This window comes from Deinococcus peraridilitoris DSM 19664, from assembly GCF_000317835.1.
Taxonomy (GTDB): domain Bacteria; phylum Deinococcota; class Deinococci; order Deinococcales; family Deinococcaceae; genus Deinococcus_A; species Deinococcus_A peraridilitoris.
In genome coordinates this window covers 1093618-1135000 of the sequence record NC_019793.1, presented here as the reverse complement: position 1 = coordinate 1135000, position 41383 = coordinate 1093618, and the positions used below count along the sequence as shown (strand labels likewise).

Below are 41383 nucleotides of genomic sequence, written 5' to 3'. Positions count from 1 at the left end.
TCCCGGCTCTGCTGTTGCCACCGGTGGAATCACCTTCGGTCTGGGTGTGAACAACATCCGTACGGCCAACAACACCATCACCATCAACAACGCCAACCTGAACTTCGTTGTTCGCAACGTGTTTGCGTCCCCTGTTGCGGCGAGTGATACCGTCGTGGCCCTTTCGGGTGCGAACGCGACTGGTACGATTGCCGGCCAGCAGTTCGGTGTGGCGTACAGCGCCAGCAACAGCACCTTCTCCTTCAACCCCGCCTTCTTCAACAACACCGACGCCGGCGCGCGCCGTGGTGTGGTGGCCACGATCAACGCGACCACCCTGCCCTTCGCCCCCAAGCTCACGGCAGTGGTTGGTGTGGGTGCCACGGCCGCGCTGCCCGCCAGCTACTTCGGTATCCGCGCCGAAATCAACCCCTTCGGCCTGGGCAACCTCGGTGTGTCTTACGCCACCAACGCGCTGCGTGACGGCCTGAGCGCCGACGCCAGGTTCAACGTTGGCCCTATCGCCCTCGAAAGCGTGTATGTCACCAGCGTTCCGCGTACGGGTGTCGGCTTCGCCGGTGCGGACAACTCGTTCTTTGTGCGCGCCACCACTAACCTGGGTGGCTTCAACCTGGGCGCCAACTTCCGCGCCATCGACCCCGACTTTGGCGCTATCGGCAGCGTCAACCCGGTGGCTATGGGTGTGAACAACAACCGTTACGCCAGCGATCAGGTCGGCTTCGGTGTTGCGGCGACCACGACGTTCAGCATCGTTAACCTCGGTGCTTACTACGACAACCAGACTGGGTATGTTGCAGGCACCCCGGCTGTGGGTCGCGCCGGCACTGTCTTCGGTGTGACCGCCGGCGCCACGCTGTTCCGCGCTGTCAGCCTCACGGCCTTTTACAACGGTGCCAGCACCGGCGGTGTGGCCGTCGCCGGCACCTCGAACAGCCTGACCACTACCTACGACGGTGGCCTGGCCCCCGCACCGTTCTTCGGTACCAGCTCCTTCGGTGCGATCGTCCGTCACAACGGCGCCGCTGCTGACGCTCTGATCTCGGGCCTGAACATCACCGCCGGCTTCGGCCGCTTCTACACCGTGGGCGCCAACGACTTCCAGGTCTTCGCCAACTACAGCGGTAACGTGGGCGGCCTGTTCACCCTCACCCCCTACGCCCGCTACCACATGAACACCGGCGGTGCTGCGACGACGGTTGACGCTGCTGGTGCGACGGTTCCGGCAGTTGGTTACAGCACCTTCAAGGTCGGCTCGGGCTTTACCACCACCCCGCTGAACGTAGTCTTCTCGCCCAGCGTGACCGGTGGCGTGGCTTACCGCAGCACCGCCTTCGCGACGGGCGGCACGACCAGCGAACTGTACGCCAACGGCAACCTGGTCCTCAACAACATCTTTGCCGAGAACACCTCGCTCGGCTTCGGCTACTCGACCTACACCGCCACGGGTGTCGCCGCGCTCGCGACCGGCGTCAGCAACTCCGCCTTCGACGCCTCGGTCGACCGCATCTACGGCAACCCCCCGGCCGGTGCTTTCGCTGCTGGCCCTGGTGCCACCAGCGGTTCGGTCAACGGCTTCTTCACCCAGCTCAACGTGTACGGTGTGAAGGCTTCCTATGGCGTCTTCACGCTGACCGATACCACCGCGGGCACCACCTCGGCGGCTTCGGGCTTCCGCGTCGGCTACGACGTCCGCTTCTAAACCCTCTTCTCAATCAAGCCCCCGCTTCGGCGGGGGTTTTTCTTTTCTCTATAATCCCTGCATGACAGCTGTTTTCGGACACCTCAACCCCGACACCGACGCCATTACCGCCGCCCTGGTGTACGCCAGCTTTTTGCGCCGAACCGGGCGGGAGGCGCAGGCGTACCGACTGGGCGAGCCCAACCGCGAGACCGAGTTTGTGCTGCGCACGGCCGGGGTGGACCTGCCGCCTTTGCTCGACTCACTTCCCGAAGATTCGGCGGTGGCGCTGGTGGACCACAACGAGTCTTCCCAGTCGCTGCCGAGCCTGGCGACTTTGAACGTGACGCACGTGGTGGACCATCACAAGCTCGGGGATCTGGCGACGAACGTGCCGGTGTACTTGCGTTTCGAGCCGCTTGGATCGACGGGCACCATTCTTGCCAAGCTGCACCGTGAGGCGAACCTGCCCATCGAGCAGACAGACGCCCGCCTGCTACTTTCGGCCATCCTGTCCGACACCCTGCACTTTCGCAGCCCGACCACCACGCCCGAGGACCGTGAAGTGGCCACCTATCTGGCGCAGATCGCCGGAATTGCTGACGTGTCAGCTTACGCCGGTGGAATGTTCGCCGCGAAAAGTGACTTGGGGGATATCGCAGCCGAGAAGCTGCTCAAGATGGACTACAAGGTCTTCGAGTTCGCGGGTCGGCCTTATGGCCTGGGCGTGGTGGAGACGACCAACCCAGGGTACGTGTTCGGCCGCAAGGCAGAACTGCTCTCCGCCATGGACCAGGAAAAGGCGAAGTCCCACCTGGCCGGTGTGGTGCTGAGCGTGGTCGATATCCTCAATGAAACCAACCGCACTTTGGTCCTGAGTGCCACCGAGGAGTTGATGCTGCGTGAGGCGTTCGGGGCAAACATCGAAGACGGCGTTGCGGACCTGGGCAGCCGGATTTCGCGCAAGAAGCAGATCGTTCCAGTGCTCGAAGCCTACTTTGAAGGACAGTGACGGTGCTGTCTCGCGCTGAAGACGGACAGGTCGGTGGGTGTTGACGCAGGCGCTCAGCTGGCTGTTCGCGCAGCAGCGTTTTGGTGTCCATCCCGGTTTGGCACGTGTACGCGAACTGCTGGACCGCTTGGGAAGTCCCCAGCGGTCCTTTGATGTTGTGCTGGTAGGAGGCACCAACGGAAAGGGGAGCACCAGCGCCGTGCTGGCCGGGATGCTGCAGGCCTCGGGCATTCGGGTCGGGCTGTTCACCTCGCCCCATCTGACCCGTTTTGCAGAGCGCTTTCAGGTAGATGGCCAGGAACTGCCCGAGGAATGTGTCGAGGAGGCGTTGCTGCGTGTGCAACCGCACGCCGAAGCGGTCGGGGCGACATTTTTCGAGATCGTGACGGCGCTGGGCGTGCTGCTGTTTGCCGAGGCGTCCGTGCGTCTTGCGGTGATGGAGGTTGGTCTGGGTGGACGACTTGATGCGACGAACGCGCTGGAGCCGCTGCTCAGCGTCGTGACGACGGTTGGGTTTGACCACACCGAGGTGCTGGGTAGCACGCTTGAGCAGATTGCGGCCGAAAAGGCCGGTATTTTGCGGTGGGGCGGCCTGGCGGTGACCGGTGTGGAGGGCGCGGCACTGGAAATTCTGCAAGGTCGGGAGGCGGACCTGTGGGTGCTGGGGCGTGACGCGCCGTATGAGGTCGAAGCACAAGGCTGGAATGGCTCATGGGTGCGGTTGTCGAGCCCGGTAGGGCAGGTTGAGTTCGGTACAGGGCTCCTGGGCGAGCATGGCGCGCGTAATGCCGCCCTGGCTGCCTTGGCGGCGTTGCGGCTGGGTGTGGGAACGGAGGCGATCGCGCGCGGGGCCGTCACGGCCCGCTGGCCCGGACGGCTGGAACGTCTTTGCTGGCAGGGGCGTGAGGTTCTGCTTGACGGTGCACACAATGTGGACGGCGCGCGGGCGCTGGCGCGCACCCTGAGTTCGTTGGGAATGACGCCGGTACCGCTGATTTTTGGCGTCTCCGAGGGAAAAGATGTGGAAAGGATTGTGCATGAGCTGACCCCGACGGTGTCCGAGGTGATTCTGACACGGGCAACGCTTTCTCCACGGGCGTCACGGCCGGAGACCCTCACGACGCTCTGGAACGTTCCGGTCAGGGTCGCTGCGACGCCGGAAGAAGCCCTGGCAATGCTGCCCGAGGGTCCGGCGGTCGTGGCCGGCAGCCTGTACCTGATCGGGGAAGTGCGGCCGTTATTGCTGGGAGAGGCGGTGGAGCAACGCGAGCGCTGGCAGTGAGCCTGCGCCTGATGGGATGGTGGACAGGTTCTTTGGCCTGAAGCACACGGTGCAGGCAAAAAAGCTGTTAGGTTGTGACGCATGGATACCCTCGAAGAACTGAAGACGCTGCTGGGGCAGGTCAGCGATCTGGAGGCTGCGGCCGCACTCCTTTCCTGGGACCAGGAAACCCACATGCCCCCCGCTGCTGCGTCCGTGCGAGGCCTGCAGGTGGCCACCGTGGCAAGCCTGGCACACGAGCGCTTCACCACACCGCGTATCGAGGAGCTGCTGTGCGGTCTGGAAGCGCAGCCGGCAGAAAGCGGCACGGTCGAGGAAGCGCTGGTACGGGTCACGCGGCGCGACTACGACCGCGCCACCAAAATTCCCACCGAGTTCGTCGAGGAAAAGGCGCGTGCCGAGAACGAGGCACATCATGCCTGGCTGGCCGCGCGAAAAAACGACGATTTCCGGTCGTTCGAGCCTCACCTGGAGAAGATGTTCGATCTGGCCCGCCGCTACGCCGACCTGGTGGGATTCGACGATCACCCCTATGATGCCTTGCTCGACGATTACGAGCCGGGTGCCCGCGCAGCTGAGGTCAAGCGGATTTTTGCCGGCCTGCGTGACGAGACGCTGCCGCTGTTGCAGGCCATCGTCGCAGCCGGTGACGCAACTGATTACGGTGTACTGACACGTGAGTTCGACGTGGACCGACAGCGCCGTTTCGCCCTCGAAGTGGCGGAAGACCTGGGGCTCAAGGGTGAGTTTTCCCGGCTGGACATCAGCGCACACCCGTTCCAGACGAATTTCAGTCGCAACGACATCCGTATCACCACGCGCTTTGACGCGCATTACTTTCCCATGAGCCTGTTCGGCACCTGGCACGAGACGGGCCATGGCATGTACGAGCACGGCGTCGCAGCCGAACTGGCTCGCACGCCGCTTTCGCGGGGAGCCAGCCTGGGCGTACATGAAAGCCAGTCGCGGATGTTCGAGAACCTGATCGGTCGTTCGCGGCCCTTCTGGCAGCATTACTTTCCGCATTTTCAGGCGGTGTTCCCGGAAGCACTCGAAGGAATCGATGCTGAGATGCTTTACAAGGCCGTCAACCGCGTGCAGCCCAGCCTGATTCGTGTGGAGGCCGATGAGGTGACCTACAACTTCCACATCATGCTGCGCTTCGAGCTGGAGCTGGCCGTGCTGGAAGGCACATTGAACGTATCAGAGCTGCCTGAGGCCTGGAACGCCAAGATGGAGCAATACCTGGGCGTGACGCCGAGATCGAACGCTGAGGGGGTGCTGCAGGACATTCACTGGTCAGCGGGCCTGATCGGCTATTTCCCGACCTACAGCCTGGGTAACCTGCTGAGCGTGCAACTGCTCGAAGCAGCCAAGGCTCAGGACAGCGCCATCGAGCCAGGCCTGCGGAGCGGGCAGTATGGGCCGCTACTGGCCTGGCTACAGCACCACGTGCATCGCCACGGCCGGACACTGACACCGCGTGAATTGACCGAGCGGGCCACGGGCCGATCACTTTCAGCTGAGCCGTACGTGCGGTATCTACGCGAGAAGTACCAGGACATCTACGCCTTGCCGCAGACAGCGTTGCAACCCTAAAACGAGCAGCAAAGAGCCCGGCCTGGAACTGGCCGGGCTTTTCGCTGCTCGTTTCACACTGCGCGTTTGCACTCTGCGTGGGCGACCAGATAAGCGCGGGTAGCGTCGAGCCAGGCCCGGGCGAGGCGGCTGTGAGGGTGGGCACGTTCGCGCAGGGCCTCTTCGCTGAGGGCCAGGTGACGCTCCACACGCCTGAGAGCCCCGGTCCCTCCCTCGTTTTCGACCTCGATCAGGGTGTTTACAACAGTGGTGGGATGAACCTTGCCAATTTTGATGGTGTGTGCAATTGTTTCCAGTGCCCGCATAACGCCTCCTTGGCAGAAATCCTTCTTATATTACGATCATAACATACCGATACGGGTCTGACAACAATTGCGTCGGATATTCTGTATTGACCAGAGTCTGGGAGGGTGTTACACTCCAACTATCCGTGGGGAATTCTGTACACACCCAATCCCCACACTGGCGGAGCAAAGCACGTCTGGCCTTTCAGTCGACGCGCCGTCGCCGCAGCCAGGGAGGTGAGCATGAAACTGCATGAACGATTGCGTGAACTGCGCAGCGAACGCGGGCTGCGGCTCAAGGACGTCGCAGAAACGGCTGGTATCAGCGTTCCTTATCTGAGCGACCTGGAGCGCGGACGCACCAACCCCAGCCTGGAAACCCTGCAGACCCTGGCCGGAGCGTACGACATCACTGTCCATGACCTGCTGGAATCGGTCGAGTTTTACGGTATGTCCACCGAGGGTGCCCTGCCCAAGGGCCTGGCGGACCTGATGTCCGACCCGGTGCTGGGCCCACAGCTGACCCCGGACTGGGTGCGCACGCTGGCGCGCATCGAGCTGCGCGGCAAACGTCCCCGTGACAAGGGTGACTGGTACGAGATCTTCTTGCACCTCAAGCGTATTCTCGATTAATTTGACGCAGCCAAAGCGGAGAGAGACGGCAAATTTGCCGTCTCTCTCCGCTTTGGTGTTGTAGCTTAAGTGGCCCAATGAGGGAATTCTGAGGGTACACAAGGAGTTCGCCGATGATCAAGAAACTTCCGCTGGCTTTGCTGACAGCCCTACTGCTGGGAGCATGTGCGCCTTCAATGACAAGTGGTGCTGGGATTCGCGAGGTCAATCCCATCGAGTCCGTTCAGACTGCTGCCGGACAGAACATGCAGCTGGCATATAAATACCCTGCGGGCGCCCTGGAACTTGATGAAGCGCTCTTGGACGGGATGCTCAAAATCGACTTCGATAATCGGAGCTTCGGCAAAGACGTCAACAGCGTACAGCAACGCATTACCTGGCTGAAAATCAGACCAGTGGATCTACCACGGAACTGGGCCATTTCGCTTGAAAGAGCAGACGCTTTAAGGCAGATCGTGGATACCAAAGATGACCGATACAGCACTACGGTCCGTTATCGTGATTATGTTCGTGTTGTGTACAACATCACGGTACCCAAGGATGCCGAACCTGGCCGTCATGCGCTCATGGTAAAGTTCGACGACGGTCGAGGTAAAGGGACGACCCTACCCGTGTTTCTCACGGTACGCTCCACCACAGAGGGCAATACCCTCGCCAGCAAATAAAAGAACAAAGGTTACGCAGGTCCTGCGTAACCTTTTTGTTTGTTCAGACGTGGAAGTTCTTACAGAATGCGTTTCCCCAGCAAGCTGGCCGCCATGCCGACCATGACGTGCGCCGTCTGATTCTGGTGGTCAAGCGCCGGGTTCACCTCGACGATGTCCATTGAGGTGACACGTCCGCTCTCTGAGAGCAGTTCCATCAGCAGGTGCGCTTCGCGGTAGGTCAGCCCGCCAGGGACAGGTGTGCCGACGCCGGGCGCCAGGCTGGGATCGAGGGCGTCGGCGTCAAAGGACACGTGCAGGCGGGGGAGGGACCCGAGGCGCTCCAGCGTTTCCTCGGCGATGCGGCTTATGCCCAGCTGATCGACTTCTTTCATGGTGTAGACCGTGATGCCCTGCTCACGCACCAGGTCGCGTTCACGGCGGTCCACGCTGCGAATGCCGATCATCACGATGTCCTCGGGCCGCATGTGCCAGCCTCCACCGATGCTGTTGAGCTGGGCATCTCCCAGGCCCACGAGGTGCGCCACGGGCATGCCATGAATGTTGCCGCTGGGGCTGGAGGCGGGCGTGTTGAAGTCAGTGTGGGCGTCGACCCAGATCAGGCCGCTGCGCTGGCTGCGTGCCGCGCCGGTGACCGTACCCACGCTGATCGAGTGGTCGCCACCCATGCTGATGGGAAAGACTTCTTCTCCAAGCATGGCGAGTTGCTGCCCTGCCGCGGTGCAGGCCTGCAGAATCGGCTCCAGAAAGATCAGGCCGCTTTCCTCGTGCTTGTCCCTCGTTTCGGGCAAGGGTACCGGAACGTCGCCCAGGTCGCTGACGCGATGACCGATGTCGCGCAGCGTGCGGGAAAGCCGGGCGTTGCGCAGGGCGCTGGGACCCATGTCCACCCCGCGCCGACCGGCGCCGAGGTCCATGGGAATGCCGAGAAGAGCGATATCCATATATTCAATGTATCAGGACTGATACGGATTTATTTCCTGTCAGACGTTCTTTTATTGTGTGCATGAATATTCGAAAATTTGAATATACACCCTCGCGCTATTGGAATGCGTGGCGGCATGTTGCGTACAGGCAGGCTTTATCATGCCAGGATGACCACTTCTGCACCCGTATTGAACATGTCCAGCCTGCTGCGCACCCAGGGTGACACCGGCAGCCGTGGCGAGGTTCCCGAACTGCGCTATGAGCAGGGAGGCCAGGAGCAGGTACTGACTTTCGCTCGACCCGCTCTTTATGACCTGAGCGCCAATTCCATCGGCGGGGAAGACTTCTGGCTCTCGGGCCGCTTCGAGCCGACCCTGCTGCTCGAGTGTGCCCGCTGCCTGCGACCCGTCGAGTTTCCTCAGAAGCTGAAACTCGGCATGCTCCTGCGCTACAGTCCCGGCGTGGAAGCGCCGCACATCGCTGAAGCCGAGAGCGGAGAAGAGGTGCTGCTCTTCGGTGACCCCTCGCTTGATCTCAGCGCCTACCTGGCCGAAGTCGCCATCATGGAAGGGCCACTCAGCGTGCTGCATGACCCGGACTGCAAAGGGCTCTGCCAGGTGTGCGGAACCGACCTCAACGAGCAGACCTGCGAACACGCTGCGCGCGTTCCCGTCGAGGAGGATGCTCCGCATGCCACTTCTTCGCCCTTTGCGGCCCTCAAGGGTCTGGAACTGCCTGATGAGTGAGGACGCCCGGTGAGCGAGGCTGGCGCGGCCCTGACCCACTTTCAGGGCGGGCAGCCGCGCATGGTGGACGTGAGCGACAAGCAGGCCACCTCCCGCAGCGCGACGGCCGAAGCCTGGGTCCGGCTGCCCCCCGAGGCGCGTGCGGCGCTGATCGGGGGCAACAAGAAAGGTGACCCCCTCGTGGTGGCGCGGCTGGCGGCCATCGGTGGGGCCAAGCGCACGGCCGATCTGGTGCTGCTGTGTCATCCGCTGCCCATCACGGGAATTGACGTGAGCGTGCAGCTCCATGAAGAGGGCGTGCACATCACCGCCACTGTACGCACCGTAGGCCCTACCGGGGTCGAGATGGAGGCGCTGACTGCCGTGATGAGTGCGGCCCTGAACGTCTACGACATGCTCAAGGCGGCCAGCAAGGCCATCGAGATCACCGATGTCCGGCTGCTGGCCAAAAGCGGCGGTAAGTCGGGTGATTACCGGCGAGGGCCAGGTGACTTTACCTGAGCGCCCGGTCACTCTGGGAAAGCGGCATTTCCCGCTTCCGTGCTCCCAGCTGAGCATCAGCACATCAGCAGCCCGGCGCCCTATGTCCGGGCCGCTTTGCCCTCTACACTGTCTTGATGAATGTTGGTTTACTCGACACCCTTGGCTCGCGCTACAGGCGTTTTTGGGAGCCTTACCTCAACGACCTGGGTGTGGGCGTCGTGCAGGGCAGCATGCCCAAAAGCGAAGCCTACGCCCTGGGACAAGAAAGCCTCGCGGGTGAGCCACCGCACGTACAGCTCGCCCTGGGACGAATCCTGGAGCTCGGTCAGGCCGACCTGATCGTACTGCCGCAACTGGAGGGCATCGAAGGCGATCCCTGGGGTGAGGCGTTCGTGGACGTTCTCTCGCAGCGGGTCAGCAGCCTGCCCAACCTGCTCAGTGTTCCCGAAAGTGGACAGGCCGCTGCCGGCGCCGCCGCGGAGCTCGGTACCCACCTCATCCACAATCCGGGTGTGGTGAGGCGCGCGCTTGACCGGCACCGGCCCCTGCTGACGCCGGCACGTGAAGCGGCGCCCGAACTCAGCGCGGCCAGTAAACGCAGCGTTGCGGTGATCGGGCCGGACGTGCTGCTCTCCGAGCCCTTCTTGCTGGGTGAATTGCCTGCCCGGCTGGCGGCCTCGGGCCTGCACGCGGTGTACAGCAGCGAAATGCCACGCGCGACAGTGCTGGAGCGTGGTCTGCGTTCGGGTGCCGGCACGCCCGGTCTGCGGGCGCTGGCTGGGGCGCAGCTAGCGCTGGAAGGCAAGTCGGCCGTGCGGGGCCTGGTGTTTGTGGTGCCGGCGCGTTCGCGGGTATGGCGGCAGGCGGCTGAGCGCCTCGCGGCGGGAGCGCGCAAGCCTGCCCTGGTGCTGGAGGTGGCACCGGAAATGAGTGACTTTGCCGCGCTCGATGCGTTTGCACAGCGGGTGACTTTGGGTGTGGCCGCGCGCACCACTGAAGGAGAAGTGTGAACAGACGTTTTGATGATTTGCGGCATTTCGTGCAGCGAACCCGGCTGTGGCGCTGGTTGACCACTCCCGACCCGGCTCCCGGATTTACCCTCAAGAAAGTGGGCCGGCTGTTCGCCAAATCGCTGTTGTTCGCGTTGATCGCCGTAAGCTTGCAGTTGCTGCTGCGCGCACTGGGACTCGAGTTCGTGGATACCACCTGGGGTACCTTGCTGGTCGTGCTGCTGGTCTACATTCCTTTTGCGCGCATTCTGTCGGTGGATTTCGCGCCTCCTCCTCCTCGCGCCCGTCCGGGTGGAAAATCCCTGGGCAGCAAAGCGGGCACGTCGCGGGTGAAAAAGCGCAAGTACGCCGGCGTGAAAAAGAGCGGGCCAAGGTTGTAGGGACCTCCGGGCCAGTTAAGCAACGGGCCCGGTTTCTGTGCTATACTCGTGCCTGTTGTCTTGTCTGCCCCTGAGGGTGGGCGAGTATTTCCTCCAGAGGTTGAAATCATGGCGAAGCACCCCGTACCGAAGAAGAAGACCAGCAAGAGCAAGCGTGACATGCGCCGCAGTCACCACGCCCTTGTTGCCCCGAACCTCATTGAATGCCCTCAGTGCCACAGCAAGAAGCTTCAGCACCACGTGTGCCCCAGCTGTGGTTACTACGACGGCCGTCAAGTTCTCAGCGTTTGATCCGGACGCACCGACAACCCCACCACAGGTGGGGTTGTTTTTTTATATCCACCAGTCTCGCGCCATTCATTGACCAATTGGTCAAAGATAGGTTAGTCTTGATGCGGAGGTTCGCATGGCCGTCGGCATCACCGCACTGGGCAGCTACGCTCCCGAGCGTACCCTGACCAATCAACACTTCGAGCAGCTGCTCGACACCACAGACGAATGGATTGTTGCCCGCACCGGAATTGAGAAGAGGCACATTGCCGCCGAGGATGAGTTCACCTCACAGGTGGCCATTCGCGCCGTCGAAAACCTGATCGCCCGTTCGGGCCAGGACGCTCTGGATGGTGTCGACATGGTCATTGTCGCGACCAGCACGCCCGACGCACTGTTTCCTGCCACGGCGTCCCTGGTGCAGGCCCACTTCAAGCTGACGGCCGGCACCTTCGATATGCTGACCGCCTGCACCGGGTGGGTGTATGCGCTCTCCGTCGCGCACGCTTACGTGCAGGCCGGACTGTGCAAGAAAGTGCTCACCATCGGCGCCGAGACGCTCAGCCGGGTCATTGACTGGCAGGACCGCTCCACGGCCGTGCTGTTCGGTGACGGTGCCAGCGCGGGCATCGTGGAGGAAGTGCGTGAAGGGTACGGTTTTCGCTCGTGGGTGCTGGGCGCCGACGGTGAGGGGGCTGGAAACCTGCACCTGGGACTGACGGCGGACAAGCTGCCCGACGGCACCAGCCTGAGTGACAAGATCCAGATGAACGGCCGGGAAGTCTTCAAGTTCGCCGTGCGCGTCATGAACACCGCCACGCTGCAGGCTGTCTCGCAGGCCGGTCTCGAACCAGGTGACATCTCGCTGTTCGTGCCGCATCAGGCCAACGCACGCATCATCGAAGCGGCCCGCGAGCGTCTGGGTTTGCCGCAGGAGCGGGTGGTCGTGACGGTCAACGAGTACGGCAACAACAGCACCGCCAGTGTCGGGCTGGCGCTGCAGCATGCCCTCGACGCGGGCCGGATCCAGGACGGCGATCACCTGCTGTTGGTCGCCTTCGGTGGTGGCCTGACCTGGGGCGCCACCGTACTGACCTGGGGTGGAGTTCTGCCCAAGAGTGAAGATGGCGAAAATGCTGCCCTGGCGCCGGACGTCGTCAGGGCAGACCGGGGGACCCTATGACCATCGCTGCCCTGTTTCCCGGCCAGAACTCGCACGCCCTGGGGATGGGCAGTGAAGTCGCCGCAAGCTACCCCGTGGCCGAAGAAGTGCTGGCCACGGCCGAGCGCACCGTGCCCGGTCTGCGCTCCCTGATGGCTCAGGGTCCTCTCGAAGAGCTCACCCTGACCGCCAACCAGCAGCCGGCCCTGGTAGCCGCGTCCATTGCCGCCTACCGCGCCTGGCGGGAAGCGACCGGCCTGACGCCTGCCTACGCGGCGGGGCACAGCCTGGGCGAGTACAGCGCGCACGTGGCGAGCGGCAGCCTCGATCTGGAACTCGCTCTGCGCCTCGTGCGCCGCCGTGGCCAATTGATGCAGGAAGCCGTTCCTGCCGGTCAGGGCGCCATGCTCGCGGCCATGGGTGACCCGGGTGTGGTGCGTGAAGTCTGTCAGGAAACTCCCGGCGTGGTGGAAGTGGCCAACTTCAATGCCCCCACCCAGACGGTCATCAGCGGTGAGAAGGCGGCCGTGGAAGCGGCCGGTGTCGCCCTCAAGGCGCGCGGCCTCAAGGCCATCCCCCTCAAGGTCAGCGCGCCCTTCCACTGCTCGCTGATGCAAAGCGCGCGTGACGCCCTCGCCCCCGATCTGCACTCGGCGCACTACGGCAACATGGCGTTTCCGGTGGTCGCCAACGTCACCGCCAACCCTGTCATGGAACCGGCTGAAATCGCGGCGCTGCTCGCTCGGCAGATCACTGCGAGCGTGCGCTGGGTCGAGAGCATCGAGACACTCGCAGCGCTGGGCGTCACGACCTTCGTGGAGTTTGGCAGTGGCACCGTGCTCTCGGGACTGGTCAAGCGTATTCTGCCCGACGCGGACGTGCGCAGCATTCACACCCCGCACGACATTCAGAATTTTGTGGAGGCATCATGACCGATACCAATCAGGCTCGCCGCACCGCCCTCGTCACGGGATCCAGCCGTGGCCTGGGCCGCGCGATGGCGCTTTCGCTCGCGCAAAGCGGCTTTGACGTGGCCGTCCACTACGGGCGCAACGCGGCGGAGGCCGAGAAGGTCGCCGGAGAAATCCGTTCGCTCGGCGCCCGCGCCGAAGTGTTCGGCGCTGACCTTTCGCAAAGCGCCAACGCGGGCGCCCTCGTCGAAGACGTCATCAAGGCGTTCGGCAACTTGCACGTGCTGGTCAATAACGCCGGCATCACACGCGACACCCTGGCGATTCGCATGAAAGACGAGGACTGGCAGAGCGTCATCGACACCAACCTCACCTCGGCCTTTCACGCATCGCGCGCTGCCATCAAAAGCATGATGCGTGCCCGCACCGGGCGCATCATCAACATCGCCTCGGTGGTGGGCCTGATGGGCAATCCCGGACAGGCCAACTACGTGGCCAGCAAGGCCGGCCTGATCGGGCTGACCAAGGCCCTGGCCAAGGAGTACGGCGGGCGCGGCATCACCGTGAACGCCGTCGCGCCGGGCTTTATCGAGTCCGATATGACGGGCGCGCTGAGCGACGAGATACAGAAAGCGTATCTGGCAGGGATTCCGCTGGGGCGCTTTGGCCAGCCCGAGGACGTGGCGAGCGTGGTGACCTTTCTGGCCTCGGACGCGGCGGGCTACATCACCGGGCAGGTCATCGGCGTCGACGGTGGTCTCTACCCCCACTGACCCGAAAAGTACAGCGGCCTGACTCCGAACGGCGTTGGAAGGCGCCCGGCGCTCACCACCCCTTGGACGCGGTGCAAACAGGAGCGCAAAATACCCGCGGGCATGTAGACTAGAACCGCGTTGTCTTTTCAAAAACTCACCCTTTACGGAGGCTCATCATGGAAACATTCGACCAAGTCAAAGAAGTGATCGTGGAAAAGCTCGGCGTGGACGCCGACAAGGTCACGCCCGAAGCGCGCTTTGTGGAGGACCTCGGCGCCGACAGCCTGGAGACCGTGGAGCTGATCATGGGTCTCGAGGACAAGTTCGGTATCTCGATCAGCGACGAGGACGCCGAAGGTATCCGTACCGTGCAGGCAGCCGTCGACTACATCGGCGCCAAGCAGTAATACTCGGCCAGCAGCGATCAGCGATCAGCCGTCAGCCCAGAAGCTGAAAGCTGACAGCTGATCGCTTTGTTTCCGTTCAGCGGCATATCCTGGAGACAGCATGAAACGAGTTGTGATCACCGGCCTCGGTCCACTCACGCCGATTGGCATGGGCGCGAAGGCCTACGCAGAAGCGCAGCGGGCAGGCAAAAGCGGCATCGGGACCATCACCCGCTTCGATGCCAGCCCCATCGCCTGCCGCATCGCCGGGGAAATCAAGGACGACTACAGCCAGTACCTCGATCTGCGCGAAGCGCGGCGGATGGACCGCTACGTTCATTACGCCTTCGCGGCGACCGCCCTGGCCGTCGAGGACGCCGGGCTGAGCGAAGACCAGATTCGCAACGAACGCACCGGCTGCCTGATCGGCTCGGGCATCGGAGGCATCGAAACCTTCGAAGCGCAGGCCAAAGTCTTCACGGAACGTGGACCGGGCCGCATCTCGCCGATGTTCATCCCCATGATGATCGCCAACATGGCCAGCGGGCAGGTCGCCATCCGTTACGGCGCCGCCGGACCGAGCAGCACGGTCGTCACGGCCTGCGCGACCGGCTCGACGGCCATCGGTGAAGCCGCGCGCTACATCCGCGATGGTGACGCCGACATGATGTTCGCCGGCGGCAGCGAAGCGGCCATCACGCCGATGTCGATGGGCGGGTTTTCCAACATGAAGGCCCTGTCCTTTCGCAACGACGAACCCCAGAAGGCCTCGCGGCCCTTCAGCGCCAGCCGGGACGGCTTCGTGCTCAGCGAAGGTGCCGGAATGCTGGTCCTCGAGGAACTCGAGCACGCCAAAAAGCGCGGCGCGCGCATTTACGCCGAACTGCTCGGGTATGGCTGCAGCGCCGACGCCTACCACATCACCTCGCCGGCCCCGGAAGGGCGCGGCATTCAGAACGCCATGCGCATGGCGCTGCGTCACGCCGGGCTTAACCCCGAGGACGTGCAGTACATCAACGCGCACGCCACCAGCACCCCTGCCGGGGACCAGGGCGAAGTGCAGGCCATCAAGGCGGTCTTTGGCGACCACGCCCGCAAGCTGGCCATCAGCGCCACCAAGAGCATGACCGGGCACCTGCTGGGCGCGGCGGGCGCCATTGAGGCCATTGCGGCAGTGCAGGCCCTCTCGGACGGGGTGATTCCGCCGACCATCAACCTCGACGATCCCGATCCGGAACTCGACCTCGACTTCGTGCCGCACCAGCCGCGCGAGCAGAAGCTCGACGTGGTGATGTCCAACAGCTTTGCCTTCGGAGGGCAGAACGCCGTGCTGGTCATGAAGCGTTTCGACGGCTGAACGGAGGGCAGGTGACTGAGGTGGACGGCTGAGCGCCGTCCATCTCGCGTTTGGTCGGCCAGCCTAAGGAAATACACCCTGCTTCCTGACCATTCTCTTGGAATCGTTCATTAAGCTTGACGCAGACATGACCACCCTGACGGCCCATTCCTCTGAGCAGGCCTTGCCGGAAAGCGCTTTTCTCAACCGCGAACTTTCCTGGCTGGCCTTCAACGAACGCGTACTGTTCGAAGCGCAGCAGGAGCGCAATCCACTGCTCGAGCGCTTGAAGTTTGCCTCGATTGCGGGCAGCAACCTCGACGAGTTCTTCATGGTGCGCGTGGCAGGCATCCACCGCCAGATCGCCGCGGGCGTGGTGGCCAAAAGCCCCGACGGCCTGACGCCAGGCGAGACGATTATGGCGGTGCGCAAACGAACCCGCCAGATGCTGCGTAACACCGAACGTGCGCTCAACGCGGTGGTGGAGCAGTTGCGTGATGCAGGCGTGAAGCTCGCGAAGGTGAGCGACCTGGAAGCGCCCGCGCGCCACAAACTGCGTGAGCTCTACCTCTCGCAGATCGAGCCGGTGCTGACGCCGCTGGCCGTCGATCCCAGCCATCCCTTTCCCTACCTTTCGAACCTCAGCCTGAACCTCGCGGTGACGCTCGCGGACGACGGCGAGCTGGAGTTCGCGCGCGTGAAAGTTCCCGTGGGTGTGCTGAGCCGCTTCGTGGAACTCGACGGGCAGTATCTGCTGCTCGAAGAAGTCATTGCCGCGCACCTCGACCATTTGTTTCGCGGACGCACCGTGCAGTCGAGCTTCGTGTTCCGCGTGACGCGCAACACCGACTACGAATTCGAGGAAGAAGAAGCCGAGGACCTGCTGCAGACCATCGAGGAAGGCTTGCGCCGCCGCCGCTTCGGGGCTGCCGTGCGGCTGGAAATCACCCGTGACATGCCTGCTGACGTGCGCGAACTGCTGCGCGACCGGCTGAACATCTCCGACGAGGATGTCTTTGAAATGAACGGCCCACTGGGCGTGGCGGACTTCATGACCTGGCGCCTGAGCCGCCCGGACCTCAGCTTCGCGCCCTTCACACCGCACGTTCCGGACCTCGAGGGCGACGCCGACCTCTTCAGCCGTCTGCGCGGCGCGGACGTCCTGCTGCACCATCCCTACGACAGTTTCGAAGGGGTGCTGCGTTTTCTGGAGGCGGCGGCCAGTGACCCCGACGTGCTGGCCATCAAGCAGACCCTCTACCGCACGGGCGGCGACGAGCGGCTCTTCAACGTGCTCGAAAAGGCGGCCGAGCGCGGCAAGCAGGTCGTGGCCCTGATCGAACTCAAGGCGCGGTTCGACGAACAGCGCAACATCGCCTGGGCGCGCGCGCTGGAGCGGGCCGGGGCGCACGTGGTGTACGGCATGACCGGCCTCAAGACGCACGCCAAAGTGACCCTGGTCGTCCGGCGTGAAAGTGGCGGCCTGAAACGCTACGCCCACGTGGGAACTGGCAACTACAATCCGCGAACCGCGCGTCTCTACACCGACTTCAGCCTGCTCACGTCGGACACCGACATCGGCGAGGACGTCAGCAGCCTGTTCAACCACCTCACCGGATATGCCGAAGCCCAGTACCACACGCTGCTGGTGGCGCCCGACACGGCCCGCGAGCAGCTCGAGGCCCTGATCGACGAAGAAGGGGTGCGGGCCGGGCGTGGCGAGGCCGCCTGGATTCACGCCAAGATGAACCAGCTCACCGATCCTGGCATGATCGCGGCCTTCTACCGCGCCTCACAGGCGGGTGTGAAGATCAAACTGATGGTGCGCGGCGTGTGCTGTCTGCGTCCCGGCGTGCCGGGCCTTTCCGAGAACATCACGGTGCGCAGCCTGCTGGGCCGCTTTCTGGAGCACGCGCGTCTGTACGCGTTCTCGGGCAGTGGGGTGTACTTCGGCAGTGCCGACCTGATGAGCCGCAACCTCAACCGCCGGGTGGAAGTCATCGCGCCCGCCTGCCGTGAGGAGCACCGTGACCGTCTGCTGGAACGCTTCGAGATCGAGTGGCGCGACGAACGCGGCTCCTGGCAGCTGGACGAGGACGGCACCTACCACAAGTTCAGCGGCGATTTCAGCGCGCAGCAGGCGTTCATGACCGGGCAGCTGCCTCCCCTGGAGCCTTAAGGCAGGGGCAGAGCACCCCTTCTACGTCACGGAGCGTTCAGACGGAGAAGCAAGGCCCAAGCCGATCGGGCACGAGGACCTGAACGCCAACTGGGTCGGTGCGGGCCACCTCAAGGTCGGGGATAAGATCAGGAAGGCCGACGGCACCTACGGGGTCGTGAAGTACGTCAAAACGGTCCAGGAAACCCGGACGATGTACAACCTGGACGTCGCCGTCGCGGATACCTTCTTCGTCGGTACTCAGGGCTGGTTGGTGCACAACTGTGATGTATCGCTACGCCAAGCCAGCGAAGGTGCGTTCGACGCTGCTAAGAACCTCGGAACATATGACAAGGTCAAGCACCTTGCAACTACGGGAGGCAAGTAGGCAAAGTTCGCCGCGAACACGTTGGATGACCAGAACGCAATCATTGCCGAAGCACTAAATTCTCCGAATGCCGCTTTTATACTCAACGTTTCTGGAGCAACAGGCCAAGTTTCAGCAAGATCGTACACAATGACGGTCGACTTGGGGCGAGTCATTGGAACAAAGGGCGAAACCACTGTTAAGGTGCTCAGTACCCCACAACTCGGAGTGGGTAACGTCCAGAAGGGCGATTTGATCGCGGCATAAACGCAAAAAGAGCGGCATCAAGGGAGTGTGTCGCTCCAAGAAGCCGCTCTGACTGATCCTACCAAGCTCGGCGAGGTGTTCAAACACCATTTGCCCTTTCTGCGCCGAGACACCCTGCAACGCCTCGCCGACGTCGTCACCGCTCTGATCCAAGCGCGTTCGACCAAGCACGCTCGGCTCGCACTTCATCTGCCCGGACACGCCAGCAGTTCAGTCAAGCTGCGCCGCGTCGAGCGCTGCCTACACGACCCTCAGCTCGATCAGGACGTTTTTTTGAAGCTGCTCTTGCCGCTCCTCCCTGATGACAAGCTCGTCATGACGATGGACCGTACGAACTGGGAGTACGGCGAAGCCGACTTGAACGTCCTTGTGCTCGGCGTGGTGCTTGAAGGCTTCACATTACCGCTGGTGTGGACGGCCCTGCCCCATGGGGGCAGCAGCGACACCAGGACACGCGAGCGTCTGGTCGCTCGACTGCTGAAGGTGCTGCCTGCGAAGCAATGGCGCGTTCTGGTCGCTGATCGAGAGTTCGTGGGGCGGGAGTGGTTTGCCTTTCTCAGGCGTCGGGGTGTGAAACGCTGTTTGCGCATTCGAGGCGACAGCCGCGTGGATGATTTGCGGCTCGATGAGGGATGGGCGTACGTCGAGCCGGGACAGGTGGTCGGCCTGCTGGAGAAAGCCAATATCTACGGTCAGGTCATGCAACTGGTGGTGACGCGCACGCCCGAGGGTGAACTGCTCGCCCTGGCCACCGACCTGAAAATCGACGAGACCAGAGGCGTGTACCACTTGAGGTGGTCGGTAGAAAGCACCTTCAGCGCGCAGAAATCGAGGGGGTTCGACCTTGAGGCGAGTGCGATGACCAAACCCGCTCGGTTGGAGCGGCTGGTCGGCGTAGTGACGCTGGCGATGGCTTGGTGCTTGCGGATCGGTACATGGTGCCACGAGCAGCGGCCCATCAAGCGCAAAAAGCACGGACGCCGGGCGGTGAGTCTCGTCAAGTACGGCTTGGAACGCCTTGCTGCCGCTTTGCGCTGGGGAACGAGTGATCGAACCATCCTCCTGAGCCTCGTCATGCAACCTTTTCCCGCTCCAATACAGCACTCAGCTCAAGATGTGGGGTACTGAGGTTAAGGTGGTTGTGGGTTATCCGGAGGGAGGAGGTTCTTGGAGAGTATGGTCAGCCTTCCCAGTAAAAAGGTAGGTTTCCAGATTGGAAATATTGAGTGGTATAACCGTGATTACTCCGGTTCACTCCCAAATAATTTTGAGGCCAACTTGAAATTGACCAGGCGAGGAATGGTGTGGTTCGATGAGTCGGCCACCGTCGGTGAGTTGCTATTGCAACTACAGGACTGGATTGCGCAATCCTGTAATGGAAGGCCCGCTGATTTCCAATACCATTCTCTTGACACTGAAGACAATCCAATATTTTCGGTTGTCCGAGACCTCAGTACCCCACAACTTGGATTGAGTGGTGTGCTGGAGCGGGAAAAGGCTGCATGACAAGCGCCAAAAGTGTCAGGCAGTCACTCGTGTCCCAACGCAAAGAAGCGGAAAGAAGCTCCAGGCCGTACCTGACGAGGCTCACTGCACGGCGTCCGTGTTTTTTGCGTTTGATGGGCCGCTGCTGGTGACACCACACGCCGACACGCAAACACCATGCCAAAGCCAGCGTGACTACCCCGAACAAGCGTTCCAGCCGATCCGGCCTGGTCATGGCACTCGCCTCCAGGTCGAAGCCTCTGGATTTCTGAGTGCTGAAGGTACACTCCACGGTCCAGCGCAAACGATACACCGCCCGCGTCTCGTCGATCTTCAGGTCGGTCGCCAGGGCGAGCAGTTCCCCGGCGTCGGTGCGGGTGACGACCAGTTGCATGACGTTGCCGTACACATTCGCTTTTTCGAGCAGCGCGACCACTTGTCCGGGCTGCACGTACCCCCAGCCCTCGTCGAGCCGCACGTCGTCGATCCGAGCGTCACCTCGGATGCGCAGGCAGCGTTTGATGCCGCGCCGCCTCAGAAACGTGAACCACGCCGCCCCGACGAACTCACGGTCGGCAACCAGAACACGCCACCGCTTCGCGGGCAAGACCTTGAGAAGTTGAGCGACCAAACGCTCACGCACTCCGGTGTCGCTGCTACCTCCGTGCGGCAAGGCCATCCACACGAGGGGCAAGGTGAAGCCTTCAAGCACTACGCCCAGCACAAGGAGGTTCAGGTCGGCTTCGCCGTGTTCCCAGTTCGTGCGGTCCATGGTCATGACCAGCTTCTCGTCGGGCAGCAGTGGCACGAGGAGCTTCAAGAAAACGTCGCGATCGAGCTGAGGGTCGTGTAGGCAGCGCTCGACTCGGCGCAGCTTGCTGACGGCACCGACTGTGCCGGGCAGATGGAGGGCAAGCTGGGCGTGCTTGGTCGAGCGAGCTTGAATCAGGGCGGTGACGACGTCGGCGAGGCGTTGCAGGGTATCTCGGCGTAGGAATGGCAGATGGTGCTTGATGACCTCGCCGAGCTTGGTAGGATCAGCCAGAGCGGCTTCTTGGAGCGACACACTCCCTTGATGCCGCTCTTCTTGTGTCTACGCTGCGATCAAATCGCCCTTCAGGACGTTACCCGAACCAAGTTGTGGGGTACTGAGGTCCGAGACCCTGATGCGGAACTATGGCTCATGCAATCGTCCGATGAGCAGTTCAAAGATCATGCCGATATGACCGACTCCGAAGTCGCGGAAGCTTTGACTGCTCTGTGTAATGAAATTAGACAGAGAGTGGAAGAGCGCTATGGCACTGTTGACATCCGTTGGTAAGCTCAATTTGTTGATGTTCACTCGGTAGGCAAATTCAGCATCGGAAGCCCTCCCTACTGGTCAGTAGGGAGGGCTTCTTGCCCCTTACCGCTACCCTGCCGCTACCAATGGGATTTGGCTGCCAGACGAATTAGCGGTTCAGCCGTCCGGTCAATTCCCTGGGCTCAACAACAGGAATATTCAGCAAGTTACGCAGGCGCAGGAGGTGCTTGTCCTTTGTCACAATGCCATCGGCCCCCGAAGCGACAAGCAGATCGAGCAGGTACCAATCCTTCGGATCCCGGCACGACGGCCAGTCCAGGTGCTCCACCTGTTCGTGGTACTCCCCGATTCGGTGTAGCTCTGATGCCGCCCGGAACGCGAACGATGGGGTCACGATTCCTTGACCCAAGTTGAGTACAGACTGATACGTCAGCACTTCGGCCAGCTCCGTGAAGTGCGTCTCGCTGAGCACGAACACCACCTCAAAACGAGGCGCCGCCTGATACAGGTCGAACGACGGACCAAACCGACTGGTCAAACCGCTGAGAAGGACGTTGACGTCGGGTACGAGGCGCAATGCCTTCAACGCTCGTCCTGCTCATCCTTACGCCCAAGTTGCAGCAAGGGGCTCTTCGCGAACCGCTCCCGCAGGGCCTGCTCTGACAGTGCGGGGGAGCGCTGGACCTCAGGCACAACGCGGCGTGCCTTCGCCCATTGCACAGCACTGTCGATCAGCTCTTCGCGCTCCTCGTCAGAAAGGTGCGCGAAGGCTTGCCGTAGGGGCTCGAAAGGATCCACGTCTTCGTGCAGTTGTAGGGCTGTGTTTCCCAAGATGCGATCAATGGCTGCAGTAGGGATGCGGTACTGAGCCCGCCCGGTGGGCGTCGTGCGTACCCGGATGGCTTCGAGGGCGCCTTCCTTGATCTGGCGGCGCACGGTGTCGTCACTCACGTGCAGCAGTTTGGCGGCTTCCTGCACGGTGAGCAGTCGGAGGGGTTCGTGTTTGCGGCCAGCCATCGTCTCACCAGATTTACCTTAGCTCAGGAGTCGCAAGAGGCGCAGGAGGCGCAACACAAAGCCACGCTCACTCTGTCCGCCAACCGGACAGAAAGCGAGGCAGCCATGCCGAAACGAGGAAACGGAAAAGGCAGCATTCAGCAGCGAGGTGAGCCAGGGAGCGCTTCTGTTTGCCACTATTCAGGTGCGGGACAGCTCGCCGTGTGGCTGGTCTTCGTCCTCGCGGACCTTGTCGACCAGCTGTGCGGGCTCGAACAGGCTGGCGCCCTTGCCGTAGCGGGCGTTGACGGCGCGCTGTACGATCCAGCCCGCGAGCGCGAAGCCGATTAGGAACATCACGATCGAGGGCAGGCGCATCACGGCGTTGGCCTGCGCGACCTGTGCGTTGAAGTCGGGCGTATCGAAAGGTGCCGTAACGATGCGCAAGTTCACGAAGAAGTTCACGATGCCCGCAATGACCTCCACGAGTGCGAAGATCAGCGTACCGGCGCCCAGGGCTTTGATGACCGTCCTTTGGGTCATGACCTTGCCCAGGGCCTGGCGTTCCTCGGCTTTGGCGGTCAGCGAGGACGCATCCAGAAAGATGCGAAACAGCGGATAGCGAAACCACACCGACACCACGGCCAGCGCCGCGATCAGAAAGCGCAGCAGCGAGTCCTTGAAGGCGTACAGTGCGCCATCCACGAACCAGAAGGCCAGACCTCCTGTGATAAGGGCGGTGGCGCCCGCGAAGATCGCAATGGGGCTCACGCGGCGGCGCACCAGCAGATCGAAGGCAGTGTAGGCCACCGGCACGAGTGCCGCGAGCAGATAGGCGCGCACGGTGCCACTCAGGCTTGGGGAGCTGCCCAGCACACGGGCGAAGCTGAAGCCCGAACCCAGCAGGTTGGGGCTCAGGACCGAGATGGGAATGATCAGGGTGAACAGCAGATCCTGCAGGAGCTTGCGTCCTGCGGCATCAGGTTTGACAGACGAATTGGCAGAAGGAGCGCTCACGCCTGTTATTGTGCCGCAGTGAGATGAAGCCTGCCACCGGCGGCACAACCGAAGTCGGCGGTGGGGTAAACGTCGCGTGAAGAGCGCGCGGTGTCCGCGAAGTCCCGCACACTGGTCGCGGGCGCGTCGTGCTGCTAGGCTGTCAGGCACAACTGGCCGCATGCGGCGGACTCCAGCGTTCATAAGCTGGCTTGGCGGAGCCTGTCGATCAGGCTTCGCTTTGCCGTATGAACGGAGTGAGCCCTGCGTGGTGCTCAGAAGGGCGCAGTCAAGCTCGGGAGGCACACTAAGGCGGACGTGTGGCCGGGTCAGGCAGAGCGGGCAAGGTCACCGCATCGGGGACGTGTCATTGGGCGGCGCTTCATGCCACCATAAGGCGCCGTGAGCAGTTCAGGAGGTTGGACGTGTTTTCTCGGATTCTGGTACTCACTGATTTCTCAAATGCTGCGCGGGCAGCAGAGGCGAGCGTACGATCGAATTTCCCGGCGGCCTGCGTGCGGGTGTTGCACGTCGGGCTGCGCCGGGCTGACACCAGCGACGACGTGATCGTCAGCCCCGGTGATCCCGCCAGCGTGGCCCTGGAGCAGGCCGGGTCTGGGGCGTACGATCTGCTGGTCGTGGGCACCTCCGGAAAGAACGCCTTGCAGCGTTTTCTGTTGGGCTCCGTGGCCGAGCGGGTGGTGAGGGAATCTCCCGTGGCGGTGCTGACAGTGCACGCGGATCACGATCCGTCGCGCCTGTTTCGCCGCCCCCTGGTCGCCACGGATTTCTCCGCTGCGGCGAAGCGCGCCACCGAACTGGCCCGTCAACTTCCACAGGCCGAGGTGCACCTGCTGCACGTCGTCGAAAGCGGCACCCTGGACACCCCGCTGGCCTTTCCTGCTGCCCGGCGAGGCGCGAGCGCTGCGGCGCTGGGTGAGCGTGACCGCCTGTGGGCCGCCGAAGCGCGTGAACGTCTGGACCGTCTGGGCGGCGGAACCGTCGCTCAGGGCGAGCCGGCTTCGCAAATTCTGGAGCACGCCGCGCAGCACGACCTGATCGTCATGGGTACGGCTGGACGGCGGGGTCTGGAAGGGCTGCTGTTCGGCTCGGTCGCGCAGCGTGTCGTGCGGGAAGCCACCGTGCCCGTGCTGACGGTGCGCACGTGAGCGGTCACGCGCTGACGGCCCCGCTTCAACGGAGCACGTCATGACGGCCCTCGCCGTTCTCTTTCCGTTTCTGGGGGCCGTGCTGGCCACCCTGGTGGGCCCCAGGCTTGGGCGTGGCGTGGGGTGGATCGCCGTCCTCTCGCTGCTTCCGGCGCTGTCCCTGGTGTTGCGCGCACCTCAGGCCGCGGGCGGCACCGTGTGGCGTGAAGCCTGGCCGTGGGTTCCGCAGATCGGGCTGGAGGTGGCCTTCCGGCTTGACGGCTACTCGTTGCTGTTCGCGCTGCTGATCGCCGTGATCGGCGTGCTCACCAGCCTGTACGCCATAGCGTACCTGTACCAGGAGAACTTCTCGCGCTTTTTTTCTTATCTGATGCTCTTCGCGGGCGCCATGCTGGGCCTGGTGCTGGCTGAAAACCTGGTCTTGCTGTTCGGCTTCTGGGAGCTGACCTCGATCACCAGCTTTCTCTTGATCGGTTTCTGGCACCACCGGGGCGCGTCGCGTGACGGGGCCGTCAAGGCGCTGCTGGTCACTGGAGGGGGTGGTCTGGCGCTGCTGGCCGCGGTCGCCATGATCGCCAGCGCGGGCGGGAGTGCCAACCTTTCCGAGATCGATCTGGGCGCCCTGCGCGCCAGCCCGCTCTTTACCCCCGCGCTGTTGCTGGTGCTGCTGGCCGCCTTCACCAAGTCCGCGCAGCTGCCCTTTCACCTGTGGCTTCCCACGGCCATGGAAGCCCCCACGCCCGTCTCGGCGTTTCTGCACTCGGCCACCATGGTAAAGGCCGGGGTGTTCCTGATTGCCAAGCTGGGCTTTTTGTTCATGGTGCCCCTCTGGACCACCCTGACGGTGACCGTGGGCCTCGCGACGCTGTTCTGGAGCGCTTACCTTGCTTTGCGTCAGACCGACCTCAAGGCGCTGCTGGCGTACTCGACGGTGTCGCAGTTGGGACTCCTGGTTGCGCTGTACGGCCTGAACGACCCCGCGGCGCGCTTTGCCGCAACCGCACACCTGATCAACCACGCGGCGTTCAAGGCGGCGCTCTTCTACGTCGTCGGCATCATCGACCACGGCGCGCACACCCGTGAGCTGCACCAGCTCGGCGGGCTGCGGCGGGTCATGCCGGTCACCTTCGCCGTGGCAGTCCTGGGTGCGCTCTCGATGGCCGGACTGCCGCCTTTCGGGGGGTTTGTCTCCAAAGAACTCTTTTTCGAGAACATGTACCACGTCGGCTGGCTGCCCGCGCTGATCGCAGTGGTGGGCAGCGCCTTTACGCTGGCCTACAGCCTGAAGCTGCTGACCGTCTTTTTCGGTCCGCTGCGCGCGCCCAAAGTGGCGGAGTTGCACGAAGCCAAACCTGCCTTGTGGGGACCGATGATCCCGCTGGCCGCCCTGACGGTCGTGTTCGGGCTGGCGCCCTTCACGGCCGAAGCGGTCACCCGCCTGGCGGCGCCCGCACTGGGCTTCACGGACGTTTCCGATCACCTGGTGCTGTGGCACGGCATCGGTCCGGCGCTGGTGATGTCGCTCCTGACCTGGGGACTGGGCGCGCTGATCTTCTGGCAGCGTGGCCCGATCGACGTGGTGCAGGAGCGCATCGAACAGCTGGGCAACGTCAACATGCTCTATTACGCTTCTCTGCGCGGCCTCGACCGCCTGGCGATCCGCTTCACGGGCGCCTCGCAGGGCCTGACCTTGCCCGATCAGCTGCGCCTAACCCTGACCTTCATTGTGGGGCTGGTGGGATACGGTCTGTGGCGCGCCGGCATGGTGTGGCCTGCGCAGCTCTCGGAAGTGCCCATGGTGTTCGTGCCAGTGGCGCTGCTGCTGATTGCCGGTGCGTTCGGTGCGCTGTTTGCGCGTGACGGTATCAGCGCCATTATTTTCACTGGCCTGACGGGTTTTGGTACGGCCGCCGCCTTTCTCGCCATGCGTGCGCCCGACCTGGCCCTCACGCAGCTGCTGATCGAGGCGGTCACGGTGATTCTGTTTTTGCTGGTGCTGCGCCTGCTGCCCCCCATGCGGCGCTTTCCGCGCGGGCAGGGCAAGCCGGTGTGGGACACCCTGATTTCGGCAGGCGTGGGAACGGCGGTGTTCGCGTTCGTGCTGGCTTCCCAGCGTCCGCTGGCCGAACGCATCTCGCCCTACTTCATCGAGAACGCCTACAAGGAGGCCGGGGGCAAGAACGTCGTGAACGTCATCTTGGTCGACTTTCGTGGATTTGACACCTTGGGTGAGATCGCGGTGCTGGCCATCGTGGCCGTGGGTGTGTTCGCGCTGGTGCGCCTGAAAGGACGCGCGTGAGCCGTCCCGAAGGCGGCGCGCCTCAAGGAGCGCTGCAGGAACACGACCCCATCTTGCAGACGGTCGCGCGGGCTGTGTTCTACCTCGTGCTGCTGTTCTCGCTGCACATGCTGTGGCGTGGTCACAATGAGCCCGGCGGCGGCTTCATCGCCGGTCTGATCACCAGCGCTGCCATGATTCTTCACCGGGTCGCGTTCGGAAAAGCCGTCACGCTGTTCAATCCACTCGTGCTGTTGCCGTGGGGGCTGGGAGTCGCTGCCCTGACCGGGCTCGTTCCGTTGCTGTTCGGCTCGGCCTTTCTGAAAAGCGCTTACGGCTATATCTCGCCGCCCTTCATCGGGGAATTCGAATGGGCCACCGCGTTCGTGTTTGATGTCGGCGTGTACATCGTCGTGGTGGGGGCCACGATGAGCGTGATCGGCAACCTTGCGCTCGTGCGGCCCACCGAAACACCACGGGACGCGGACGCCGCCCGGCTTGGTGAAGCGCGTCATAATGCTCATGACGCGCGTTCCCAGAGTTCGCAAGGAGAGCGTTGATGGAAATTCTGTTCGCCCTGGTGGTCGCCATTCTCGCTGCCGTCGGCGTGTACCTGACGCTGTCACGCACCATTTTACGTCTGGTGCTGGGCCTGACCTTCGTCGCTTACGCCGCCAACCTCGCCATTCTGAGTGCGGGTGGCCTGAGTGCGGCCGCGCCACCGCTGTTGAGCATCCGCGGACCCTACGTCGATCCCTTGCCGCAGGCGCTGATTCTGACGGCCATCGTGATCGGCTTCGGCACGACCGCACTGCTGCTGACCCTGGCCGTGCGCACCTACCAGGCCACCGGGCGCGATGACGTCGCGGGATTCGACGATGAACTCAACGAACTCGAAGCCTTGCCGGAACTGCGCGCCGACCCCGAACATCCCACCAATCCCGAGGAGCTCAGCTCAACGCGGCTCACCACACCGGAGGAACCTGTGGTCGGTCCTCTGCGGGAGCAGTCATGATTCCCGGCGCTTCCCTGGTGTTGCTGCCCGTGCTGCTGCCCCTGCTCGTGGCCATCGTGCTGCTGCTGGTGCGAGGCAGTCGGGCACGCTTCGTCATTTCACTGGGCACGGCAATTCTCACGCTCGCCTGCAGCGCGCTGCTGCTGCCGGCGGCTCTGCGCGGCGAGTACCCGGTGGCGAGTCTGGGAGGCTGGGCCGCTCCGTGGGGAATTCAGATCGTGGCGGATGGCCTCTCGGCCCTGATGGTGACCCTGTCTGCCGTCGCCGCGCTGCTGGCCGTGCTGTACTCGCGTGGCTCCACCGACGTGCGCCGTGAACGCTTCGGTCATCACTCGCTGCTGCACTTTCTGTTTGCCGGAGTGCACCTGTCCTTTCTGACGGGTGACCTCTTCAACCTGTTCGTGGCCTTCGAGGTAATGCTGGTGGCTTCGTACGCGCTGATCACCCTGGGCAGCGACGTCGGACAGCTGCGTGAAGGCTTCCGGTACGTGGTGTACAACCTGATTGCCTCGGCCCTCTTCGTGATCGGCGCGGGCTTTACCTATGGCGTGCTGGGAACCCTGAACTTCGCCCAGCTGGCGCAACGCAGCGCCGAACTTGGGCCGAACGCCACCGTGACGGCGCTGGCGTTTTTGCTGATGGCCGTGTTCGCGACCAAAACCGCATTGTTTCCGATGTCCTTCTGGCTGCCGACCAGCTATCCCGAACCACCGGCGGCCGTGAGCGCGTTCTTCGCGGCAGTGCTGACCAAAGTGGGCGTGTACGCGCTGATCCGCATGTTCAGCACGGTGTTCTCCGCCGAAGGTGAGGTGACGCACGCCGTGCTGCTCATGCTCGGTGGCGTGACCGTGCTGGTGGGCGCGCTGGGCGCCATTTCGCAGCGCACCTGGCGCTCGATTCTCTCCTTTACCGTCATCAGCTCGGTGGGGTATCTGGCCTTCGGTCTGGGGCTGCGCTCGGAAAGTGCTCTGGCCGCCACGGTCTACTACGCCATGAACAGCGTGCTGGTCACCTTCGCGCTTTTCGCGGTGGCGGGAGTGGCCGAACACCTGAGCCGCACCGAGCAGGTACGGCTGGGCGGCGTACTCGAAAACAGTCCGTGGCTGGCCGCCGGTTTTCTGGTCGGCCTGCTCGGCATGGTGGGTTTGCCGCCCACGGCCGGGTTCATCGGCAAATTCGCCCTGGTGCGCTCGGGTCTGGAGGTAGGCGGGCTGCTCGCCCACCTGGCAGTCGGCGCGGTGATCCTGGCAAGCCTGCTGACCCTGATCGCGCTGATCTCGATCTGGCGGGGATTTTTCTGGGGCCGGGTGTGCCTGGAGAATGTACCGGTGCTGGCACGCAGCACGACCATCGGCGCCGTGCTGGCCGTACTGCTCACGACCTTGCTCGCGGTGTTCGCCCAGCCCCTGTACGGCGCGTCCAGCATCGTGGCACGGCAACTCTCGGAGCCCGCGCATTACATCCGGCAGGTGCTGCCATGAGTGGGCTGCTGCTCAACGTGGTGCTGGCCTTCTCGTGGGCCCTGTTTCTCGGGGACGTGAATTTGCGCAACCTGGTGGTCGGGTACGCCCTGGGCTTCGGAGTGGTGGCCCTCTTTCGTGGCGTGCTCGGCGACCGTTACGTGTCCCGCACGGGCGCCGCGTTGTCCTTCGTGTTCTTCTTTCTGCGCGAGCTGGCCGTCGCGAACGTGCAGGTTGCCCTGTTCGCCTTGCGGCCACAACCGAATCTGCAGCCTGTGATCGTCGCGGTGCCCCTGCGCCTCCAGGACGACAGCTCGATCACCTTTCTGGCCGCCGCCATCACCCTGCTGCCGGGCACTGTCGCGATGGGCGTCTCGCCGGACCGCAAGTTTCTGTACGCGCACGCCATCGGCCTGCCCACGCTGGACGCCGCGAGAACGTCCATTCAGAACGTCGAAGACCGCCTGCTGCCCTTTCTGAAGTAAGTTACCTGTCAGGCTGACGCCCAAGGAGATCCATGCTCGCCGTAAATATTGCGCTCGTCGTGGTCGCGCTGTCCACCGTGCTCGTCACTTACCGCGTTTTGCGCGGCCCCAGCTGGGGAGACCGCATCATGGCCTTCGATTTTCTCAGCGTGAATCTGGTGGTGCTGTTCGTGCTGCTTGCCATTCGTGAACGCTTCGCATCGTTTCTGGACGCGGCGCTGGTGCTGTCGCTGCTGGGCTTTCTGGGTACGGTTGCCTTGGCGCGCTTTCTGCTGCTGGGGCGGGTGATGAAGTGAACGACACGTTCGTGTGGGCGCGCGACTTGCCGATCTTGTTGGGCGCGTTCTTCGTGCTGACCGCCGCCGTCGGCGTGCTGCGCTTTCCGGATCTCTACAGTCGCCTGCACGCTTCGAGCAAGCTGGTGACGCTGGGTTCGGCGGGCATCTTTATCGGCGCCATCGTCGAGTTCGCGGAAGTGGAGGTGGCCGCGCGCGTGCTGGCGATTCTGGCGTTTCAGTTTCTGACCACGCCGCTGAGCGCCTACATCATCGCCAACGCCGCGTACCTGCGTGGCCTGCCGCCCAGGCTCGAGCGGCCCGGCGCCGACGAATGGAACGCGCTGGGACTCGCCGAGGAAGAGGCCGCGCCTCATCCTGCGCGGGCCGCGGCCCAGACGCGCCGCGAGTAGCATGAAACAGCACCTCATCCCGAAACGGTCGATGGTGCAGCTCATCGAAGAAGGACAGCTGGGCGAGGCCCGGGCGCACCTGGTCACCCTCACCGCGCCCGAAGTGGCCGTGGTGCTGGAAGACCTGAGCGCACCCCGGCAGGCGCTCCTCTACCGTCTGCTTCCGCCCACCCTGGCGGCGGACGTGTTTGCCTATCTGGACGCCGAGCAGCAGCGTGCGCTGCTCGGCGCGCTGACGGAGAGCGAAACCCGCGCCCTGCTGGCCGAACTCGACCCGGATGACCGCACGCAGCTGTTCGAAGAACTGCCTGCCAGGGTCGTGCGGGAATTGATGGAACTGCTCAGCCCGGTGGACCTCGTGCAGGCACGTGAGCTGCTGGGCTACCCGCCGCAGAGCGTGGGCCGGGTGATGACACCGCATTTTGTGGCCGTGCGTCCCGAGTGGACGGTCGAGGAGGCTCTGGCCTTCGTGCGCCTGCGGGATGTGCCCGGCGAGGCCGTCAACGTCATTTACGTTGAGAATGAGCATGGTGTGCTGCTAGACGCGCTGGCGCTGCGGGTGTTCGTGCTGGCCCAGCCGCAGGCGCGCGTGGAGAGCATCATGGACCGGCGCTTCGTGAGCCTCTCGGCACACGCCGACCGCGAGGAAGCCGTCAATTTGATGGCCGACTACGACCTGGAGGCCTTGCCGGTCGTGGATGACGCGGGCGCCTTGCTGGGCGTGGTGACCTTCGACGATGTGATCGACATCGCCGAACTGGAAGCCACCGAGGACTTCCAGCGCTACGGCGCGGTCGAGCCGCTGCAAGGCGGCGCCGGGCGGGTCGGCGGACGGGAGCTGTACCGCAAGCGCGTCGGGTGGCTGGTGGTGCTGGTGTTCGTGAACCTGCTGTCGGGGGCCATCATCAGCCAGTACGAGGACGTGATTACGCAGGTCGTGTCGCTGGTGGTGTTTTTGCCGCTGCTGATCGGGTCGAGCGGCAACGCGGGTGCGCAGGCCTCTACCCTGATGGTGCGGGCCATGGCGACCGGCGACGTGCGGCCAGGGGACTGGGGCCGTCTGCTGGGCCGCGAACTGCTGGTCTCGGGGGCCATCGGCCTCACCATGGGGCTGGCGGTGTCCTTGCTGGGTCTCTACCGGGGTGGGCCGATGGTGGCGCTGGTGGTGGCGTCCACCATGCTGCTGGTCGTGGTGGTCGGCAGCCTGATCGGCGTGTCGCTGCCCTTCGTGCTGCAGCGTCTCAAGCTCGATCCGGCCACGGCGAGCGCACCGCTGGTGACCTCGCTGGCCGACATCAGTGGCGTGGCGATCTACTTTCTCATCGCCAACTGGCTGCTGATGCGCTGAGGAGCGCCCGGGCAGGGTCTTCAACCCTCGATGTGCAGGGGGCCAAACGCACTTTCCCACATGTCACGTTTTTCACGCGCGCCGTGCAAGTCGAGTTCGGTGGCGTTCGTCACCTGAAGTGTCCAGTTCTTGCCATGTTTCCCGAGGGCCGTGATGCCCGCGCCCTGCGTGTGCGAGCGGTCGAGCCCATCAGCGACCCGCAGAATGGCGGCGAGCCGCACCACCAGACGCTGATGCTCAGGGCTGATGGCCGTGAATTCCAGATGGCTGGATTTGGGCGGGCTTTTGCGGTGGTAGCGCACCAGCAGCGCTACCACGTCCACCTGCCAGGGTTCGTATCCGCGCAGGCCCGCAAAGCGCGTCAGGTAATGACCGTGCTTGTGGTGGCTGCTTTGCGCGACGATCAAGCCGATTTCGTGCAGCAGCGCTCCGGCGGTGAGCAGGCTGCGTGCCTCGGCTGGGAAGGCTTCTCCGGCTCCTTCCAGCCGGGAGAACAGGTCGCGTGCCAGCGTCATCACCTGCCGGTCGTGCGCCAGGTCGATCCGGAAGCGCTCTGCCACTTCCAGCACGCTGCGTTGTCGGGCACTCAGGCCCGCTTCCCACTCGGCTTCCTGGGCGAGGTACTCGACCAGCATTCCTTCGCGCAGCGCTCCCTCGGACACCGTGACGCGCGACGCGCCCAGCGCGCTCAGGGTGGCGTGCAATACCACCAGCCCGGCCACGATGATGTCCGTGCGCGTCTTGTCGAGTCCCGGGAACTTTGCGCGCTTGGCGCTGCTCAGCTTGCGCAAATCGTCGAGCAGGGCGCCCAGTTCCTCCAGCCGGAAGCTGTACCCGTTCACCGGGCCGCCCAGTGCGCCCGCACCGTGTCCTGCGCGGGCACTTAACATACCGGCCACCGCCTCGAAGGTTCCGCTCGAACCGATGACGCGTGTGTCTTCCCTGAGGGCGAAGGTCTTGAGGTGTGGCAACAGCGCGCCGCGCACGGTGGCGTCGAGTTCCCGGATGGCGCGCGCGCCGGGTGGGTCGGCCTGCAGGTGCGCGAGACGCATCCGCACCGAGCCCAGCGGCAGGCTCACGACCGTGTGCGCCTCCCGCTCGTCGCCGCGCGCGATCTCCAGGCTGCCGCCGCCCAGATCGAGCAGCAGGTTGTCGCCGGAGAACTCGACACTGTGAGCCGCGCCCAGGTACGTCAGCGCGCCTTCCCGCTCGCCGCTGATGATCTGCGGGTACACGCCGGTCGAGGTGCGCAGACGCTCGGCAATCTCGCCTCCGTTGAGGGCTTCGCGCATGGCCGAGGTGGCGTACACGCGCAGATCGGCACACCCCGCGCTCTGCGCCAGCTGCTTGAAGCGCCGCAGTGCCTCTTCCAGGCGGACGTAACCCTGCTCGGTGACGCGTCCCTGCGAGAGGTACTCACCCAGCCGGGTTCGTTCTTTCAGGGCGTCGAGAATGCGGTATCCGCTTCCACGGGACTCGGCGATCAGGAGATGGCAGGAGTTGGTGCCCACATCGGCGACGGCGACGCGCATGCCGCCCATGCTAACAGGGAGTTGTGCACGTCATCTGGCAGGCCGGTCTTGCAAAGAGGCGCCCGCCCCACCGGCAAGTCGGCGTGGACGGGCGATTACACTGGGGCATGTTGCGCGCGCTCATCTTTGATTTCGACGGCACCCTGCTCGATACTGAGACGCTGGAATTCCGCCGCTGGCAGGCTTTTTACACCGAGCGAGGACGGGAACTCGAACTCAGTGCGTGGCAACAGGGTGTGGGGACCTGGGGCGCTTTTGACCCGTGGGCCGCGCTGGAAGTGGCTGAACACGAGCGCGCGCCCCTGTACGAACCCCTGCGTGCTGCGATTCTGGCGGACATCGAAGCTTCGGACTTGCGGCCCGGCGTGCGCACCCTGCTGCTGCAGGCACAGGACGCTGGGTTGCGCCTGGCAATCGCGTCCTCCAGCGACCGAAGCTGGATCAGCCGCTGGCTGGCGCAACACGGTCTGGGCGACACGTTCGAGGTCCTCGCCACCCGCGACGACGTTGCCCAGGTCAAACCCGATCCTGAACTGTACCTGCTGGCCCTGCACCGGCTGGGCTTGCGTTCCGAGGAAGTGCTGGCCATCGAGGACTCATTTCATGGGGCCACGGCCGCGCACCGTGCCGGGCTGAAGGTCGTGGTGGTTCCGAACGATGTGACGCGCGGTCAGCCTTTTCTGGAAAGCTGGCCCCCGCTGGACGGCTTCGAGGACGGGCTGTCCGGGCTCCTGCAGGCCGCCGGGGTGAGCGCGGCCTCGCCGGGGTGAGCCAATCCGCTTCAGCTTCAGCGTTTCTTGAACGGATTCCAGAAGGCGGGCTTGTTTTCCCTGTCGGGCTTTTCCGGTGAGGAAAGGGTGCTGGCCGCGCCGACCCCCCGGGTTGTTGGACCGTGACGGCCAACGACCACCGGGTTGGCAGCGGCGGTGACCGGAGTGAAGGGTCCGGTCTCGGGGGCGCGTCCCAAAGCACCTTCCAGGGCCCGCAGCAGGGTTGGCGCGTCGGGCCGCTCCTGCGGCGACTTGGCAAAGGCGCGTTCGAGCAGCAGGGCCAACGGGCGCGGAACCTCGGGAGCCTGGTTGACCAGCGGTCGTGGATAGCTGGCCAGGTGAGCGGCCATCAGTTGCTCATATGTCGAGCCGCGAAAGGGACGCTCGTGGGTCAGCATCTCGTACGCCAGGATTCCCAGGCTGTATACGTCACTGGCCGGGGAGCTGCCCTCGGCGCGGTAGATTTCCGGGGCCATGTAAAAGGGGCTGCCTGCCGTCTTGCCACCCTGAGTGGTGAAGTAGGCCGAGCCGAAGTCACCCAGCGCCGCGCGTCCGGAGTCCAGATAGACGTTCTGGCTCTTGACGTCCTGATGCACCACGCCCTGGGCGTGCAGGTACGTCAGGGCGCCCGCGAGGTCAGCCAGAATGCCCAGCGACTCGGATGTGGTGAGCTTTCCCATTTCCAGCCAGCGGCTGAGGGTGCCCTCGGGAAAGTAGCGCATGGCGAGGTGGGTGCCCGGACCGAACGCCACGCCGGTATGACCGATCACCAGACGCTCGTGGCGCAGCTGCAGGCTGAGGCGTACCTCGTTGGCAAAGCGCTCGGCACTTTCGGGATCGGCGAGTGTCTCGGGAAACGGCAGCTTCAGCGCGACCCGGCGTCCCTGTTCGTCCACGGCCAGATGAACCCAGGCGCTGTTGCCACGCCCGAGCAGGCGCAGAAGGGAGAAGCCAGTGATGGGCGCGGCGCTGGTCACGGTGATCCTTTCAGGAGATGCTCATGGCATCTTCATCCACTTAACAGTCTAACGCAATGCCAGGCCAGGACATGAAAAAATGCCCGCGCGAGCGGGCATTGCAGGTTGATGTCCTACAGCTCGAAGGACTCGCCCGGTTGCAGCACATGCGGTTCCACGCCACGCTCACGCGCGCCCTGCGCGAAGACTTCCGGGTCGCCAAAGAGCGGCGGAAAGGTTGCGTAGTGCATCGGCACCGCGTGACGGGGTTGCAGCAGATCCAGGCAGCGCGCCGCTTCCTCGGGGCCCATGGTGTAGCTGTCACCGACCGGCAGCATGGCCAGATCCAGGCCCCGTTCACCGATCAGACGCATATCGCCGAACAGGCAGGTATCACCCGCGTGATAGAGGCGTTTGCCCTCGGCTTCGATGACCAGACCCGTCGGCATACCACCGTAGGTGCCGTCTGGAAAAGAACTCGAATGCCACGCCGGTGTCAGGTACACACTGCCCCACGGCAGGCGCACGGTGCCGCCGATGTTGGCCGGAGCCACCCGCTCGGCACCGTTTTTTTGCGCGTAATTCCCTATTTCAGCAGTGCCGACCACCAGGGCGCCCGCTCGGGCGAAGTCCAGCGTGTTGCCCCAGTGGTCGCCGTGCGCGTGCGTCACGAGTACGGCGCCGACCGAACGCCCCAGCAGTTCTTCCAGCGAGACCGGGCAGCGCGGGTTGCCCTGAATGAACGGGTCGATGAGGACGGTGTGTTCGCCAATCTCCAGCAGAAACGCCGACTGTCCGTAATAGGTGATACGCATTGTGGCCTCCCGAATGGATCGCCGGATGAAATTTCGCCTGGTATAGGTTTCGTCCGGCGTAGAATTTCCGTTCCAGTGTAAACGTCGATGCTGAGGAGCGTGCGGTGGAGCGACCCGCTTCACGTAGCATGAAGCAACATGGAAACCCTCGCGCCGTGGCTGCCCTGGATTCTCGGCATTCTGATTGCCTTTGTCGTGCTGCGTTTCGTGGTGGGCATCGTGCTGCGGCTGCTCACCTTCGCCGTACTGATCCTGGTGGCCTACTGGGCGTGGCGGGCCCTGAACGGCGCGTAACGGGCGGACATGGACCGCCCGCTTCGCGCCGTTCAGGGCGTAGGCAGCGCTGTGCGCAGTTCGCCCACGCTCAGTTCGGCGCTCTGGACTGCCTGGCCGGGAGCCGCGACGCGGAGCGAAGTCAGGTCGAGCGGCAGGGCGACGGTGCGGGTCTCGCCGGGCTTCAGCGTCACGCGCGTAAAGCCGACCAGAAGCCGCTCTCCGCCTGCCGTCCCTCCGGAGGCGGGCCGCGCGAAAGCCAGCACCGTGTGCCCACCGGCGACCTGGCCGGAATTGGTGACCCTGACCTGCGCAGTCTGCCGGGCACCGGCGCCCTGGACGCTCAGCCCGGCGTACTGAAAGCGGGTGTAGCTCAGGCCGGTGCCGAACGGGTACAGCGCCTGAGCATTCTGGCCCGGTGTGGCGCCCTCGATCATGGGCAGCGCAGAGACACTCTTGGGCCAGGTAAAGGGCAGGCGGCCGGACGGGCTGGTGTTGCCGTACAGCACGTCTGCCACGGCCCGTCCACCCTCACTGCCGGGCAGGTAGGCCATCACCAGGGCGCGCAGCCCACGTTGCACGTCGTCGGGCAACAGCAGCGGACGGCCCGCGAGCAGCACGGCCACCACCGGGCGGCCGCTGCCGAGGGCCCGGCGCAGCAGGGCGACGTCTTCCTGCGGCAGTGTGAGGCCAGGGTTGTCGGCTTCGCCCTCGGCGCCGGGCGCTTCGCCCACCACTGCCACGATCGCGTCGGTGTTCGCGGGCAGCGCGGCGGACAGATCCTCGCTGTAGGTCAGCCGGGTGCCTTTGGGCAGCACCTGCTTCATGCCGTCCAGCACGGTCACGGCGGGGATGTCCTCATTTTCGGGCAGGCCCTGCCAGCCGATCGACCAGCCGCCCAGCTGCGAGCGTGGGTCGACGGCGCGTCGGCCCACCACCACGACGCTGCGGCGTCCTTTCAGCGGAAGCAGCTCGGAATCGTTCTTGAGCAGCGTCATGGACTGACGCGCCGCACGCAGGGCGAGGTCCTGGCCTGCCGTCACCGCGCTCCCGGCCGCGGCCGGATCGACGTAAGGCTGCTCGAACAGTCCCAGCTCGAACTTGAGGGCGAGCACACGCCGCACCGCCTCGTCCACCCGCGCGAGTGGCAAGCTGCCGTTTTCCACCAGCGTCTTCACCGCCGAGGTGAACGCTGGAGCGTCATTGGGAACCATGGACATGTCGATTCCGGCGCCGAGGGCCTGCCTGACGGCGTCCTGGTAGGTGGACGCGGTCTTGTGAACGGTCTGCAGGCGCGCGATGTCCTCCCAGTCGGACACGGCGAGTCCGGGAAACTTCAGTTCTTCCCGCAGCAGCTCGGTCAGCAGGCCGCGTGAGCTGTGGGCAGGTTCACCGTTCAAGGCGCCGCTGTTGATCATGACGGTGGCCGCTCCGGCCTTCATGCCTGCCTGAAAGGGAGGCAGGTGCACGCGCTGCAATGACTCGCGTGAAATCTGGGCGGGCTGACGGTCACGTCCATTTTGCGGCACCGAATACCCGATGAAGTGTTTGAGGGTGGCGGCAACCGTGGCAGGCCCCAGCTTTTCGCCTTGCAGGCCCTGCACGCTGGCCACGACCAGTTGAGCGGTGAGGGTCGGGTCCTCACCGAAGGTTTCGTAGAAGCGTCCCCAGCGGGGATCACGGCCGACATCGGCGACCGGCGCGAAGTTCCAGGAGATGCCCGTGGCGCGCAGCGCCCGGGCGGTGAGGGCGTTGATGTCACGCGTGAGGTTCACGTCGAAGGTGGCGGCCAGCCCGATGTTGTGCGGAAAGAGCGGCGCGCCCTTGACGTTGTTGTGACCGTGCACGGCGTCCACCCCGTAGATCAGCGGGATTTTCAGGCGTGAGTGCGTGAGGGTGTAGCGTTGCAGGTCGTTGGTCATTCTGGCCCACGCTTCGGGCGTGTTCGGTACGGGCGCGCTTCCACCGCCGCTGAGCAGCGAGCCGACCTGATGCTCACCCAAAACCACGTCGAGCCAGCGCTCACTGAGCGGCCCGCGGTCCCACTCGTTTTGTCCCATCAGCCGCGTCACGTTGATCTGGGTGAGTTGCCCGATTTTCTCGGTCAGGGTCATGCGGGCCAGCAGGTCGGCGACGCGCGCTTCAACCGGTTGGGCTCGGTCCTGGTAGGGGAGGGGAGGTGCGGCGGCCGGAGAAGTGGTGGACTGGGCAGAGGTGGACTGGGCGGCCAGGGTCACGGTCAGGCTGGCGAGCAGAACGGGAATGCGCATGAGTCTCCTTCAAGGGGTCGCGGGCGACAACGCGCCCGCGACCTGAACTGATGACTGAATGTCCTTGCCGGTCCTTACTGCGCCACGGCCACGGGTTGCAGCAGGTCGCGGTACCAGCGTGCGCTGTCCTTCCAGACGCGGCGCTGGCTGTCGTAATCCACGTAGATCAGGCCGAAGCGCCGGCTGTAGCCCCAGGCCCATTCGAAGTTGTCCATCAGGCTCCAGGCGAAGTAGCCGCCCATGTTGACGCCCTGCTTGACAGCCTGCGCGACGGCGCCCAGGTGCGCCTTGAAGTACTCGACGCGCTCGGTGTCGTGTACGCCTTCGCCTTGCAGTTCGTCGGGGTAAGCCGCGCCGTTCTCGGTGATGAACATTGGGGGCAGGGTGTAATCCTCGTTCAGGCGCACCAGCAGGTCGGTCAGTCCCTGCGGATAGACTTCCCAGCCCATGTGGGTGTAGCTCGACTCGTCCGGTTTCACGTTGCCGCTCGCGCCGTTGACGCTGCGGCTGTAGTAGTTCACGCCCAGGAAATCGATGGGTTGTGCGATGCGCACCAGGTCGCCGTCCTGTACCTGTGGCACGTCGGCGCCGTAGGCATCCCAGATGTCTTGCGGGTACTCGGCGCGGAAGATTGGGTCCATGAACCAGCGGTTAAAGGTACCGTCGGCAAAACGGGCGGCGGCGACGTCCTCGGGCGCCTGCGAGGCCGGATAGGCAGGCTGCAGGTTCAGCACGATGCCGAGATCAGAGGCGGGCACCACCGAGCGCATGGCCGCAACGGCTTCGCCGTGTCCCAGCAGCAGGTGGTGTGCAGCTGCCAGCGCCAGTTTGCGGTCGCGCAGACCTGGAGCGTGCTCGCCGATCTGGTAGCTCAGGATGCTGCTGCACCACGGTTCGTTGAGGGTGGCGTAACTTGCCACGCGCTCTCCCAGGCGCTCGGCGACCACACGCGCGTACTCGGCGAAGCGGTAGGCGGTTTCTCGGTTCACCCAGCCGCCGTCGTCTTGCAGGGTCTGCGGCAGATCCCAGTGGTAGAGCGTCAGGTAGGGCTTCAGACCACGCTCCAGCATGCCGTCGACCAGACGCTCGTAGAAGTCCAGGCCCTTGGGATTGATCGCTCCCTTGCCGTCCGGCTGCACACGCGGCCAGGCGACCGAGAAGCGGTAGGCGTCCACGCCCATCGCCTTGATGAGGTCGAGGTCGCTTTCCCAGAGGTGGTAGTGATCGCAGGCCACGTCACCACTGGTGCCGTCGCTGACACGGCCCTGCTCGCGGCAGAAGGTGTCCCAGATGCTGTCGCCGCGTCCATCCTCGCGGGTCGCTCCTTCGATCTGATACGAGGAGGTGGCGACACCGAAAATGAAGTTGGCGGGGAAGTCTTGCTTGCTGATGGTCATGAGGTCCTCGAATGCAAATTGAACAGGATGGAAAGCAAAGGGAGCGAAGTGAAACGATTCAGGGAGTGCTCTGGCGTTTGTAGGCCAGGCGGGTCATGGAGCGCGCCGGCAAAGAAAGGGTGCTTTCCAGCGGATGTCTGATCAGGTCTGATTCGTCTTCGACAATCTGCTCGGTGAAGGTCTTGGCGCCGATCAGCTGATAGCCGGGCAGCTCCACCGCGAGCGCTTGCCCGGCCGTGTCGGTGTTGGTCACGAAAACCTGCAGCAGCTTGCCGTCACGGGCGGCATGTGTCCAGAGGTTGTCCCGGCTGGCGCGAATGGGCAGCCACTCACCTTTGAAGTGCTGCAGCTGCCTGAAGGCGTACAGGCTGGGACGCGCAAAGCCGGCGAGGTCGAGCAGTCCGTGCCCGCCGGTGGCGAGCAGCGCGAAGTAGCTGGTGACGTCCACGCCCGCTTTCGCCAGGCGCAGGGTTACCTCGGCTGCCCACAGCGCGCCGACCTGATCGGCGAGGTGGCGCGCGTTGTTCGAACGCCACGACAGGCCGTACTCGGTGACGCCCAGCTTGACTTCGCGGGTGTGACCCAGCGGATTGGCCTGTGAATCTTTCAGGAGGGCGCGAAAACGCTCGGCGTTGTTCGTGACGGCACTGGCCGTCGCAAGCGCTTCCTGGTCGCTCTTGCTGCCGTCGGTGGGATATTCGTGCCAGGTCAGCAAATCGACCACGTCACCGCAGGCTTTGACGAAGCCCTTCAGGAAAACCTCCCGGCGCGGGGTTTCGCCGGGGCGCGCTTCTGCCCCGGACACGCCTGGGCCGGCAAATCGGGCGTTCGGGTCGACTTTCAGAATGGCTTCGCGCTGAGCGCGAAAGACGCTGCAGTACCGTTCAGGCGTCCAGCTGGGGTCACCACGGTTGGTGGCGTACAGGTCGGGCTCATTGCCGATTTCCCAGTAGGCGACCTTCAGCCCCAACGCCCTGGCGTCGCGGGCAGCGGCGGCGGCGTCCTCCGGGCGGTTGCGCGCTCCCTCACGGGTGGAGAACACCCGAGTCTGCAACAGCACCGTCGGCTGCGGACTGAACAGCGCCAGCTGGGCTTTGAAAGCCCGCAGCGCGTCCTCGGTCAGGTCGTTGTCGTCACCGAAATTGCCGGCCGGAAAGCGCAGCGAGGTCGGCGCGACCGAAGCCACTTCCCTGCGCACTTCGACGACCGGCATCCAGTTGCCGAAGTTGAAGCCGCCCACGGCCAGTGGCCTGATTGCAGTCCCCTGAGCTTCCTGCAGGGTCAGCGTCGCCGGATTTTGCAGCGCGAGGCTGCTGCCAGCATGGAGCACACCGGGTGTTAAAAACGCGCTGAGCACGGCAATCTTGGCAATACGGAATCTGAGCACGCCATCAGCCTTTGAGCGAACCCGAGGTGAGGCCCTCGATCAGTTGCCTGGAGGCGAACGCGAAGATGATCAGCAGCGGCACGACCGTCATGACCACACCCACCATGAGGGCGCCCCAGTCGGTGTTGGCCACGGCCTGCAGGCTGCGCAGCAGTAGGGGGGCGGTAAAGGTTTCGGTGGAGCGGAAGATGATCAGCGGACCGACGAAGCTGTTCCACGAACCGATGAAGGTCACGAGGCCCAAAGTGCCCAGGGCCGGACCGCACAGCGGCAGGATGATACGACGGTAAATGCCGAACTCGGTGGCGCCGTCGATGCGCCCGGCTTCCAGCAGCTCGCGTGGAATGGCGCTGCCAATGTACTGACGCATCAGGAAAATCCCGAAGGCGCTCGCCATGCCGGGAATCCACAAGGCGCGCGGTGTGTCGATCCAGCCGAGCGCCTGCATG

At 64.0% G+C, this 41383-nt stretch carries 44 protein-coding genes (2 of these 44 running past the window's edge); 31 read left to right on the top strand and 13 right to left on the bottom strand.

Features of this window, described 5'->3' with window-relative positions:
• From DEIPE_RS05455 to DEIPE_RS05440, 4 genes are all read left to right on the top strand, one after another.
• Positions 1-1699, top strand: partial view of an S-layer homology domain-containing protein gene (locus DEIPE_RS05455; RefSeq protein WP_015234986.1) — the 3' portion only. 875 nt of this gene lie to the left of the window's left edge; only the last 1699 of its 2574 coding nucleotides appear in the window; its start codon lies off the left edge, out of view; its stop codon occupies positions 1697-1699.
• Between the two features lie 61 nt (positions 1700-1760).
• Positions 1761-2690: a manganese-dependent inorganic pyrophosphatase gene (locus tag DEIPE_RS05450; RefSeq protein ID WP_015234985.1), complete on the top strand. Its 930-nt coding sequence runs from the start codon at positions 1761-1763 to the stop codon at positions 2688-2690.
• Between the two features lie 37 nt (positions 2691-2727).
• Positions 2728-3972 (top strand): bifunctional folylpolyglutamate synthase/dihydrofolate synthase, encoded by a 1245-nt coding sequence (locus DEIPE_RS05445; RefSeq protein WP_015234984.1) that lies wholly within the window; start codon positions 2728-2730, stop codon positions 3970-3972.
• An 81-nt stretch (positions 3973-4053) separates the two neighbouring features.
• On the top strand, positions 4054-5571 hold the full coding sequence (locus DEIPE_RS05440) for a carboxypeptidase M32 (protein WP_015234983.1): 1518 nt from the start codon (positions 4054-4056) through the stop codon (positions 5569-5571).
• A 53-nt stretch (positions 5572-5624) separates the two neighbouring features.
• Here DEIPE_RS05440 and DEIPE_RS05435 read toward each other — a convergent pair whose 3' ends face one another.
• Positions 5625-5876, bottom strand: coding sequence for a hypothetical protein (locus DEIPE_RS05435; protein ID WP_015234982.1), 252 nt, complete (start codon positions 5874-5876; stop codon positions 5625-5627).
• A gap of 222 nt (positions 5877-6098) precedes the next feature.
• Between DEIPE_RS05435 and DEIPE_RS05430 the strand changes: the two genes are divergently transcribed.
• Complete coding sequence (locus DEIPE_RS05430; protein WP_015234981.1) at positions 6099-6488, top strand: helix-turn-helix domain-containing protein; 390 nt, start codon at positions 6099-6101, stop codon at positions 6486-6488.
• 113 nt (positions 6489-6601) lie between these two features.
• Positions 6602-7153, top strand: a complete 552-nt coding sequence (locus tag DEIPE_RS05425) for a hypothetical protein (protein WP_015234980.1) — start codon at positions 6602-6604, stop codon at positions 7151-7153.
• 59 nt (positions 7154-7212) lie between these two features.
• On the opposite strand, the gene rocF is transcribed toward DEIPE_RS05425, so the two are convergent.
• A complete protein-coding gene (gene rocF, locus DEIPE_RS05420; protein ID WP_015234979.1) occupies positions 7213-8097 on the bottom strand; it encodes an arginase in 885 nt (294 codons plus the stop codon).
• A gap of 150 nt (positions 8098-8247) precedes the next feature.
• Here rocF and DEIPE_RS05415 point away from each other — a divergent pair, with 150 nt between their 5' ends.
• From DEIPE_RS05415 to DEIPE_RS25705, 14 genes are all read left to right on the top strand, one after another.
• On the top strand, positions 8248-8826 hold the full coding sequence (locus DEIPE_RS05415; protein ID WP_041230710.1) for a DUF177 domain-containing protein: 579 nt from the start codon (positions 8248-8250) through the stop codon (positions 8824-8826).
• Positions 8827-8886: 60 nt separating this feature from the next.
• Positions 8887-9327: a cyclic pyranopterin monophosphate synthase MoaC gene (gene moaC, locus DEIPE_RS05410; protein ID WP_157448974.1), complete on the top strand. Its 441-nt coding sequence runs from the start codon at positions 8887-8889 to the stop codon at positions 9325-9327.
• Between the two features lie 116 nt (positions 9328-9443).
• Complete coding sequence (locus DEIPE_RS05405; protein WP_015234976.1) at positions 9444-10319, top strand: hypothetical protein; 876 nt, start codon at positions 9444-9446, stop codon at positions 10317-10319.
• The gene (locus DEIPE_RS05400) at positions 10316-10699 is read left to right on the top strand and encodes a hypothetical protein (RefSeq protein ID WP_015234975.1); all 384 of its coding nucleotides are present in this window, start codon (positions 10316-10318) and stop codon (positions 10697-10699) included. Before DEIPE_RS05405 ends, DEIPE_RS05400 begins: the two co-directional genes overlap by 4 nt.
• Positions 10700-10807: 108 nt before the next feature.
• Positions 10808-10990: a 50S ribosomal protein L32 gene (rpmF, locus tag DEIPE_RS22940; RefSeq protein WP_015234974.1), complete on the top strand. Its 183-nt coding sequence runs from the start codon at positions 10808-10810 to the stop codon at positions 10988-10990.
• A gap of 115 nt (positions 10991-11105) precedes the next feature.
• Positions 11106-12152, top strand: a complete 1047-nt coding sequence (locus DEIPE_RS05395; RefSeq protein ID WP_015234973.1) for a beta-ketoacyl-ACP synthase III — start codon at positions 11106-11108, stop codon at positions 12150-12152.
• A complete protein-coding gene (gene fabD, locus DEIPE_RS05390; RefSeq protein ID WP_015234972.1) occupies positions 12149-13063 on the top strand; it encodes an ACP S-malonyltransferase in 915 nt (304 codons plus the stop codon). The genes DEIPE_RS05395 and fabD overlap by 4 nt, the downstream gene beginning before the upstream one ends.
• Positions 13060-13815 carry a 3-oxoacyl-[acyl-carrier-protein] reductase gene (gene fabG, locus DEIPE_RS05385; protein ID WP_015234971.1) on the top strand — a complete coding sequence of 252 codons (756 nt, stop codon included), beginning with the start codon at positions 13060-13062 and terminating at the stop codon, positions 13813-13815. The genes fabD and fabG overlap by 4 nt, the downstream gene beginning before the upstream one ends.
• A 158-nt stretch (positions 13816-13973) precedes the next feature.
• Positions 13974-14204 carry an acyl carrier protein gene (gene acpP / locus DEIPE_RS05380; protein ID WP_015234970.1) on the top strand — a complete coding sequence of 77 codons (231 nt, stop codon included), beginning with the start codon at positions 13974-13976 and terminating at the stop codon, positions 14202-14204.
• A 100-nt stretch (positions 14205-14304) separates the two neighbouring features.
• A complete protein-coding gene (fabF, locus tag DEIPE_RS05375) occupies positions 14305-15540 on the top strand; it encodes a beta-ketoacyl-ACP synthase II (protein WP_015234969.1) in 1236 nt (411 codons plus the stop codon).
• 127 nt (positions 15541-15667) lie between these two features.
• Positions 15668-17698, top strand: coding sequence for a polyphosphate kinase 1 (gene ppk1 / locus DEIPE_RS05370; RefSeq protein WP_015234968.1), 2031 nt, complete (start codon positions 15668-15670; stop codon positions 17696-17698).
• Positions 17699-17762: 64 nt separating this feature from the next.
• Positions 17763-18065, top strand: a complete 303-nt coding sequence (locus tag DEIPE_RS05365) for a polymorphic toxin-type HINT domain-containing protein (protein WP_083865734.1) — start codon at positions 17763-17765, stop codon at positions 18063-18065.
• Positions 18066-18338: 273 nt separating this feature from the next.
• Entirely contained in the window at positions 18339-19439 is a 1101-nt protein-coding gene (locus DEIPE_RS05360) for an IS4 family transposase (RefSeq protein WP_015231360.1), read from the top strand.
• Positions 19440-19487: 48 nt separating this feature from the next.
• Positions 19488-19817, top strand: a complete 330-nt coding sequence (locus tag DEIPE_RS25705) for a DUF7878 domain-containing protein (RefSeq protein ID WP_015234967.1) — start codon at positions 19488-19490, stop codon at positions 19815-19817.
• Here DEIPE_RS25705 and DEIPE_RS05355 read toward each other — a convergent pair.
• The 4 genes from DEIPE_RS05355 to DEIPE_RS05335 all read right to left on the bottom strand — a co-directional run bounded on the left by DEIPE_RS05355 (position 19762) and on the right by DEIPE_RS05335 (position 23112).
• On the bottom strand, positions 19762-20862 hold the full coding sequence (locus tag DEIPE_RS05355; RefSeq protein WP_015231253.1) for an IS4 family transposase: 1101 nt from the start codon (positions 20860-20862) through the stop codon (positions 19762-19764). The two genes, DEIPE_RS25705 and DEIPE_RS05355, sit on opposite strands and share 56 nt — an antisense overlap.
• A gap of 385 nt (positions 20863-21247) precedes the next feature.
• Positions 21248-21685, bottom strand: coding sequence for a putative toxin-antitoxin system toxin component, PIN family (locus DEIPE_RS05345; RefSeq protein ID WP_015234965.1), 438 nt, complete (start codon positions 21683-21685; stop codon positions 21248-21250).
• Positions 21682-22116, bottom strand: coding sequence for an excisionase family DNA-binding protein (locus DEIPE_RS05340; RefSeq protein WP_015234964.1), 435 nt, complete (start codon positions 22114-22116; stop codon positions 21682-21684). The genes DEIPE_RS05345 and DEIPE_RS05340 overlap by 4 nt, the downstream gene beginning before the upstream one ends.
• Positions 22117-22296: 180 nt before the next feature.
• Positions 22297-23112, bottom strand: coding sequence for a VC0807 family protein (locus tag DEIPE_RS05335; RefSeq protein ID WP_015234963.1), 816 nt, complete (start codon positions 23110-23112; stop codon positions 22297-22299).
• A 404-nt stretch (positions 23113-23516) separates the two neighbouring features.
• Here DEIPE_RS05335 and DEIPE_RS05330 point away from each other — a divergent pair, with 404 nt between their 5' ends.
• Genes DEIPE_RS05330 through mgtE form a run of 9 tightly spaced genes read left to right on the top strand, consistent with a single transcriptional unit; the run spans position 23517 to position 31534 of the window.
• Positions 23517-24260 (top strand): universal stress protein, encoded by a 744-nt coding sequence (locus DEIPE_RS05330; protein WP_015234962.1) that lies wholly within the window; start codon positions 23517-23519, stop codon positions 24258-24260.
• 40 nt (positions 24261-24300) lie between these two features.
• A complete protein-coding gene (gene mbhE / locus DEIPE_RS05325) occupies positions 24301-26559 on the top strand; it encodes a hydrogen gas-evolving membrane-bound hydrogenase subunit E (protein ID WP_015234961.1) in 2259 nt (752 codons plus the stop codon).
• Positions 26556-27098, top strand: coding sequence for an MnhB domain-containing protein (locus DEIPE_RS05320; protein WP_015234960.1), 543 nt, complete (start codon positions 26556-26558; stop codon positions 27096-27098). The genes mbhE and DEIPE_RS05320 overlap by 4 nt, the downstream gene beginning before the upstream one ends.
• Positions 27098-27553: a sodium:proton antiporter gene (locus tag DEIPE_RS05315; RefSeq protein WP_015234959.1), complete on the top strand. Its 456-nt coding sequence runs from the start codon at positions 27098-27100 to the stop codon at positions 27551-27553. The genes DEIPE_RS05320 and DEIPE_RS05315 overlap by 1 nt, the downstream gene beginning before the upstream one ends.
• The gene (locus DEIPE_RS05310; RefSeq protein ID WP_015234958.1) at positions 27550-29034 is read left to right on the top strand and encodes a proton-conducting transporter transmembrane domain-containing protein; all 1485 of its coding nucleotides are present in this window, start codon (positions 27550-27552) and stop codon (positions 29032-29034) included. Before DEIPE_RS05315 ends, DEIPE_RS05310 begins: the two co-directional genes overlap by 4 nt.
• On the top strand, positions 29031-29498 hold the full coding sequence (locus DEIPE_RS05305; protein WP_015234957.1) for a Na+/H+ antiporter subunit E: 468 nt from the start codon (positions 29031-29033) through the stop codon (positions 29496-29498). The genes DEIPE_RS05310 and DEIPE_RS05305 overlap by 4 nt, the downstream gene beginning before the upstream one ends.
• Before the next feature lie 32 nt (positions 29499-29530).
• Positions 29531-29794 carry an MrpF/PhaF family protein gene (locus DEIPE_RS05300; protein ID WP_015234956.1) on the top strand — a complete coding sequence of 88 codons (264 nt, stop codon included), beginning with the start codon at positions 29531-29533 and terminating at the stop codon, positions 29792-29794.
• A complete protein-coding gene (mnhG, locus tag DEIPE_RS05295; protein ID WP_015234955.1) occupies positions 29791-30186 on the top strand; it encodes a monovalent cation/H(+) antiporter subunit G in 396 nt (131 codons plus the stop codon). Before DEIPE_RS05300 ends, mnhG begins: the two co-directional genes overlap by 4 nt.
• A gap of 1 nt (position 30187) precedes the next feature.
• Positions 30188-31534: a magnesium transporter gene (gene mgtE / locus DEIPE_RS05290; protein WP_015234954.1), complete on the top strand. Its 1347-nt coding sequence runs from the start codon at positions 30188-30190 to the stop codon at positions 31532-31534.
• Between the two features lie 20 nt (positions 31535-31554).
• On the opposite strand, the gene DEIPE_RS05285 is transcribed toward mgtE, so the two are convergent.
• The gene (locus DEIPE_RS05285) at positions 31555-33066 is read right to left on the bottom strand and encodes a Ppx/GppA phosphatase family protein (protein ID WP_041231195.1); all 1512 of its coding nucleotides are present in this window, start codon (positions 33064-33066) and stop codon (positions 31555-31557) included.
• A 107-nt stretch (positions 33067-33173) separates the two neighbouring features.
• On the opposite strand from DEIPE_RS05285, the gene DEIPE_RS05280 reads away from it, so the two are divergent.
• Positions 33174-33836 (top strand): HAD family hydrolase, encoded by a 663-nt coding sequence (locus DEIPE_RS05280; protein ID WP_015234952.1) that lies wholly within the window; start codon positions 33174-33176, stop codon positions 33834-33836.
• A gap of 17 nt (positions 33837-33853) precedes the next feature.
• On the opposite strand, the gene DEIPE_RS05275 is transcribed toward DEIPE_RS05280, so the two are convergent.
• Together DEIPE_RS05275 and DEIPE_RS05270 are read right to left on the bottom strand one after the other, a co-directional pair.
• Positions 33854-34813 (bottom strand): serine/threonine-protein kinase, encoded by a 960-nt coding sequence (locus DEIPE_RS05275; RefSeq protein ID WP_015234951.1) that lies wholly within the window; start codon positions 34811-34813, stop codon positions 33854-33856.
• 113 nt (positions 34814-34926) lie between these two features.
• Positions 34927-35607, bottom strand: coding sequence for a metal-dependent hydrolase (locus DEIPE_RS05270; RefSeq protein WP_015234950.1), 681 nt, complete (start codon positions 35605-35607; stop codon positions 34927-34929).
• A 138-nt stretch (positions 35608-35745) separates the two neighbouring features.
• Between DEIPE_RS05270 and DEIPE_RS23780 the strand changes: the two genes are divergently transcribed.
• Complete coding sequence (locus DEIPE_RS23780) at positions 35746-35901, top strand: hypothetical protein (RefSeq protein ID WP_015234949.1); 156 nt, start codon at positions 35746-35748, stop codon at positions 35899-35901.
• Positions 35902-35933: 32 nt separating this feature from the next.
• Here the strand turns inward: DEIPE_RS23780 and DEIPE_RS05265 are convergent, their stop codons facing one another.
• The 4 genes from DEIPE_RS05265 to DEIPE_RS05250 form a co-directional block, all read right to left on the bottom strand.
• Positions 35934-38150, bottom strand: coding sequence for a glycoside hydrolase family 3 N-terminal domain-containing protein (locus tag DEIPE_RS05265; RefSeq protein WP_015234948.1), 2217 nt, complete (start codon positions 38148-38150; stop codon positions 35934-35936).
• Positions 38151-38224: 74 nt separating this feature from the next.
• Complete coding sequence (locus tag DEIPE_RS05260; RefSeq protein ID WP_015234947.1) at positions 38225-39547, bottom strand: GH1 family beta-glucosidase; 1323 nt, start codon at positions 39545-39547, stop codon at positions 38225-38227.
• Between the two features lie 58 nt (positions 39548-39605).
• Positions 39606-40934, bottom strand: a complete 1329-nt coding sequence (locus DEIPE_RS05255) for a GH39 family glycosyl hydrolase (RefSeq protein ID WP_015234946.1) — start codon at positions 40932-40934, stop codon at positions 39606-39608.
• Positions 40935-40938: 4 nt separating this feature from the next.
• Positions 40939-41383, bottom strand: partial view of a carbohydrate ABC transporter permease gene (locus DEIPE_RS05250; protein WP_015234945.1) — the 3' portion only. The gene runs 425 nt beyond the window's last position; only the last 445 of its 870 coding nucleotides appear in the window; the start codon falls outside the window, past its right edge; it ends in the stop codon at positions 40939-40941.

Bases quoted from the DNA above. Each gene is read 5' to 3' on its own strand.
- mbhE (WP_015234961.1), top strand. From the start codon at position 24,301: ATGACGGCCCTCGCCGTTCTCTTTCCGTTTCTGGGGGCCGTGCTGGCC.
- ppk1 (WP_015234968.1), top strand. From the start codon at position 15,668: ATGACCACCCTGACGGCCCATTCCTCTGAGCAGGCCTTGCCGGAAAGC.
- DEIPE_RS05300 (WP_015234956.1), top strand. From the start codon at position 29,531: ATGCTCGCCGTAAATATTGCGCTCGTCGTGGTCGCGCTGTCCACCGTG.
- rocF (WP_015234979.1), bottom strand. From the start codon at position 8,097: ATGGATATCGCTCTTCTCGGCATTCCCATGGACCTCGGCGCCGGTCGG.
- fabD (WP_015234972.1), top strand. From the start codon at position 12,149: ATGACCATCGCTGCCCTGTTTCCCGGCCAGAACTCGCACGCCCTGGGG.
- DEIPE_RS05425 (WP_015234980.1), top strand. From the start codon at position 6,602: ATGATCAAGAAACTTCCGCTGGCTTTGCTGACAGCCCTACTGCTGGGA.
- DEIPE_RS05285 (WP_041231195.1), bottom strand. From the start codon at position 33,066: ATGCGCGTCGCCGTCGCCGATGTGGGCACCAACTCCTGCCATCTCCTG.
- fabF (WP_015234969.1), top strand. From the start codon at position 14,305: ATGAAACGAGTTGTGATCACCGGCCTCGGTCCACTCACGCCGATTGGC.
- DEIPE_RS05305 (WP_015234957.1), top strand. From the start codon at position 29,031: ATGAGTGGGCTGCTGCTCAACGTGGTGCTGGCCTTCTCGTGGGCCCTG.
- DEIPE_RS05280 (WP_015234952.1), top strand. From the start codon at position 33,174: ATGTTGCGCGCGCTCATCTTTGATTTCGACGGCACCCTGCTCGATACT.
- DEIPE_RS25705 (WP_015234967.1), top strand. From the start codon at position 19,488: ATGGTCAGCCTTCCCAGTAAAAAGGTAGGTTTCCAGATTGGAAATATT.
- DEIPE_RS05265 (WP_015234948.1), bottom strand. From the start codon at position 38,150: ATGCGCATTCCCGTTCTGCTCGCCAGCCTGACCGTGACCCTGGCCGCC.
- mgtE (WP_015234954.1), top strand. From the start codon at position 30,188: ATGAAACAGCACCTCATCCCGAAACGGTCGATGGTGCAGCTCATCGAA.
- acpP (WP_015234970.1), top strand. From the start codon at position 13,974: ATGGAAACATTCGACCAAGTCAAAGAAGTGATCGTGGAAAAGCTCGGC.
- DEIPE_RS05260 (WP_015234947.1), bottom strand. From the start codon at position 39,547: ATGACCATCAGCAAGCAAGACTTCCCCGCCAACTTCATTTTCGGTGTC.
- DEIPE_RS05315 (WP_015234959.1), top strand. From the start codon at position 27,098: ATGGAAATTCTGTTCGCCCTGGTGGTCGCCATTCTCGCTGCCGTCGGC.
- DEIPE_RS05415 (WP_041230710.1), top strand. From the start codon at position 8,248: ATGACCACTTCTGCACCCGTATTGAACATGTCCAGCCTGCTGCGCACC.
- DEIPE_RS05340 (WP_015234964.1), bottom strand. From the start codon at position 22,116: ATGGCTGGCCGCAAACACGAACCCCTCCGACTGCTCACCGTGCAGGAA.
- DEIPE_RS05310 (WP_015234958.1), top strand. From the start codon at position 27,550: ATGATTCCCGGCGCTTCCCTGGTGTTGCTGCCCGTGCTGCTGCCCCTG.
- moaC (WP_157448974.1), top strand. From the start codon at position 8,887: ATGGTGGACGTGAGCGACAAGCAGGCCACCTCCCGCAGCGCGACGGCC.
- DEIPE_RS05405 (WP_015234976.1), top strand. From the start codon at position 9,444: ATGAATGTTGGTTTACTCGACACCCTTGGCTCGCGCTACAGGCGTTTT.
- DEIPE_RS05395 (WP_015234973.1), top strand. From the start codon at position 11,106: ATGGCCGTCGGCATCACCGCACTGGGCAGCTACGCTCCCGAGCGTACC.
- rpmF (WP_015234974.1), top strand. From the start codon at position 10,808: ATGGCGAAGCACCCCGTACCGAAGAAGAAGACCAGCAAGAGCAAGCGT.
- DEIPE_RS05270 (WP_015234950.1), bottom strand. From the start codon at position 35,607: ATGCGTATCACCTATTACGGACAGTCGGCGTTTCTGCTGGAGATTGGC.
- DEIPE_RS05450 (WP_015234985.1), top strand. From the start codon at position 1,761: ATGACAGCTGTTTTCGGACACCTCAACCCCGACACCGACGCCATTACC.
- fabG (WP_015234971.1), top strand. From the start codon at position 13,060: ATGACCGATACCAATCAGGCTCGCCGCACCGCCCTCGTCACGGGATCC.
- DEIPE_RS23780 (WP_015234949.1), top strand. From the start codon at position 35,746: ATGGAAACCCTCGCGCCGTGGCTGCCCTGGATTCTCGGCATTCTGATT.
- DEIPE_RS05435 (WP_015234982.1), bottom strand. From the start codon at position 5,876: ATGCGGGCACTGGAAACAATTGCACACACCATCAAAATTGGCAAGGTT.
- DEIPE_RS05430 (WP_015234981.1), top strand. From the start codon at position 6,099: ATGAAACTGCATGAACGATTGCGTGAACTGCGCAGCGAACGCGGGCTG.
- DEIPE_RS05440 (WP_015234983.1), top strand. From the start codon at position 4,054: ATGGATACCCTCGAAGAACTGAAGACGCTGCTGGGGCAGGTCAGCGAT.